The sequence below is a fragment of the Chryseobacterium arachidis genome, from assembly GCF_900129245.1.
Classification (GTDB): Bacteria; Bacteroidota; Bacteroidia; order Flavobacteriales; family Weeksellaceae; genus Chryseobacterium; species Chryseobacterium arachidis.
This window is the reverse complement of record NZ_FQUT01000010.1, coordinates 115,343-173,013: the sequence shown is the minus strand read 5'-3', so window position 1 is coordinate 173,013 and position 57,671 is coordinate 115,343. Positions and strand designations below refer to the sequence as shown.

The 57,671-nt window shown below is 34.5% G+C and carries 50 protein-coding genes and 1 pseudogene (2 of these 51 running past the window's edge); 42 read left to right on the top strand and 9 right to left on the bottom strand.

Going from position 1 to position 57,671, the window contains the following annotated elements:
* The 4 genes from BUA89_RS16680 to BUA89_RS16665 form a co-directional block, all read right to left on the bottom strand.
* Nucleotides 1-194: the beginning of a hypothetical protein gene (locus BUA89_RS16680; RefSeq protein ID WP_143152366.1), read on the bottom strand. 310 nt of this gene lie to the left of the window's left edge; only the first 194 of its 504 coding nucleotides appear in the window; the start codon lies at nt 192-194; its stop codon lies beyond the left edge, outside the window.
* Between the two features lie 81 nt (nt 195-275).
* Entirely contained in the window at nt 276-911 is a 636-nt protein-coding gene (locus tag BUA89_RS16675; protein WP_072960833.1) for a hypothetical protein, read from the bottom strand.
* Entirely contained in the window at nt 911-1,990 is a 1,080-nt protein-coding gene (gene recF / locus BUA89_RS16670) for a DNA replication/repair protein RecF (RefSeq protein ID WP_072960829.1), read from the bottom strand. The genes BUA89_RS16675 and recF overlap by 1 nt, the downstream gene beginning before the upstream one ends.
* 3 nt (nt 1,991-1,993) lie before the next feature.
* Nucleotides 1,994-2,749 carry a UbiA prenyltransferase family protein gene (locus BUA89_RS16665; protein ID WP_072960826.1) on the bottom strand — a complete coding sequence of 252 codons (756 nt, stop codon included), beginning with the start codon at nt 2,747-2,749 and terminating at the stop codon, nt 1,994-1,996.
* 18 nt (nt 2,750-2,767) lie between these two features.
* Between BUA89_RS16665 and BUA89_RS16660 the strand changes: the two genes are divergently transcribed.
* The 24 genes and pseudogenes from BUA89_RS16660 (at nt 2,768) to BUA89_RS16550 (ending at nt 30,254) form a co-directional block, all read left to right on the top strand.
* Nucleotides 2,768-8,662 (top strand): alpha-2-macroglobulin family protein, encoded by a 5,895-nt coding sequence (locus tag BUA89_RS16660; protein WP_072960823.1) that lies wholly within the window; start codon nt 2,768-2,770, stop codon nt 8,660-8,662.
* Nucleotides 8,663-8,676: 14 nt separating this feature from the next.
* Entirely contained in the window at nt 8,677-14,613 is a 5,937-nt protein-coding gene (locus BUA89_RS16655) for an alpha-2-macroglobulin family protein (protein ID WP_072960820.1), read from the top strand.
* Between the two features lie 190 nt (nt 14,614-14,803).
* Complete coding sequence (gene eco / locus BUA89_RS16650; RefSeq protein WP_072960817.1) at nt 14,804-15,289, top strand: serine protease inhibitor ecotin; 486 nt, start codon at nt 14,804-14,806, stop codon at nt 15,287-15,289.
* A gap of 214 nt (nt 15,290-15,503) precedes the next feature.
* Nucleotides 15,504-15,581: pseudogene (locus BUA89_RS23515) on the top strand (SWIM zinc finger family protein); the annotation flags it as partial.
* Between the two features lie 3 nt (nt 15,582-15,584).
* Nucleotides 15,585-17,009: a hypothetical protein gene (locus tag BUA89_RS16645; protein ID WP_072960813.1), complete on the top strand. Its 1,425-nt coding sequence runs from the start codon at nt 15,585-15,587 to the stop codon at nt 17,007-17,009.
* Nucleotides 17,010-17,078: 69 nt separating this feature from the next.
* Nucleotides 17,079-17,534 (top strand): DUF1569 domain-containing protein, encoded by a 456-nt coding sequence (locus BUA89_RS16640; protein WP_072960810.1) that lies wholly within the window; start codon nt 17,079-17,081, stop codon nt 17,532-17,534.
* Nucleotides 17,535-17,552: 18 nt separating this feature from the next.
* Complete coding sequence (locus tag BUA89_RS16635) at nt 17,553-18,023, top strand: hypothetical protein (RefSeq protein WP_072960807.1); 471 nt, start codon at nt 17,553-17,555, stop codon at nt 18,021-18,023.
* A gap of 2 nt (nt 18,024-18,025) precedes the next feature.
* The gene (locus BUA89_RS16630) at nt 18,026-18,430 is read left to right on the top strand and encodes a hypothetical protein (protein WP_072960804.1); all 405 of its coding nucleotides are present in this window, start codon (nt 18,026-18,028) and stop codon (nt 18,428-18,430) included.
* Nucleotides 18,427-18,798: a VOC family protein gene (locus BUA89_RS16625; RefSeq protein WP_072960801.1), complete on the top strand. Its 372-nt coding sequence runs from the start codon at nt 18,427-18,429 to the stop codon at nt 18,796-18,798. Before BUA89_RS16630 ends, BUA89_RS16625 begins: the two co-directional genes overlap by 4 nt.
* A gap of 35 nt (nt 18,799-18,833) precedes the next feature.
* On the top strand, nt 18,834-19,283 hold the full coding sequence (locus BUA89_RS16620) for a VOC family protein (protein WP_072960797.1): 450 nt from the start codon (nt 18,834-18,836) through the stop codon (nt 19,281-19,283).
* Nucleotides 19,284-19,443: 160 nt separating this feature from the next.
* Complete coding sequence (locus BUA89_RS16615) at nt 19,444-19,788, top strand: DoxX family protein (protein WP_072960794.1); 345 nt, start codon at nt 19,444-19,446, stop codon at nt 19,786-19,788.
* 104 nt (nt 19,789-19,892) lie between these two features.
* Nucleotides 19,893-20,210, top strand: a complete 318-nt coding sequence (locus BUA89_RS16610; protein ID WP_083531704.1) for a hypothetical protein — start codon at nt 19,893-19,895, stop codon at nt 20,208-20,210.
* A 363-nt stretch (nt 20,211-20,573) separates the two neighbouring features.
* The gene (locus BUA89_RS16605; RefSeq protein ID WP_072960788.1) at nt 20,574-21,251 is read left to right on the top strand and encodes a DUF2490 domain-containing protein; all 678 of its coding nucleotides are present in this window, start codon (nt 20,574-20,576) and stop codon (nt 21,249-21,251) included.
* Nucleotides 21,252-21,286: 35 nt separating this feature from the next.
* Nucleotides 21,287-22,291 carry a bestrophin family protein gene (locus tag BUA89_RS16600; protein WP_072960784.1) on the top strand — a complete coding sequence of 335 codons (1,005 nt, stop codon included), beginning with the start codon at nt 21,287-21,289 and terminating at the stop codon, nt 22,289-22,291.
* A gap of 30 nt (nt 22,292-22,321) precedes the next feature.
* Nucleotides 22,322-22,798 carry a hypothetical protein gene (locus tag BUA89_RS16595; protein WP_072960780.1) on the top strand — a complete coding sequence of 159 codons (477 nt, stop codon included), beginning with the start codon at nt 22,322-22,324 and terminating at the stop codon, nt 22,796-22,798.
* An 80-nt stretch (nt 22,799-22,878) separates the two neighbouring features.
* On the top strand, nt 22,879-24,492 hold the full coding sequence (locus tag BUA89_RS16590) for a Na+/H+ antiporter (protein ID WP_072960777.1): 1,614 nt from the start codon (nt 22,879-22,881) through the stop codon (nt 24,490-24,492).
* A 16-nt stretch (nt 24,493-24,508) separates the two neighbouring features.
* Nucleotides 24,509-25,126 carry a hypothetical protein gene (locus tag BUA89_RS16585; RefSeq protein WP_072960774.1) on the top strand — a complete coding sequence of 206 codons (618 nt, stop codon included), beginning with the start codon at nt 24,509-24,511 and terminating at the stop codon, nt 25,124-25,126.
* 27 nt (nt 25,127-25,153) lie between these two features.
* Nucleotides 25,154-25,606, top strand: coding sequence for an SRPBCC family protein (locus BUA89_RS16580; RefSeq protein WP_072960770.1), 453 nt, complete (start codon nt 25,154-25,156; stop codon nt 25,604-25,606).
* Nucleotides 25,603-25,989: a VOC family protein gene (locus BUA89_RS16575; RefSeq protein ID WP_072960766.1), complete on the top strand. Its 387-nt coding sequence runs from the start codon at nt 25,603-25,605 to the stop codon at nt 25,987-25,989. Before BUA89_RS16580 ends, BUA89_RS16575 begins: the two co-directional genes overlap by 4 nt.
* A 35-nt stretch (nt 25,990-26,024) precedes the next feature.
* A complete protein-coding gene (locus BUA89_RS16570; protein WP_072960763.1) occupies nt 26,025-27,047 on the top strand; it encodes a glutaminyl-peptide cyclotransferase in 1,023 nt (340 codons plus the stop codon).
* Between the two features lie 28 nt (nt 27,048-27,075).
* Nucleotides 27,076-28,101 carry a glutaminyl-peptide cyclotransferase gene (locus BUA89_RS16565; protein WP_072960760.1) on the top strand — a complete coding sequence of 342 codons (1,026 nt, stop codon included), beginning with the start codon at nt 27,076-27,078 and terminating at the stop codon, nt 28,099-28,101.
* An 88-nt stretch (nt 28,102-28,189) separates the two neighbouring features.
* Nucleotides 28,190-29,167, top strand: a complete 978-nt coding sequence (locus tag BUA89_RS16560) for a hypothetical protein (protein ID WP_072960756.1) — start codon at nt 28,190-28,192, stop codon at nt 29,165-29,167.
* Nucleotides 29,168-29,202: 35 nt separating this feature from the next.
* Nucleotides 29,203-29,817, top strand: a complete 615-nt coding sequence (locus BUA89_RS16555) for a deoxynucleoside kinase (RefSeq protein ID WP_072960753.1) — start codon at nt 29,203-29,205, stop codon at nt 29,815-29,817.
* 86 nt (nt 29,818-29,903) lie between these two features.
* Nucleotides 29,904-30,254, top strand: coding sequence for an ArsC/Spx/MgsR family protein (locus BUA89_RS16550; RefSeq protein ID WP_072960750.1), 351 nt, complete (start codon nt 29,904-29,906; stop codon nt 30,252-30,254).
* 58 nt (nt 30,255-30,312) lie between these two features.
* Here BUA89_RS16550 and BUA89_RS16545 read toward each other — a convergent pair whose 3' ends face one another.
* Both BUA89_RS16545 and BUA89_RS16540 read right to left on the bottom strand, forming a co-directional pair.
* Nucleotides 30,313-30,618 (bottom strand): DUF493 family protein, encoded by a 306-nt coding sequence (locus tag BUA89_RS16545; protein ID WP_072960746.1) that lies wholly within the window; start codon nt 30,616-30,618, stop codon nt 30,313-30,315.
* 40 nt (nt 30,619-30,658) lie between these two features.
* Nucleotides 30,659-31,336: a DUF4197 family protein gene (locus BUA89_RS16540; RefSeq protein ID WP_072960743.1), complete on the bottom strand. Its 678-nt coding sequence runs from the start codon at nt 31,334-31,336 to the stop codon at nt 30,659-30,661.
* Between the two features lie 435 nt (nt 31,337-31,771).
* On the opposite strand from BUA89_RS16540, the gene BUA89_RS16535 reads away from it, so the two are divergent.
* The 7 genes from BUA89_RS16535 to BUA89_RS22975 all read left to right on the top strand — a co-directional run bounded on the left by BUA89_RS16535 (nt 31,772) and on the right by BUA89_RS22975 (nt 42,113).
* A complete protein-coding gene (locus tag BUA89_RS16535) occupies nt 31,772-34,618 on the top strand; it encodes a SusC/RagA family TonB-linked outer membrane protein (RefSeq protein ID WP_072960739.1) in 2,847 nt (948 codons plus the stop codon).
* Between the two features lie 4 nt (nt 34,619-34,622).
* Nucleotides 34,623-36,089, top strand: a complete 1,467-nt coding sequence (locus BUA89_RS16530; protein WP_072960736.1) for a RagB/SusD family nutrient uptake outer membrane protein — start codon at nt 34,623-34,625, stop codon at nt 36,087-36,089.
* 71 nt (nt 36,090-36,160) lie between these two features.
* On the top strand, nt 36,161-37,549 hold the full coding sequence (locus BUA89_RS16525) for a glucoamylase family protein (protein ID WP_083531702.1): 1,389 nt from the start codon (nt 36,161-36,163) through the stop codon (nt 37,547-37,549).
* A 299-nt stretch (nt 37,550-37,848) separates the two neighbouring features.
* Nucleotides 37,849-38,550 carry a carboxylesterase family protein gene (locus tag BUA89_RS16520; protein WP_072960732.1) on the top strand — a complete coding sequence of 234 codons (702 nt, stop codon included), beginning with the start codon at nt 37,849-37,851 and terminating at the stop codon, nt 38,548-38,550.
* Nucleotides 38,551-38,716: 166 nt separating this feature from the next.
* Nucleotides 38,717-41,044, top strand: a complete 2,328-nt coding sequence (gene bglX / locus BUA89_RS16515) for a beta-glucosidase BglX (RefSeq protein ID WP_072960729.1) — start codon at nt 38,717-38,719, stop codon at nt 41,042-41,044.
* Nucleotides 41,045-41,521: 477 nt separating this feature from the next.
* The gene (locus BUA89_RS16510) at nt 41,522-41,923 is read left to right on the top strand and encodes a hypothetical protein (RefSeq protein ID WP_072960726.1); all 402 of its coding nucleotides are present in this window, start codon (nt 41,522-41,524) and stop codon (nt 41,921-41,923) included.
* A complete protein-coding gene (locus BUA89_RS22975) occupies nt 41,904-42,113 on the top strand; it encodes a hypothetical protein (protein ID WP_143152365.1) in 210 nt (69 codons plus the stop codon). Before BUA89_RS16510 ends, BUA89_RS22975 begins: the two co-directional genes overlap by 20 nt.
* A 49-nt stretch (nt 42,114-42,162) precedes the next feature.
* On the opposite strand, the gene BUA89_RS16505 is transcribed toward BUA89_RS22975, so the two are convergent.
* Both BUA89_RS16505 and BUA89_RS16500 read right to left on the bottom strand, forming a co-directional pair.
* Nucleotides 42,163-43,329, bottom strand: coding sequence for an iron-containing alcohol dehydrogenase (locus tag BUA89_RS16505; protein ID WP_072960723.1), 1,167 nt, complete (start codon nt 43,327-43,329; stop codon nt 42,163-42,165).
* A gap of 67 nt (nt 43,330-43,396) precedes the next feature.
* The gene (locus BUA89_RS16500; protein ID WP_072960719.1) at nt 43,397-44,281 is read right to left on the bottom strand and encodes an AraC family transcriptional regulator; all 885 of its coding nucleotides are present in this window, start codon (nt 44,279-44,281) and stop codon (nt 43,397-43,399) included.
* A gap of 489 nt (nt 44,282-44,770) precedes the next feature.
* Here BUA89_RS16500 and purB point away from each other — a divergent pair, with 489 nt between their 5' ends.
* From purB to BUA89_RS16450, 10 genes are all read left to right on the top strand, one after another.
* Nucleotides 44,771-46,198: an adenylosuccinate lyase gene (purB, locus tag BUA89_RS16495; RefSeq protein WP_072960714.1), complete on the top strand. Its 1,428-nt coding sequence runs from the start codon at nt 44,771-44,773 to the stop codon at nt 46,196-46,198.
* Between the two features lie 59 nt (nt 46,199-46,257).
* Nucleotides 46,258-47,220: a WG repeat-containing protein gene (locus BUA89_RS16490; RefSeq protein ID WP_072960711.1), complete on the top strand. Its 963-nt coding sequence runs from the start codon at nt 46,258-46,260 to the stop codon at nt 47,218-47,220.
* A gap of 29 nt (nt 47,221-47,249) precedes the next feature.
* Nucleotides 47,250-50,945: a phosphoribosylformylglycinamidine synthase gene (locus tag BUA89_RS16485; protein WP_072960709.1), complete on the top strand. Its 3,696-nt coding sequence runs from the start codon at nt 47,250-47,252 to the stop codon at nt 50,943-50,945.
* Between the two features lie 260 nt (nt 50,946-51,205).
* Entirely contained in the window at nt 51,206-52,039 is an 834-nt protein-coding gene (locus BUA89_RS16480; RefSeq protein WP_072960705.1) for a GLPGLI family protein, read from the top strand.
* 135 nt (nt 52,040-52,174) lie between these two features.
* On the top strand, nt 52,175-52,747 hold the full coding sequence (locus BUA89_RS16475) for an RNA polymerase sigma factor (RefSeq protein ID WP_072960702.1): 573 nt from the start codon (nt 52,175-52,177) through the stop codon (nt 52,745-52,747).
* A complete protein-coding gene (locus tag BUA89_RS16470; protein WP_072960699.1) occupies nt 52,731-53,576 on the top strand; it encodes a HEAT repeat domain-containing protein in 846 nt (281 codons plus the stop codon). The genes BUA89_RS16475 and BUA89_RS16470 overlap by 17 nt, the downstream gene beginning before the upstream one ends.
* Nucleotides 53,577-53,613: 37 nt before the next feature.
* Entirely contained in the window at nt 53,614-54,411 is a 798-nt protein-coding gene (locus BUA89_RS16465) for a DUF4097 family beta strand repeat-containing protein (protein ID WP_072960696.1), read from the top strand.
* Nucleotides 54,412-54,498: 87 nt separating this feature from the next.
* A complete protein-coding gene (locus BUA89_RS16460; protein ID WP_072960693.1) occupies nt 54,499-54,882 on the top strand; it encodes a barstar family protein in 384 nt (127 codons plus the stop codon).
* 161 nt (nt 54,883-55,043) lie between these two features.
* Nucleotides 55,044-55,670 carry an SGNH/GDSL hydrolase family protein gene (locus BUA89_RS16455; RefSeq protein WP_083531701.1) on the top strand — a complete coding sequence of 209 codons (627 nt, stop codon included), beginning with the start codon at nt 55,044-55,046 and terminating at the stop codon, nt 55,668-55,670.
* Nucleotides 55,670-56,002, top strand: coding sequence for a gamma-glutamylcyclotransferase family protein (locus BUA89_RS16450; protein ID WP_072960690.1), 333 nt, complete (start codon nt 55,670-55,672; stop codon nt 56,000-56,002). The genes BUA89_RS16455 and BUA89_RS16450 overlap by 1 nt, the downstream gene beginning before the upstream one ends.
* Before the next feature lie 201 nt (nt 56,003-56,203).
* Here BUA89_RS16450 and BUA89_RS16445 read toward each other — a convergent pair whose 3' ends face one another.
* Nucleotides 56,204-56,557 carry a diacylglycerol kinase family protein gene (locus BUA89_RS16445; RefSeq protein ID WP_072960687.1) on the bottom strand — a complete coding sequence of 118 codons (354 nt, stop codon included), beginning with the start codon at nt 56,555-56,557 and terminating at the stop codon, nt 56,204-56,206.
* Nucleotides 56,558-56,767: 210 nt separating this feature from the next.
* Here BUA89_RS16445 and dnaN point away from each other — a divergent pair, with 210 nt between their 5' ends.
* Nucleotides 56,768-57,671: the 5' portion of a DNA polymerase III subunit beta gene (gene dnaN / locus BUA89_RS16440; protein WP_072960684.1), read on the top strand. The gene runs 227 nt beyond the window's last position; the window shows 904 of its 1,131 coding nt (coding positions 1-904); the start codon lies at nt 56,768-56,770; its stop codon lies off the right edge, out of view.

The following is a 57,671-nucleotide window of genomic DNA, read 5'->3' as shown; positions in this document are numbered from 1 at the left end:
CCAATTAGATTTTTTTGTTTATGAATATTCTTAATATCAATGGGTTTCTTTTGAGCTTCTTCCCATTTTTTTAAGGCATTAGAGTCTGAAGCAATATTCGGTGGTGGCGGCAACGGAACCATGCCGCGGAATTGTACATTATAAGAAATGATTTTTATTGTTGTTGCCTTATTAAAAGGAAAACTATTAATCATTTCATTTGTCGAAAATTTTTTTTGACCGAATGAAACAGAAAATAATACCAGACAAATAAAAAATAACAATCTTTTCATTACTTATTTTTCTTCTTTATATTGAGTTTTGACCCCTGTTTTATTAAAAAACTTTTCTAGTTTATTGTAGATGTCATCACAAACTAAATCATTGTCAAATAAATTTTTAGGATCAGATTCAAAACCTCCACATTGAAAACAGATTTCCAGATAGCCGAAAATTTTATCGTCTTCATCATAAAAAAGAATGGCATTTCTGGGAAAATAGCACCCGCTGGTACTAATCAATCCCATCATATATTTACCACATTCATTGAAAATAATATTAGACAACTCTTTGATCTCTATTAAGTTTAAATTCTTTTGTTGTTGTGCTCCGTTAAGATTCTCATCGGATAAAATATCGGATAATTTTACAGGAAACTTTCTGTTTTCATAATTTTTTATAGCTATTGAATCCCCGATGGGTGGTGGAGTATAGATAGGTTCTTTCTTAAAATCTAAATTATAAGAAACAAGCTTTATTTTTGAAGTTTTATTAAAAGGGAATTTTTTTATATGATTATTAAAAGCTGTTGGTTTAAAATCTCGATTAATATAAGTGTCAAAGACTTTAGGTTCATGAGGTACTTTTATTTTTTTCTGACTAAAACAGAAAGCAAAAGATAAAATAGATAATATGAAATATATTCTTACCATTATATCTCAAAAATAATACTTTCCTCATTAATTTTCTTCACAACATTTTCCGTACGCTCTCTGTGCGTATCCGTAATGAAAATCTGCCCGAAGTTTTCCTGATTCACCAGCTCGATCAACTGTGAAACACGGCTGTCATCCAGCTTGTCAAAAATGTCATCCAATAAAAGAACCGGTGTTTTGTTGGTTAACTCCTTGATCAGGCTCATCTGAGCTAATTTTAATGAAATTAAAAATGACTTTTGCTGTCCTTGTGAACCAATTTTCTTGATTAAAACAGAATTCATTTCAAATAAAAGGTCATCTTTATGAATTCCTTTTGAAGTATAGGTCAGCATTCTGTCTTTTTCTAAACTTTCCTTCAGTAAATTTTCAAAATTATCTTCCAGTAAATGAGATTCATAAATAACGGAAACCGTTTCCTTTCCGCCGGAAATAATCTGGTAAAAATTCTGTACGATCGGATTTAGTTTTTCAACAAAATCCCTTCTCTTATTAAAAATTTTAGTTCCGAATTTTATAATAGGATCATCATAGATTTCCAGGGAATCTTTATCCCAAACTCTGTTTTTGGCGAAATATTTTAATAATGCATTTCTCTGTTGAATCGTTTTCTGATACTGAATCAGATCAAATAAATATCCCGAATCGGTCTGGGAAATCATAGAATCCAGAAACTTTCTCCGACTTTCTCCCGAATCTGAAATTAGGTTGGAATCATACGGGGAAATCATCACACTGGGCAAATATCCGATATGATCTGCCATTCGATCATAGCTTTTGTCATTTTTTTTAATGACTTTTTTTGCTTCTTTAGGCTGAAGAATTTTAATATTATCTTCACTGTCATCGTTTTGAACTTCAGCATCAATCGTGAAAAAATCTTCATCCGTTTTGATGTTGTTCAGATCTGTATTTCCCAAAAAACTTTTTCCGACCGAAAGATAATGAAGCGCATCCAGAATGTTGGTCTTTCCCACGCCGTTGTTTCCCACAAAACAATTGATTTGCGGCGAAAACTCAAATTTTTTCTCAGAATGGTTTTTGAAATTGTACAGGGAAAGCTTTTTGATAATCATTCGTCAAAAATACTTCATTATTAGTAAAAATAAAAAAGGAAGTGCAGAGCAAGTTTCAACACCGAAAGAAAAATAGGCATCACTTCTCTCATTTTCAGAGAAATAAATTAAAAAATAGGTGATAATGCCTGAAAGAAAAAAAGCAATTGAATAATTTAAATCCAGATAAAAAGCGGAAAGAACATTACTGACAAAAACCAATAAATAAGCAATATATTTCGTGTTTTGAACACCAATGATCGTTGGGAATGTTTTCACTGTATCCACTTTCATATCGCGAATGTCAAACGGTAAAACCAAAGCGGTAATAAAGAAAAAACTTATTAAAAATATAGGAACATCAAACTCAGGAAGTGTGAGCCAGCAATTCATCAATCCCCAAACCAAACCTACATAAAACACTTTCAGCAAAGGGATTTTTCGGATATACACATCAAGAAAAAAGCTGTTATACAATAATCCTAAAACTACAATGACAAACCATTTTATCAGCCGTATTTCATTATGATTATGAATAATTAAAAATGCACAGATAATTCCTGCAACTGCATTTAAAATTAAAATTTTAAAAAAATGTTTTGTTTTCTGATATTTCGTATAAAGATAACCGCTGAAATACGTTATAAAAATGAGAAAGACAGTAGGATAGCGGAATGTATTTTGCTCCAGCATGAAAAATACTGCAAATAAAGTTCCTGTTAACGATACGTAAAGTTGGCTGTCGATAACGGATTTTTTCAGTATTTTTAAAGAATTCATTTATCAAAATTAATACCTATGAAAAACATCTGCAAATGTGTTTTGTTATTTTTATTTTTTTCTTATGGTCTTTTTTATGCTCAGAACTATTACGAGGATCAATGGAAAAAAATTGCAGAAGGATACAGCAATGGAGATTTCAAATCCAGTTTACCAATTATTTTGGATATTCAAAACACTGCTATCAGAGAAAAAAATGCGTCACAGCTTATCCGTTCTCTGAAAGCAGAATTTGCGATCTATAAAGAAACCAAAGATGATCCTAAAAATGACTATGCATCTGCTTTTTTTACAAAAATTCAAGACACCGAAAAAAAACTGAGTAATGATGAGCTTTTGCTTTTTAAAGTATTGGAGATTGAATTTTTTGAAAATTATTTTGATACTAAAAGATGGGAAATTTTAAAAAGGACAAATCTTAGTGACACAAAAGTCTCAAGAATAGAATCATGGACAAAGCTTGATTTTAAAAACTTTTATACTCAAAGATTCGAAGAACTTTCGTCAATTGATTCAAGATTAAAGAAAATCGGTCTTGAAAAGTATAAGGATATATTTAAAACAGAAAGTGATTTTGAGTTTTTTCCTACTTTGTATGATTGGAAGGTAAAGAAAAACATTGATTTTTTGAAAAACAGTAACATTTTTACCGAAAATGAATTAAAAGCTAATAAATCCGTTATTTCAAATCTATATCAAGATCTAATTAATTCTAATGATAATAATCCGAAATTATATTTTCAGCATCAGAAACTGATCTTTGAAAACTCCGGAACTGATAGAGAAGACTTTGTGAATAAGCAGATTTCTTTACTCAATTCATCTGTGAAAGGAGATTATAAAATATTGATCTCCAGAAATGTAGTGGATTTTTTTAATGGAAAATCAAAGTTTATAGAATCGGTACAATTAATTGATAAGATGAAATCGGAATATCCGGATTCTAAATTTTTAAGCAATATTATTTATCAGGAAAATATAATAAAAGCACCAACTGTACAATTAACTTATGATGTTCATAATCTGCCTGAAAAGCCCATCCATATTATTGCTAAACACAAGAATGCGGATAATTTTACAGTTAAGATTTATCAGGTGAATGATTTTAAGAAAAGCCTTCAATATTTAGAAAATCTTTATTATAAAGATTATTACGACAAAATAGAGAAAACACTCGTTCGTACAGACATTTTTTCTCTGCCCAACAAAAAGGATTACAAAACATATTCGACTTCTTTGGCAATGAATCCGCTTCCAAAAGGACTTTATATTGTGGAGTATATCAATGGTGAAGATATTTCTAAATTTTTGTTTATTGTGACTTCTTCAAGAGTTATTTATGATCAAAATAAGAATTATATTCTTGTTTCAAGGGAAAACGGAGAAATAAAGCCTAATACGAAATTGCTGCAATATGATTTCAAGGACTATCTGAATACGAGTGAAACCGAGATTCTCATTAAAACGGACAATTTTGCGAAATTTGCCCCCAAAAATAATTATTATAGCCAAATGGAGCTGCTTTATGAGCCAGGCTCTAATGATTTTAATCTTTTAAACAATTACTACGACTGGGATGGAAATTATAGAAACGAGTATCCTCTCAGTCAGATTTTTTTAGACAGACAAATTTACAGACCAGGGCAAACGGTTCACTTCAAAGTCATTTCTACATATCCAGATTATGAAAAAAAACGGGATGGGTTAGTAGTAGACAATGAGCAGGATATCACGTTGTATGATGCCAACAGGCAGGTTGTTGCTACCCAAAAACTAAAAACAAATTCATTCGGATCTTATAACGGAACTTTTGTGCTTCCAAAAGATAAGATGAACGGACAGTTCAGCCTAAGTGTTTCAGGAACATATAACAACAGGAATTTTAGTGGTAATAAATATTTTTCTGTAGAAGAATATAAACGTCCAAAATTTGAAATTCTTTTTGACACCATTAAAAATGACTACAAATATGGCGAAACAATAGAACTGAAAGGAAAAGTTCTTACTTTTTCAGGAATTCCTCTGAGTAATGCAGTTGTAAATTATGATATTAAAAGAGAAAATATTCGTCAGCGGTATTTTTGGTGGTATCAGGATGTTTATAATAATTATAATCCGATTTTAGGAAAAGTTGAAACCAATGATAAAGGTGAATTTACTATTAAAATTGATCTTAAAAAAGACGAAACCAAAGAAGGAATTCAAATTGACGGTTATACAATAAAAGCCACTGTTACAGATATTAATGGAGAAACACAATCAGCCACAATAGATGTAAATGTAGCTTCTGTATCTCATTATTTAGAGGCTGAACAGATTAAAGAAACTGCCGCTGAGAATGATGTAAAAGTAAAAGTATCAACATTCAATTACAACGGGATTGCTTTAGATAAAAGTTATAAAGTAAAATTAATTCAGCTTAAACAGCCTGAAAGAGTATTGAGAAATAATTTTCAGAATAATGTTCAGGATCTTCCCAAGTTTTCAAAAGAAGAATTTTTAAGCAAATTTCCTCATGACCGATATGATAAATTCGAAGATCAGAAATATTGGGAAACTTTAAAAACCGTTATTAATGATCGTACAGAAAAAGGGAAAGAATTAAATCTCGGAAAATTAGAAGCGGGAACGTACAGATTACTCATTTATAATATTGAAGGTAAAGATTCTATCAAAGCAGAACAGGATTTCAGTGTTTGGAGTAAAAAAAGTTTAGGCAAAAATCAATATCCGTTTTTGAAAGTTGTTGTCCCTAGAAATGAAGTACAAAGAGGTTCTTCGGTAACGGTTTATGCCTATTCTGCAATTCCCGATGCTACAGCAAATATTTATCTGCAAGATGGAAACGGAAATCCGAAGTTTGAGAAGAAAAAGTTTGTCAACGGAATTGCTACCTTCACCTTCCCGGTTTCTCAAAATAAAGATGTTGTAAAGTATAATGTTCAGTTTGTAGTGGCGCATTATAATGATGTTCAGAACCAATATGTAGATATCTATGTAAAAAAAGATGAAGATCCTCTGAAAATAGAATTAACGACTTTTCGAGATAAGTTGGAACCGAATTCCAAAGAAAAATGGAGTGTAAAAATCACGGGTAAAAATAAAGAAAAAGTGATTGCTGAGGTTTTGGCGAATATGTATGATAAATCTTTGGATAAATTTGCTGTAAATACTTATAAATGGTCAAAAATTTACTATCCGCCAAACGTTTTGAAAGATTTTAATATTGATAATTTCATCGTAACAGAATATTGGGCTAAACCGGTCAAATATCTTGCAACGAAAGGTATTAATCTGCCGACATTTAATTGGTTTGATGAAAATGTTTTGTACGATTTGCTGACGAAATATGGCTTAACAACAGATACGGATGGTGATGGTGTAGATGATAGAAATGATGCATGTCCTACGGTTCCCGGAACTCCAGAATATAACGGATGTCCTAAAGCTAAAAAAATGGTCGCAGCAGAAGTTGAAAGCAGCTATAAAGGGCCTAGGAATCGTTTTGCAAAATATCCGGATACAGACGGCGATGGAGTTCTGGATAAAGATGATATTAAAAAGCCAAGTGATAAGAAAGAAAATCTGGATGAGGTAAAAGCCCGTCAGAATTTAAATGAAACTGCATTTTTCTATCCTGACCTAAAAACAGATGCTAACGGAAATGTAAGCTTTGAATTTACGACCCCGGAAGCTTTGACAAAGTGGAAATTAATGTTCCTTGCACATACAAAAGATGTGAGAACAGCAACTTTGGAACAGGAAATTATTACGCAGAAAAAACTTTCTGTAACTCCTAATTATCCAAGATTTTTGCGTGAAGGAGATGAATTGGATTTTCAGGCTAAAATTTCAAATCTTACTTCAAAAGCTCTTAAAGGTTCGGCATCTTTACAAATTTTAAATACTGAAAATAATGAAGATATTACTTCTCTTTTCGGAATTACATCTTCGGTTAAAGATTTTGAAGTAAAACAAACAGGAAATTCTGTTCTGAGCTGGAAAATAAAAACGCCTTATCATAAAGTCAATTCAATTATTATAAAAGTGATTGCCAAATCAGGAAAATATTCTGATGGTGAACAGATTCCGGTTGCAGTTTTATCCAATACAATGCTTTTAACGGATACCGTTCCGGTTTTTGTGAAAGAAGGGCAGACGAAAACATTTAAAATAGATAATTTAACACATGATGTTTCGTCAACTGCGATTAATTTCAGCAATACATTGGAACTGAAAACCAATCCTATTTGGGAAATTCTTTTCGCACTTCCTGACCTGAGTGATAATCTTAATATCAGTTCGGATTCTCGTTTCAATACCTGGTTTGCAGACATTGTCGGAACTGAGATTTTTAAAGCAAACCCAAGAATGAAAGCCGTTTTTGATGAATACAAATCTGCGGATCTTCTAAAAAGTAATTTAGAGAAAAATCAGGAACTTAAACAGGTCCTTTTGGAAGAAACACCTTGGGTTTTACAGTCGCAATCTGAAGGGGAAACAATGAATAAAGTAGCAAGACTTTTTGATGTAAATGCAATGAAAAATTCAATCAATTCGGATTGGGATATTTTGTTGCATTATCAGAATGGTGATGGCGGTTTTCCCTGGCTTCCGGGGTATAAAAGCAATTATTCCGTTTCATTATATATTCTTAAAAATTTAGGAAAAATGAACGAATGGCTGAAAGGCGGAATGTCGGAATATCAGTTGACGGGACAGAAAGCAATGGTTTCCAGATTGATTAATTATATCGATACAGAATTGGAAATTTATTGGAAAGAAGAGGAAGATAATCCTTGGAGCAATTTTGCTTTGGATTATTTGGACACAAGACGTTATTGGGAAAAAGAATATCCTCTGGACAAAAAAGGAGCAAGATTGAAGCAAATTATTATCGATCGTGCAAATAAGTTTAAAGTAACAGATCTTACCTTCTATGGAATTCACAGAGCGGCACTTATTTTGGATAGTTATAGTTTAAAAGTTCCGTCACAGAAATTAATTAATTATTTAAAAGAAACATCTGTATCATCAGAAACTCAAGGGGCATATTGGAAGAAAAATCTGAACGATTGGGGATGGTACGAATCCAAAGCCGTAAATCATGCGGGAGCCATTGAAGCTCTAAACAAAATAACTCCGAATGATGTTAATTTTATTGAAGAAACAAAGGTTTGGCTGGCAACGCAAAAAGAAACCAATTCTTGGGGAAATTCCAGAACAACAGCCGAAATTATTTACATTTTGATGAACTCAGGGAAATCATGGACAACGCCGGAAGCAGATAAAGTCACTGTAATTTGGAGTGGAAAAGAAATTTCTACACAAACAAAAACTACAGGATATCTGAAGCAGGTTATAAAATCTGACAAAATTGATACAAATTTAGGTGAAGTTACCGTTACAAAACCGGGTCCTGGAATTGTACAGGGAGGATTATTTTGGCAATATTATGATGATCTGAGCAAAGTAAAATCTACAGAAACTTATATTGCCATAACCAGAGAATTTTATAAAAAAATAAAAACGGACAACGGTGAAGAATTAGTGAAAATTACAGAAAACAGCCCGTTAAATGTTGGGGATATGGTGACTGTAAGAATGATTCTTGATACAGACCGCCCAATGCAATATGTTCATCTGAAAGACATGAGAGCAGCAGGATTGGAGCCTGTAGACGTGCTTTCAGGATATCAATGGAAGAATAATTTGGGATATTATCAGACAACAAAAGATGCGTCTACCAACTTCTACATTTCTTATATGCCGAAAGGAAAGTATGTATTTGAATACGATTTGGTATGCAATGCTTCGGGGAACTTCTCAAGCGGATTTGCAACACTGCAGAATTATTATGCTCCTCAGATGAATGCCAGAACAAAAGGTGATACAATAGAAATAAAAAAATAAACACATTTAATATAATGAAATATATCAAGTTTTTAGTCATAATTTTTTGCATAAGCATTTGCGGAAAATTATATGCTCAAAAATACTACGACGAGCAATGGAAAAAAATAGCTTCAAATTCACAAAAAGGGACTTATAAATCTAATCTTCCTATAATTTTAGAGATACAGAAACAGGCGATGAAAGAAAATAATATGGTACAGCTGATTATCGCTTTGAAAGGCGAATTTAGTATTCTGGATACAACAAGTGATGACGACCAGAACAATTCTGCTTCAAAATTTTTCGGTAAACTACAAAATGCGGAAAAAGATTTGAAAGGTGATGAAAAAATAATGTTTAAAGTCTTATTAACTACTTTTTTTATTGATTACTACAATCAGAATTCGTGGAAAATTGATGGCAGAACAAATACAAATTCTCAGGATGTTTCACAAATTGAAACATGGAGCAAGCTTGATTTTAAAAATTATCTGAATAAAAACTTTCAGGAGCTCGATCAGCAAAAAGCTGATATGAAAAAAATAACGTTGAGTAAATACAAGGATATTTTTTCTAATACAAAAGATATTGCTTATTTCCCGACTTTACTGGATTGGTATTTACTGAGAAAAGTTAATTTTTTGTCAGATAATGGACTTTTCACTCAGAATGAGCTTGCAGAAAACCGTATTAAGACTAATGCAATCTTTGATGAGTTGATTGCTCAAAACAACGGGAATTCCAGATTGTATTTTATGAATGAAAAATTGCAGGAAAATTGCAATTTTAATCATTGTAAAGATAAATTGGAACAATTGCAGAATTTGGTGAAATCTAATGTTGAAGGAGATTATAAGGTTCTGATTATGGAGCAGATCATGAACGAATTGATTTCTAAAAAGAGAGAAAAAGAGGCTCTTACCATCGCAGATCAGGCCAAAAAGCAATATCCGAATTCTCCTTTTCTTGAAAATATTAAAAGTAAAGAGAACGGAATCATTAATCCGAGTCTGAACATAAAATATGAGCAGCAGACTCAAAGTAATCTTCCGATTCATTTTGTGGCGGAGTATAGAAATGTTTCTGCATTTTCCATCAATATTTATGAAGTCAAAGAAGATCTTGCATCGTTTATGCAGTATGCAAGAAATCCTTACTCGAATATGTTTGACAAGGTAAAAAAAAATCTGGTAAGAAAAGAAGCCTATCAATTGAATGATCCTAAAGATTATCAGACTCATAAAACTTCTTTAGAAATCAAGCCGCTTCCGTCGGGAATTTATCTCGCAGAATATTCTGTAGTAGGAATAAATGCAAAAGATGCGGATGCCGAAAAAGATTTTTATTTTTTAGTAGCTGATAATAAAATAATTTATCAGTCGAAAACGGATAGGAACCAGCTGTTAAATGAGTTAAAATTAGTGAATAATGAGAATGGAAAACCATTACTTCATGAAAATCTTACTTTTTACGAATACACTTCCGGTAAATTATTAAATAAAGTTGAAGGAAAAACAGATGAAAAAGGCGTTTTCAAGCTACCAACAACGGAAAGTAAGGAATACTACAGATCTTTCTTAATTAAACAGTCAAAAACAAACGATTTCCAGATCATGAATGTGTATGGAAATACTATTTCTGATAATTATAACGCTAATAAAGAAGATCAGTCAAAAGCTCAAATTTTTACAGACAGAGCGATCTACAGACCGGGGCAAACGGTTTATTTTAAAGTAATTAATACAAAATTAGCTAAAGAAACCGAATCTGTTATTTCAGGATTAAAGCAAAAAATAACCTTGCTGGATACCAATGGCCAGGAAGTTTCTTCTCAGGATTTTACAACCAATGAATTTGGTTCTTACCACGGAAGTTTTATCCTGCCAAAAGGAAAGCTGAACGGATCATTTTCTTTAAGAACAGACGGCAATCAAGGGTATAGAAATATCACAGTTGAGGAATATAAACGCCCGAAATTCGAGGTTACTTTCGATCCTGTAAAAGAAGAATACAAATACGGACAAACCATCGAGCTGAAAGGTAAAGCGATGATGTTTTCGGGAGTAGCTTTAAGCAATACAACAGTAAGTTATGAAATTAAAAAACACAACATCCGATGGAAATATTTTTGGTGGTATTCTCCTGAAAATGATAATGAAAACTCGATTTTAGGAGAAGCGAAGACGAATGAAAAAGGTGAATTTACCATTAAGCTTGATCTTAAAAAAGATGAAAAATTAGATGGAATTCAGGTTGATAATTATGAAATAAATGCTTCGGTTACGGATATTAACGGCGAAACACAGACCGGCAATACAGAATTAAAAGTAGCTTCGGTTTCCCATTATATCAAAGCCGATGAAATTAAAAATGTTTTTGCCGACGAAAATGTAAAACTAAAAGTTGAAACAAAAAATTACAACGAGCAAATTCTTAAGAAATCTTATCAGGTAAAATTGTCAAAAATTGAATCTTCCGACAGAATTTTCCGAAGCAATTTTGAAACAGCGATTCAGTATCTACCAAAGTTTTCAAAAGCAGAATTCATCAGTAAATTTCCTCATGATTATTTTGATAAAGATGATTTAGAGAGATCGAAAGCTAAAAAAGTTCTTTCCGACAAAACTCAACAATCTTCCACTGAATTGGATCTGGGAAAACTTGAGGCAGGAGATTATGAACTGGAATTATACAATATTGAAGGAAAAGATACGATCAAAACTTTACAGAATTTCAGTGTCTGGAATAAAAATTCTTTGAAACCGGATCAAAAACCATTCTTAACCGTTATTGAACCTAAAAATGAATGTTCGAGGGGCGAAAAAGCAAAAATTTATGTGTATTCTGCAATTCCGGATGCTTTGGTGAATGTATTTATCCAAAACGGATCGGGAAAAACAATTTCTGAAGTTCATCCGTTGAAAAACGGAGTTTTGGAATATACTGCAGAAATCCCTAAAGATAAAAGTGTGACAACTTTAAATTTGCAATTCCAGATTGTAGCATTTAACGATGTTCAGACAAGTTCTGTCAATATAAAAATAAAAGATACAGATCAGCCGCTGAGAATAGAAACGGTAACTTTCAGAGATAAATTAGAACCGAATTCGAAGGAAAAATGGTCAGTAAAAGTGTTAGGAAATGATAAGGAAAAGATCAGTGCGGAAGTTTTGGCGAATATGTACGATATGTCTTTGGATCAGTTCGCAGTCAATAAATTTAATTGGGAAAAACTTTATGTTCCATATGTTTCAATAACATCGTACGATTTCAGCCAAAATCTTCTTACCGCTTATTATCAGAAAAGATTGAAATATTTTAATGGAAAATATGTAGAAGTTCCACAATTTGATTGGTTTGATAATGAACTAACACCTTACCAAGAATATTTGGAGAATAAAATTCAGATTATTAATAATGCAGTACCAGCCCCAATGGCCGCAGCAAAAAATGAGGGGTCTCCAAGAATGAGGTTAGAATCTGTAAGAGTGAATGATGCAGCCATTGATATTTTGAATTCAGGAAGACAACTCACACAGCAGGAAAAGAAAGAATATACCGATGTTGTTTATGAAGGAACGAACGGGGACGGTGTTTTAGATAAAGATGATGAACCTTTCGAAAAAATAGCAGTCCGTCAAAACCTAAACGAAACCGCCTTTTTCTATCCCGATTTAAAAACCGATTCCGAAGGAAATGTAAGCTTCGAATTTACCTCTCCGGAAGCATTGACGAAATGGAAATTGATGTTCCTCGCTCACACAAAAGATGCAAGAGCGGCAACTTTGGAAAAAGAAGTAGTAACTCAGAAAGAATTTTCAGTTACGCCAAATTATCCTAGATTTTTAAGAGAAGGTGACGAACTGAATTTACAGTCAAAACTATCCAATTTAACCAGCAAAAAACTGAATGGTTCTGCTCAATTGCAAATTCTTGATGCATTGACGAATGAAGATATTTCAGAGAAATTTGGATTAAGCACATTAACTGCAGTTTCAGGTTATAATAAAGAACAAGCTTTTTCATTAGACGAAAACGGAAATTCAGCGTTGACCTGGAAAATAAAGGTTCCCGATAATGTTTCGTCTATCATCTTAAAAGTCATTGCAAAAGCCGGACAATATTCTGATGGTGAACAAAAAGCTGTTGCGGTTCTTCCGAACAGAATGCTCGTAACCGATGCGGTTCCTGTTTTTGTGAAAGAAGGAGAAACTAAAACTTTTGAATTGGAAAATCTTAAAAATGCCAATTCTACGACGATTTCGAATGTTTCTAATACTCTAGAATTAACGACGAATCCGATTTGGGAAATTATGTTTGCGCTTCCAAGCCTGAAAAACGACCAGAATAATTCTGCAGATGTGATCTTCAATAAATGGTTTGCCGATGTTTTAGCTTCTGAAATTTTTAAGGCTAATCCAAAAATGAAAACTGTTTTTGAAGAATATCAAAATAAAGGATTATTAAATTCAAATCTTGAAAAAAATCAGGAATTGAAACAGTTGCTTTTAGATGAAACGCCGTGGATTTTAGAAAGTAAAAACGAAGGTGAACAGATGCAGAAATTAGCCTTGTTATTTGATGCCAATACGATGAAAAATTCGCTCAGTCAGGATTGGGATGATTTGAAGAAACTCCAGAATCCGGATGGTGGTTTTTCATGGTATCAAGGGTATCCGAGTTCGTATTCAACGTCATTGTACATTCTGAAAAATTTAGGAAAAATCAATTCCTGGCTGAAAGATAATGTGAAAGAGTATCAAAATTCAGAACAGAAAGAATTGGTAAAAAAACTGATCGGATATGTTGACAGTGAAATCGACAAATATTACGATGTTAAAAAAGAAAATATCTGGACAAACTGGTCATTAGATTATCTGGATACAAGAAATTACTGGGAAAAAGAATATCCGTTAAAAGGAAAAGGAGCTTCTTTAAAATCTTTGGTTAAACAGAAATCAAAAACAGCAAAATTAACTGACTTTACTTTCTTCGGATTGCATCGTGCTGCTTTATTGATGAGCGATTATGGTTTAAAAGAGGTATCGGATAAATTATTGAATTATTTAAAAGAAACTTCTGTAGATTCAAAAACACAGGGCGTTTATTGGAAACAGAACCTTGATGACTGGGGATGGTTCAGCTCGAAAGTGGTCAATCAGGCGGGAGCTTTAGAAGCATTTAACAAGTTGAAACCAAACGATCAGAAATTCATTGAAGACATGAAAATCTGGCTGATCACCCAAAAAGAAGTGAACTCGTGGGGAAGCTCAAGAGGAACTTCGGAAGTTATTTTCACGATTTTAAATTCAGGAAAATCCTGGACGAGTGCGGAAAGTGATAAAGTAACTATTATTTGGGGCGGAAAAGAATTGCAGCCACAAACACAGGCAACGGGTTATGTGAAATCGACGGTTAAAACTGATGTTTTAGATAAAAATTTAGCAACTGTTACCGTAACAAAACCGGGGGCAGGAATTGTTCAGGGAGGCTTGTTCTGGCAATATTATGAAGATTTGGATAAAATTAAATCTTCAGAAAATTATATTTCGGTCACTAAAGAACTGTACAAAAAGATCAAAACGGTCAATGGTGAAGAATTGCAGAAAATTACTCCTGAAACTCCATTAAAAGTGGGTGATAAAGTAACGGTAAGAATGATTCTGAACACCGACCGTCCGATGGAGTTTATTCATATCAAAGACATGAGAGCGGCTGGTTTTGAACCGATGGATGTGCTTTCGGGTTATCAGTGGAAAAATAATTTAGGCTATTATCAATCGACAAAAGATGCGTCTACCAACTTCTATATTCAATACATGCCGAAAGGTAAATATGTGTTTGAATATGATTATGTTGCCAATGCATCCGGGAAATTCTCCAACGGAATTACGACGATCCAGAATTATTACGCTCCGCAAATGAATGTGCATACGAAAGGAACGAATGTAATGATTTCAGAACAATGAATTTATTAATAAACAAAAACTGCAGTAAGAAATTATTGCAGTTTTTTTGTGAGATCAGCGTAGGAATTCGCTATATTTTAAGTGAATTTTAAATTTAAAGGCGTAAAAAATAAATTTAAAAATTAAACAATTGTTTAGTTTGGAACGATTTTTGGCTTTAAGGGATTTGTAAAATTAAAATACAAAAATTATGAAATTTTCGAAAACAATTATTGCGGGGGTAATCATGTTAGCAGGGGTAAATGCTTTCGCTCAAAAGAAGGCTGAAAAGTTTGAAAAATTACAGATTGAAATGTTCCCGAAAGCAAAAGAAGGATTTAAACAAGTATATATTCAGCTTCCGATTGCTAAAAATGAAAATGATCTTAAAGTAGAATTCTTTGTTGGAGCAGAAAAAATGCTGGATTGCAATAAACATTTTTTAATCGGAAAAATAAATACTCAGGATCTTCAGGGATGGGGCTACAATTATTATGAAATAGAATCAAAAGGTGAAACAGGAGGAACATTAATGGCTTGCCCGGATCAGAAACTGACTCAGAAATTTGTTTATCTTCAACCGGAAACGGTGAGATACAACAGCAAATTACCACTGGTTTTCTATGTTCCGAAAGATATGGAAGTCCGTTACAGAGTCCTTCGTCCGGATGCCATGAAGAAGGCTGTTCAAAGATAATTTTATTATAACTAAAGCCGTTTTACTTTTGTAGAACGGTTTTTTTATCTTTGGAAAAAAAGAATTAATGTATACATTATTGGATTTAGAAAACCAATTTTCAAAACAGAAAATCAATAAAGCGAAAAAATTATCTTTAAGGTAATGGGAAGAAGAAAAAAAGAATTTTTATGTCTGCTTTGTTGATGAGGAAAATGAATCCTATGACGTTCAAATCACTCTGAATCCTAAATCCGAAATTACAGAATGCTCATGTGATTGCGGAAGCAAAGATTTTTGTCTCCATCTTCTTGCAATGGCTTTGTTTACGGCAGAGAATACGCAAGAAAATAAAAAATCAAAAAAAACAGTAAAAAAGAAAATCTCCGAAACCGAAGTGGTGATGGACAATCTCAGCTCGGAAGATTTGAAAAATTGGCTGTTAACTTTTTTTAAAAAGAATAAAGAAGCGGAAGCCCTTTTCATGTTAGAATTTGGTGAAAAAAAGAAAAATTTCACAAATGCTGAAATTACTGAAATCATCAATAATACTACTCATTCCGTAGTGGGAAAAAAAAGAAATCTTACAGCGCAGGATGTAAAAAAGATTATAGATCTTCTTACCAAAGCTTTGGAACCGGTAGAGCAGTACCTTTTTCAGAATACTGATAAGCAAGAAAGTATTATGAAGTTTTTGTTTCTCAATGAAGAAATAACAAACTATCAGATGAAGACTTTTTTCTCAAGTACAAGGTTTGATACTTTTCTTCAAAAATTCAGGGAAAGATTTGTTGCTCATCTTAATTCTATTAAAGATTTTGAACAATGGAAAGAAATTGCAACATACAACTGGAACATCTTTCTAAAAGGGGAAGAATCAATACCGTTTCAATTTTATTATTTTATCAAAGAACTTTATCATTCAGGTGATAAAATTAAAAAAAGGTATATCTCAGAATTAATCAGAAAGCAAATTCTGTTCTGGATGAAAAATGATTTTGAACTTAGAACATCTTTTAAAGAAGATTTGCTGGAAATAATTGCTGAAAATGATTTTTTTGAAGAGCTGCAAAAATATTTTCCGATAGAACGTTATGAAAATAACTATAATCTCAAAGTAATCGGAGAGATTTTAAAATTAGATGAAAATGAGGCAGAAAAAGTATGTAAGGCAATTATTAAAACAAATACGAACGATAAATATAATCTTCCTTATTATAACGTGCTTGAAAAAATATACAAGGAAAGAAGCAGTATCGCAGATCTGGCTTATATTAAAAGAATGAAGTTTTGGGAAAACCCATCTATTGAAAACTATATTTTTATTGTAGAAAATGATGTTGATGATGAAGGTGTTAAAAAATTAAGAACCAGAATTTTGTCTACCTTAAGAGGAAGTTTTTATAGTGATCCGGAAAATACAGAACTTTATTTCGCAATTCTTGATTACGAAAAGAACTATAAAAAAATGCTGGAAGTCATCAATGATAGCATCCCCACCTCCGTTATAAATCGATATGCTGAAAAGATGTTTTCAACAAATAAACGAAGCTTTTTAACTGCGGTAAAAACAAAAACGAAGTGGCATGGTTCTGAAGAAGATGAAAATATTCTTGCAGATTTTTTAATTTCAAAATATGAAATCCCTCAGTTGGAAGAAATGTTGCCTAAAACCTTTTTTAGTTTTGGTGCTGACCGTTTTTCCAAAACGATTATGGATAAAATTAAAAATAAAAGATAACTATTGGTTCTCAAATTTATTATATAAAAGAAAAACTGATATATTTGTTTTTTAACATTTAAATAAGCTATGGAAAACGTATTTGATACAAAAGATGCTCAGAATTACATTGATAGAATTAATAAGCTTACTTCCGAGACACAAGGTCTGTGGGGTAAAATGACGGTTGATCAGATGCTGGCGCACTGTAATGTATCTTATGAAATGGTTTATGAACCGGAGAAGCACAAAAAACCGGGGACAATTGCAAAATTTATATTAAAGTCATTTGTAAAGCCTAAAGTGGTGGGTGATAAAGCTTATACACAAAATGGGCCGACTGCACCTCAGTTCATTATCGCAGACAGAAAAAACTTTGAAGAGGAAAAAAAGAGACTGATCGGGTTTATCCAAAAAACACAGCAATTGGGAGCTTCTGCCTTCGATGGAAAAGAATCTTTTTCTTTCGGGAAATTAAAATCTCAGGAATGGAATAATATGTTTGCAAAACACTTAAACCATCATCTGGCACAATTCGGAGTTTAATATTTTAAAACTGCAAATATGAAAAAAATTCTATTCTTCCTCGTTCTGGCTTCCAATTTTATATTGGCACAAATGCCGAACATTTCCGATGTCTGGCTGAATAACAGCAAAGCGTACACCGGAACCATCGGGGACAAAAATCAGGAGATTAAGCTGAAGATCAGTATTTCTGAACAGAACCGTAAGAATGATCAGGAATATTTTGTTTCAGGATACACGCTCGTAGATAAAAACTACACGAAATTTGAAGGAAAACTAAGTATTACCAAGTACAAGGATGCCAAAAAGAAAGGAAGGGTTTTCGGGGAATACGAACTGGCAGAAGAAAATAAAGGAAAACATTCCGGGCTTTTTAAAGGGAAGTTTATTTATACTTTCAAATGGAATAAAGATTCTGAAAAAGTAGAATCAGAGTACATCGAGTTTATCGGCGACTGGAAAAGCTATGACGGGACATTGGATTTTAAAACCCGCATAAAAAATCAATAAAAATGATTAGAACAGTTTTAGCGGTTATCGCGGGCATCATTGTTGGTTCCATCGGGATCTGGCTGATGGAAATCTTGGGTCATTCGATGTATCCGTATCCTGCAGGCTTACGGCCGGATGATCTGGAAGGTTTTAAAGCTTATGTTGAAAATTTACCTTTCATGGGAAAATTTATGGTGATTCTCGGATATGCTTTGGGAGCTCTTATTTCGGGGTTTGTTTCTACGAAAATTGCAAATAATAATACACCTGTCGCTGCTGTATCATGCGGAATTATCTTTCTGTTTTTCACGATTTATAATATGATCATGCTTCCGACCCCGGCTTGGTTCTGGGTTCTCGGAATCGCTGTTTGGGGATTGGTTTTGGCAGGATATAAATTAGCTTTAAATAAGAATATGATATGAAATTAGGCGCATTTTCAGTAAGTTTAAGTGTAAAAGACCTTCAGAAATCAAAAGATTTTTATGAAAAATTAGGTTTCACAGAAATGGGAGGAAACATGGAGCATAATTATCTGATCATGAAAAACGGAGACCACATTATTGGTCTCTTCAAGGCGATGTTTGATGGCAATATGTTGACGTTCAACCCGGGATGGGATCAGAATGCCCAGAATCTGGAGTCTTTTGATGATGTACGCGATATCCAGAAGCGTTTAAAAGAACAGGGTGTCGAAATTCAGAAAGAAGCTGATGAATCGACTTCAGGGCCGGAACATATCTATCTGAAAGATCCTGATGGAAATATGATTTTAATTGATCAGCACAGATAAAAATAAAACTCTACACTCTAAAAAATAATCAAATTATGGCATCAGTAAACGCTTATTTAACATTCAACGGAAATTGCAGAGAAGCTTTCGACTTTTACAAATCCGTTTTCGGTGGAGAATATCCTTATATAGGAACTTTCGGGGAAATGCCTCCGGTGGAAGAGAAAGAAACTCCCGAAGAAGATAAAGATAAAATCATGCACGTTTCTCTTCCGATATCCAAAGAAACCATCCTGATGGGTAGTGATACCGGCGGCGAGTGGGCATCTCACTTCAAACAGGGAAACAATATTGCAATTTCTATCAATACAGAATCTAAAGAGGAAGCAGATAAATTATTCAACGGTCTTTCTGAAGGCGGAATGGTAACGATGCCGATGGCTGATACTTTCTGGGGAGCTTATTTCGGAATGTTTACGGATAAATTCGGAATTAATTGGATGGTAAATTATGATGATCCTGCAAAAATGCAGCAGCATCCATAGTTTATCACGGATCATTTTAAAAATTAACTTACAAAACTGGCGGAATTTTCGTCAGTTTTATTTTTTGTGCATTTTGAAAGTAAAAAATATTTAAATTTGATTAATTAGGAATTGAAATTCTGCTGATTTCGTTATTATTTAAACCTAAAAAAACATACACATGATTTTAAAAATTATTAATGCCGCATTAATTCTTTTTGCGGTTTACATGGGCATTAAGCAAGGCTGGGCAATGGTTTCAAGAAAGCCTGAAATGCTTCAGATGCTTGGCAAGTTGGGCCTGAATAATACAGCAATTACGGTTTTAGGTATATTTACGTTATTAAGCGCAGTGATGATCGTCATTCCGCAGACGTTTGTATGGGGAAATTTTCTGATGGCGGGAACTATTTTACTCATTATGTGCCTCGAACTTTTTCACGGAGATCTGAATGGTGCATTTATTGAGTTTCCTTTTATTATTTTAAATCTTGTTATAATTTACCTTAAACATCCGTTCCAATGAGGAAGCTTTTATACTTACTGATAATATTTTCTGTGTTTTCAGCATGTGCACAGAAAAATGATTCAAAAAAAATAACTCAGAGTCAGGAAAAAACAAAAAATATAATGGATATATCAAAATTAAACGAAACGGTAAAAAATGCTTTTGAAGCATGGCAAAATGGCAATGCGGAAGTTTTCACTTCTTATTTTACATCAGATGTAAAATTATACGATGACGGAAGTCCAAGAGATTTCAAAAAGTTTGTAAAAGAAGCTTGCGGGCACGAAAAATTTATGTCAATAGAGAAGATTGAAAACGAAGGAAAAGATATTTACGGAGAATTTCATACGGAAAGCTGGGGCGATTTTAAGACCTATTTTAAATTCAGTTTGAATAAGGAAGGAAAATTCGATAAACTGGAAATCGGACAGGCAAATTAAAATTACTATTCAAATAAAATTATATAAACCGGCAAACTCTGTCGGTTTTTTATGTAATTGAATTTAAAAAACTTAAGAGTTCTCATTTAATAAACTTATTAAAATCAATTTATAAATTTCTCAATCCTCAATCCTCAATCCCCAAATAATTTCTTAAAGCCTTTAATGTTTAAATAAAATTCTTAACGTTGAGATTGAAAATATTTAGTAAATTGGTTATCAGGTTTGCTAAATAGCCAATGTTTGAAATAAAACTAAAAAGCAATTCACACATAGGATTGATTTTTCAAAAGAGTTTATAGTTTGTTATTATTGATTTAAAATATTAAATTTGTTGAAAACGATAGATAATAGTAATAAACGATGAGGGGAATTTTTACAAAGGTAACATTAGGTGCTTTTTTGGCAGCAACAACAATAGTCAAAGCTCAGAAAAATGATTTGGGAGCCTGGTATATGTATTTCGGAAATAATAAAATAAGTAAAAAACTGAATTTTCATAATGAAATCCAGTACCGGAATTTTGATGCGGTCGGAGATCTGGAACAGCTGCTGATACGTACAGGAATAGGATACGATCTGTCGGAAAACAATAATAATATTTTGTTGGGATACGGATTTATTCTAAGCCAGCCTTATGTAAACGGAGAAAAAACTGAAAACATAGAGCACCGTATTTTCCAGCAGTATATTACAAAGCAAAAATTCGGTCGTTTTTACCTTCAGCACCGTTACCGCCTGGAAGAGCGCTTTTTGCAGGATGATTTCAGGATGAGGTTCCGCTATTTTTTAGGATTGAATATTCCGATCAATAATAAAGAAATGTTGCCTAAAACCTTTTACGGATCGGTATATAATGAGATTTTTCTTCATTTAAACAGCCCGACTTTCGACAGAAACCGTGTGTATGGAGCCTTAGGATATGTTATAAATAAGAATATGAGAATCGAAGCGGGCTACATGAATCAGATTCAAGAAAACAGAAACCGCGGGCAGGTTCAGATTGGCTTTTACAACAATATTCCGTTCACAAAAGAGTAATGAAAATAAATAAAAACTAAAAATCTTAAACACTTATGCATGCAGGGAAAAAATTTGGAGCAATAGAATTTATTGTCTGGACGAGAAGAAGTATTTATTGTCTGGCAACTTTGTCCGCAATTCCTACATTGCTGTACTTTTTGGGATGGAAATTCCTTTCTTTTCCGTGGCAGCCTATCGCTATCATGGGAACTGCAGTGGCTTTTATTGTAGGTTTTAAAAACAATGCCAGCTACAGTCGGCTTTGGGAAGCAAGACAGATTTACGGATCTATTATTAATGACAGCCGAAGTTTCGGATATGTGTTGAGGGATTCTCTTTCAGAACGAAACCCGAAGAAGGTTAAAGAGATGTTTCTTCGTCATTATGCATGGTTAACGGCATTGCGGTTTCAGCTTCGCGAACCAAGGGCATGGGAGAATATGAACACGGCACAGTTTAAAGAATATGCTGAAAAGTATGATATTTCCGAAAAGCTTTTAAATCTGGATGATGAACTGAGAAATTATCTTTCTGATCATGAACTGCAATATATTTTAAGTAAGAAAAACAGGGCAACTCAGCTGATGGCAAGCCAGAGCAAAGAGTTGTCGGAAGCTTACAGAAACGGAGAAATTAACGATTTTCAGTGGACACAGATCAATCAGCAGTTAATAAAATTTACAGACTATCAGGGAAGAGCGGAAAGGATTAAAAATTTTCCATATCCCAGAAATTTTTCTTCTATCACCACTTATTTGCTGTTGCTGTTTATTGTTTTTGTGCCTTTCGGATTATTGAAAGAATTCGATAAATTAGGTGAAGGGACTGTTATTGAAGGGTTGACGCTTTGGTTCAATATTCCGTTTTCATTATTGGTGACCTGGTGTTTCCATACATTGGATAGTGTGGGCGAATCTTCTGTAAACCCTTTTGAAGGAAGCGCGAATGACGTTCCGATAACCCAGATCAGCAGAACGATTGAAATTGATATGCGCGATATGCTGGATGAAGATAATCTGCCGCCACCTATTACCGCAAAAAATAATATTGTGCTGTAAACTTTTTTATTATTCCTTATTAATAGAGTCATGGAAGATATTTATTTTGATCAATCATTAGACAATGAGCAGATTTCAAATACGTTATCTGAAACTTTTCCTGCACTGACTGTCTTTTATTGGGATTTTAATAATGACATGCCTGAGGAATTAGATTTTGATAATACCCATCATATTTTCTTTAATACAGGAGATGGTTTTGGGTGTGAGGAGTTTAATTTTAAGATATCAGTCTATAGAACTCCTGATGCTAATCATAAAGAGAGAGAATTTTATTTGGGTAAAATATTTTCAGATAAGTACAAAATAAGAACGCTTATACCATTTACGAAACCCGATGAACCGGGCGATCCGTATTATGACATTGTTTTTGATGACGGAAAAATATATCTGGCTGACGATAGTGAAGTGGGTCTGAAAGACGAACCGGGAACGATTAGAATTCTTGAGGAATATGATTTGAATGTTTTTGATTTTAATGAAAGGGCTGCATTGATCAAAAACTAGTTATAAATAAACATAAAAACACAAGACGAAAAATTATTATTCAAAATTTAAATAGTTTAGTATTTCAAAAAAAATTAATAATGATTCATAATTACGTCACCATATCCATTGCGGTGTTATTGTCTGTGATGATTCTGGTAATGATCGGGCAGAAGCTGAAAGTGGCTTATCCTATCTTTCTGGTTATTGCAGGGCTCCTCATAAGTCTCATTCCGGGAATGCCACGTATCGAAATAGAACCCGATTTGGTATTTTTAATTTTCCTTCCGCCGATTTTATTTGAAGCAGCGTGGTTTACCTCGTGGCAGGATTTTCATAAGTGGAGAAAGCAGATTTTTTCAATGGCGTTCGGTTTGGTATTTTTAACCTCCATTGTGGTAGCATACCTTTCTTCATCGATTATTCCGGGGCTAACGGTGGCGATGGGATTCTTACTGGGAGGAGTAAATTCTCCGCCGGACGCCGTAGCCGCAACATCGGTTTTAAAACACATGAAAATTCCAAAGAAAATCACAACCATTTTGGAAGGGGAGAGCCTTATTAACGATGCATCGAGTTTAATTGTATTTAAATTTGCCTTGGCAGCCGTAATCTCAGGGCAGTTTATTTTCAGAGAAGCTGTTCAGGATTTTTTCATGATGGCTATCGGGGGAATTGCAATAGGCGCGGGAGTCGGGCTTCTTTTTGGCAAATTATTAAAATTAATTCCTTCCAACTCAAATATCGACACCATTATTACATTAATTGTTCCTTACATTATGTATATCGGAGCTGAACATTTTCACTTTTCAGGTGTATTGGCGGTTGTTGTGGGAGGTTTGTTAATGTCTTACAATTCGCATTGTTACTTAAGTCATACTTCAAGAATTCAGTCGGGAAATGTCTGGAGTGTCCTGATATTTTTAATGAATACGATTATTTTTATTTTAATCGGCTTAGAATTACCGGTTGTTGTAGCAGCAATGAAAGATTATACGATTTCGGAAGGGATTTTCTATAGCGTTGTAATCGGGGGCGCTATTATCGGAACGAGAATTTTGTACAGTTATGCCTTAATGTATTTTCCAAGACTTTGTTCTAAAGAATTATGTGAAAAAGTTCCTAAACCCGATTGGCGGGAACCTTTTATTATCAGTTTTGCCGCAATGAGAGGAGTGGTTTCCTTAGCTGCAGCTCTTTCCATTCCTGCATTTTTACCGAATGGTGAAGCATTTCCGCATAGAAATATCATTTTGTTCGTAACATTCGTTATTATATTGATTACCTTAGTAGGGCAGGGATTATTATTGACACCGATTCTCAAGTTATTAAAGATTACCGATGCAGGAAGTGAGCTTCCGGAAGAAAAGCAGGAAGTGATTTTAATGAGAAAGCTTAAAGAAACCGCTTTGCATAAGCTGCAGAATGATTTTTCAGATTTGGCAGAAACCAATAGCTTAGTCAAACATCAGAAGCATAAACTGGAAAACGAAATGATGATGATGGCGGATAAAGCCCAATGCATGGCTTCTACCGGAGATTATGTAACGGCAATGAGTGAAAATAAAGATGTTATGCGACAGATTATTCAGGCACAGCGAAATGAGCTTCACCGCATGAAACGCGAAAAGATTTTTGATGATCATGTCATGAGAACTATTGAAATGCAGCTCGATTTTGATGAAGCGAAGATTACAGGATTTGCACATGGATAGCTTTAACTAAATTGAAATGGCTGAAAATAAAATTATTGTAAGAACAGAATCTGAAAATCTTTGGTGGGGAATTTATGGTCTTAACGAAAAGACGGGCTGGGAGGATTTAACATTATTCGACGAATCTCATGAGAAAATCGGAAGACTTTGCTTGTGTACAAAATCATATTTGCGGGCTGTTTTGGAAGATTTGGTGGATGACGAGAATGAAATAGAATTTAGAGATATAGTACAGAGGCATTTATCTGGAGAGGTTTGCAATTATTGGTTTTGTTATGATGAGAGAGAAGATGAAGACTTTTTCGAAGTAGATTTTGAGGCTCCTAAAAATGAAAAAGGTGTAAAGCCTTCCTATATCGAAATTTTTCATCCTGATGAAGGAATTGGAATTGATACTATTCAATCTGCAGTAAATACTTTTGCAAAAGACTTTCTGCATATAGATCATAGTACAGTTGAGGTTGTATGCGATGTGCCTTTAGAAGAAGCTGTTAAAAGTTTTAAAGTGCATCAGGAAAGATTTGGTGATGGGGATATAAATGTTTTATTTTCAGATAAAGTGATTACTGAGCTGTCAGTACTTTGGAAAATGGAAAAGGAACAGGTTTTGGATAAGTTGAAGGTAAGTATTTAAATATTTTAACAATTAAAAACAAAAAATATGAGCAATCCAATCATCGTAGAACATAAAGTCAATGCACCCATAGACAAAGTGTGGCAGGCATTAACCGACAAAAACGAAATGAGAATCTGGTATTTCGATATTGAAGATTTTGAATTGAAGATTGGAGCAATATTTAATTTTTATGAACCCGGTGACGAAAAAAAATACCATCATCAGGCAGAAGTTGTAGAAATTATTCCGAATAAAAAACTAAAACATACCTGGACCTATCCTGAATTTTCAGATCAAAAAACAATCCTGACCTGGGAACTTCAGGCAGATGCGGACCATACCTTAATTAAACTGATTCATGATGATATTGATTATTTCGGCGATTTAGGCGAAAATTTTTCAAGAAATGCTTTTACGGAAGGCTGGAACGGAATTATAGGGCAAAGCCTGAAGCCTTATCTTGAAAATGGAATAAATGAAAATTCTAAAAACTCATGAAGTCAAAATTCACTTCTCTGCGCCCGATTTTATGGACTGAAAATATGGATGAAACCATAGGCTTTTATCAACAATGTCTGGGTTTTACATTGAACGAAAGGAATGACGACTGGCAATGGGCTTCACTTGAAAAAGATGAGGTGCAGATTATGCTGACAAAGCCTAATTCTCACGAAAAATTTAACGGTATTGGATTTACTGGCTCCTTCTACTTCAATGTCGATAACGTGGATGAGCTCTGGGAAGATTTGAAAACAAAAGTGAAAATCTGCTACGAAATCGAAACTTTCGACTGGGCAATGAGAGAGTTTGCAATCTATGACAACAATGGCTATATATTACAATTTGGTCAACATATCAATGAAATTCGTTCATCGGAATAAATTTTGCTAATTTTGGGGAAATTATTTAGAATTCAATGAAAAAAAATATTATAGCTGGTTTTGCAGCGATCTTGTTGTTGGCGTCTTGTAAAAATGATAAAAAAATTCTTGACTCATTGGCAGACTACAACAACTCAATGACGGAGAAAGGGTATCATTTTGGAGATAAGTTAACGTTGCCAAAAGAAGTAACCGATGATGCAGAAAGTATTTCCATCAGTTTTGGTGATAAAGAAACTTCAGATTTAACGATTGATCCGAAATTCTTTACTTTAGGCGACAATGCTGTTACTTTTAATATCAAAACAAAAGGAGGCGAAACACTTAATCAGGATGCAACCATAAACGTTTTTGCTAAAAATCCTGAACAGAAAATCAATTACGAAATCATTGCCGAATACCCTCACGATCCGAAAAATTTTGTACAGGGTTTCCAGATTGAAGGGAATACCATCTATGAAAGTGACGGCCAGAACGGGTCTTCACAAATCTTAAAATATACTCTGGGAACTACAACGCCTTTAGCTTCTACGAAACAGGCTCAGGAAGATTTTTCGGAAGGAAGTACCATTGTAGGCGACAAAGTCTATCAATTAACCTGGCAGAGTAAAAAAGGGTATATCTATGATAAAAGTTCATTGAAATTATTATCGGAATTTGCCTATCCAAATGTATTGGGAGAAGGTTGGGGATTAACGTATGATGGGAAAAACCTGATCGCTTCAGACGGAAGTAAATTATTGTATTTCCTGGATGTAAATGACCCTTCAAAAATGGTGAAATATATTGCTGTTGCGGGAAGTTCTCAGACTTACGATCAATTAAATGAACTTGAATATCACAACGGATTTATCTATGCCAATGTTTGGCAGAAGCCGGTTATTTTAAAAATTAATCCTGCTACCGGAGAAGTTGTGGGAACATTTGATTTTACGGATATTGCAAAACAAAATACAAAAGGAAGTGATGATGTGTTAAACGGAATTGCTTTCAAAGGTGAAAATATGTTGGTGACAGGGAAAAACTGGCCAAAGATTTATGAAGTGGCGATTAAATAATTTTAAGTTCAACCAAATTTAAAGTAAAGTGAAGAGAAGTCTGATAGCCGGTTTTGCAGTATTTTTGTTGTTGGTTTCCTGTAAAGATGACAGAAAAATGCTCGATTCTTTGGCAGATTACAACAATTCGATGGAGGAAAAAGGATATCATTTTGGGGATAAGCTGATGCTTCCGCAGGAGGTAACCGATAATGCAGAAAGTATTTCCATCAGTTTTGGAGATAAAGAAACTTCAGGTTTAACGATTGATCCTAAATTCTTTAGATTTGGAGAAAACAATGTTACTTTCAATATCAAAACAAAAGGTGGCGAAACTTTAAATCAGGATGCTACAATTAATGTTTTTTCAAAAACTCCTGAGAAAAATATTGCCTATGAAATTGTGGCAGAATATCCTCACGATCCGAAAAACTTTGTCGAAGGTTTTCTCATAGAAGGAAATACAATTTATGAAAGCGACGGACTGGAAAAAGCTTCACAATTAATAAAATATACATTAGGAAGTACTGCACCAGGTTTGGTTGAAAAACAGCCGGCTGAAATTTTTTCCGAAGGAATTACGGTTGTTGGAGATAAAATTTATCAGCTGACCTACCGAAATAAAATTGGCTTTGTATACGATAAAAATACATTGAAGAAAATCTCAGAATTTCCTTTGCCTAATGAGTTTGGAGAAGGTTGGGGACTAACTTATGACGGTAAAAACCTCATTGCAGATACAGGATCAAACGATCTGTTCTTTTTGGATGCCAATAATCCTTCAAAAGTGGTGAAAACCGTTTCTGTAGGAGGAAATAAAGAGATTTACAATCAAATCAATGAGCTTGAATATCACAACGGGTTTATTTATGCTAACGTTTGGCACCAGCCGTATATTTTGAAGATCAATCCAACAACAGGAGAAGTGGTGGGAAAGTTTGATTTTACCAAAATTACAGAAGAAAATACCAAAGTTGATACCGAACATGTTTTAAACGGAATTGCTTTTAAGGGAGAAAATATGTTGGTAACAGGCAAAAATTGGTCAAAAATTTATGAAATTGCGATTAAATAAGTTAAAATGAATCACAATTTCTATTGAAATAAATAAAAATAGTAAATTGGTAGCGTTCCTTTTCGGAGCGCTATCTTAGTAAAAGAATTTGAGACTATTACCATTAATATTTGCATTGATTTTCTGTTCGTTGTCGGCACAGAAAGCTCTTCCTTTAGACACTTTAAAGTTGAAGGAAGCCAAAGACATGCTGGCAGACGATTACGGCAATTTATACATTTACAAAAACAAAGATTTCAGTTTTACGAAATATGATTCTTTGGGAAAACAGATTGGGAGGCTGATGCTTACGGTTCCTTACAAAATTCAGACGGTACAAAACCCGTTGAGTGTTCCTTTATTTTCAGAAAATGCTCAGGAAATGAAATTTGTAGACCAAAATATGAACGAAATCCAAAAAGTTGATTTTAAGCAGAAGTTTGGCTTCATCAAAATGGCCTATGCGGAAGATTTGCAGCAATTGTGGCTGTTGGACGACAGTACAAAACGTTTGATTCAGTATAATTTCAGACAGGAAAACACCATTAATTCTTATCCTTTCGATGCAAGTCTTGATGATCTGATGGATCTATTGGTGTATGAAAATAAAGTGTATATTCTTACCAGAAAGCACATCAGGGTGTATACCTTAAAATTCGAAAAGATATTTGAGGCTGCGATAGAAAACGGAAAACGTTTCAGGAGAGAGAATGAATTTATTTTAGTTATAACAAATAATTCGATTTTAAAGTACGTTCCGGAAAAAGAAATGGTTAAGGTTTTCGAGGATCCGGATGCACAAATTGTGGATAAAAATACCCTTTCATATTTTGAAATCAAAGCCAACAAACTTTATCTTTACAACCTCGAAAAAAATGTAGAAGCGAAGCTGCAAACTGAGCCCGATCCCAAGCCGAAAGCAAAGGATCGGGAAGTGGAAAAGCCAGAGCAAAAGCCTTCAGAACCGGATAGCCCGGAAGAAAAGCTGGAGAAAAAGACTCAGGAAATTGAAAATAAAAATCCTGCAGAAAGTTCTTTACAGAAGCTGATTGAAGATGTTTCTGAGATCGAATCTGCTGGCGTTTAGTGTTATTTAAAAATCAAAAAATATAGTAAGGAAAGATGCATATTGCAGTTACAGGAAATATTGGAGCAGGGAAAACTACGTTAACGACGATGCTTTCCAAGCACTATGGATGGGATGCCCAGTTTGAAGATGTAGATCATAACCCTTATCTGGAGGATTTTTACGCAGATATGAGCAAATGGAGTTTTGCTTTGCAGATTTATTTCTTAGGAAGCAGATTCCGTCAGGTAAAAGAAATCAGAGAAAGTGGTAAAAATATTATCCAGGACCGTACGATTTACGAGGATGCACACATTTTTGCAGAAAACCTGAATGATATGAATCTTCTTTCGGATCGTGATTTTAAAAATTATGAAGCGGTTTTTACCTTAATGAAATCTTTCATTTCTGCCCCGGATTTATTAATTTATCTAAAATCTGATGTTCCAAATTTAGTTAAAAAGATCTATAAAAGAGGAAGGGAATATGAAGCGTCGATCAGCATCGAATATCTTTCCAAACTGAATCAAAAGTATGAAAAATGGATTTCCAATTATACAGAAGGAAAATTATTGGTCATTGAAGTAGATGATATAGATTTTGTTGAGAAGCCTGAAGATTTCGGATTTATCTTAGAAAAAATAGAAGCAGAATTGAATGGTCTGTTTTAACAAAGTTTTATTATAAATTAAAGTCCCGGTACGTTGATTTCTTTTTAAATTTGTTAGAACAAGTTTAATTTTAAATATAATTAAAGATGTTAGTAAAGGTTTTACATAATGGAAACTGTTCCAAATCGAATGCTGTGTTGGAATATCTGGATGAAAACGGAGTACCGTTCGAGATCATCAATATTGTGGACGACCCGCTGAGTATTCTTGAAATTAAAACTGTTTTAAAGAAACTGAACCAAAGTGTTTTTCACATCATCCGAAAAACCGAAAAATTATATCTGGAGAATTTTGCCAACAGTAATTTGTCCGAAGAAGAATGGATTAAGGTCTTGTCTGAAAATCCATCGCTGATCCAAAGACCGATTTTAATTAAAGGTTTTGTCGCGATGTTAGGAAGACCGATTGAGAATGTTAAGTATTTTATCGAAAAGTAATAAATACATTAAAAAATTAAACTAAAAAAACCGTTGGAGAACCAACGGTTTTTGTTTTCTACAATAGAATAACGCCTTCTATTTTTGCGACTTCTTTATAAATATGTACCACCTGATCGGCATCTAAAACGAATGCGTTGATGTTACAGGCTGTATACTTTCCGTTTTTGCTTTCTCTGTTTCCTAATGTGAACTTAATACCATCAAAAACTTTATAAATTTCTGTCAGTTTAGACTGATCGGTCGGAATAATAAATTTGAATAAATAATCCTCTGGAAAATCGTGGTGACCTTCCAGTTTCTCCCTTAAAGAATTGTAAAAATCTTCAGGGCTTGCATGTTGATTTCCTTGTAATATATCCATCTGCTTTTAAAATATCTATATAAATATAGTGAAAATTTTTCTATTTTCCAAGTGGTCCGAGGAGCGATTTGGAGTTCTGGATTTCGTAATCTTCAATAATATTAAAGATTCCGTTTACCAGCTGTTCAGAGGCTAATTGGGATAATCCTCCGGCGTTTACGGTTGTTTTATTTCCTCCTAAAAGACTTCCCAGTAAATTACTTCCCGATAAAGCGGTATTAATACTTTTTACAATGCCATATTGATTAAGCTGTTCGTCCACCTTCGGAGCAATTGCAGCGATCAGTTGTTGGGAGGTCTTTTCTTTCAAAATCAAAGTGGCAGTACCTTTCTCTCCCTGAATAATTCTGGTAACATCCTGGGCATTCAGGCTGTTTACTGCAGTCGTTAAAATCGGTTTTGAAATATTTACGGTATAAACTGCCGCATCAGCGATATACTCTCTTTCTTTTTTAACCAAAGAGGGTGCAACCTTTTCTAACATTGAATTGATCTCTCTCAATTGCTTTGGAAGGGCTTTATCCACCATATTGTTTTGCAGGAACGACTCTCTGTTGCTGTAAATGTTGGCGCCTTTGTCAATTCCGTTTAAAAGAAGTCTTTTGATAATTGATAATCCCAAATCAGACGTTGCCAGCGTGGTGCATGACTGAACTGTCGTATTGATAACAGCTCCGGTTCCTATAAGTAAAGCAGCTGCGATGAAGTATTTTTTCATTGATATTGATTAAACTGAAACTCATTTCAAATAACGAACCAAATTTAAAGACAATAAAACTTTTAACAAATTTTTATAGAAAATATTCGTCCGAAAATTCATTTTCTTGATAACTATTATATGATAAGAGACATAATGGTAAAAATTGTTATTAATATTTTTTTGCTGCTATTTTAGCTGTTATGAACGCTTGTGATTTAAATTAATGTGAATTATATTAAAACAAATAAAGGTTTTTAACAAAATTATTGAGAATTATTGAATGTTATAAATTAATAAAATATTAAAAAAAATTAAGTAAAATTAACAATGTAAAGGATATTTTTATAATTTTGGTTAATGTCTTTTTCTGAGAATAAGTTGTTTTTCAATGAAAAGACTAAAAAGACACATGTCTTTTTGTTAAAATTGATTGTACGAATAAAATTAAACTATATGAAACAAAGTGATTTAAAGTATTCATGTCTCATTGCTGTTTTATACTTTGGTATGAATGTCAATGCGCAGGTTACTCCTAGAGACACTGTGGCTAAGGAACAGAAAATTGAGGAGGTAGTGATGATTGGATATGGTAGCAGAAAAAAAGTTGATAACACAACTTCTGTTAGCTCAATCAGTGCTGAAGAGGTTACAAAAACAAAGGTTCTTAATGCATCACAAGCGATTCAAGGTAAAGCAGCAGGGGTGCAGGTTACCGCATCAGATGCTCCAGGTTCTACTCCTACCGTAATGATTAGGGGGCTTGGAACGGTATTAGGCGGAAGAACACCATTATACGTAGTTGATGGTATGTTTACAGAGAACATCAATAATATTAATTCGAATGATATCTTAACCTATGATGTTTTAAAAGATGCTGCTGCTTTAGCAATCTATGGTAACAGGGCTGCAAACGGGGTAATTATTATTACTACGAAATCAGGGAAGGGTAAATTAAGCGTTTCTTATGATGGATTAGTTGGGATTAGAAACCCCTTAAAAACAATTAAGATGGCAAGTGGTTCTGAATTTGCCAATTATAATAACGCAGGTAAATCTAGTAAATATTTAAATCCGGATCAGCCTTATAATACAGATTGGTTTAAAGAAATTACAAGAACAGGGATTTATAATCAACATAATGTTTCTATTTCAGGTTCTTCTGAAGCTGCAAAATATTTTTTAAGTTTAGGAAATTATGATGAACAGTCTATTCTTAAAGGAACTAATTATAATAGAACCACAGTAAGAACGAACAACGAATTTAGAATTACTAAAGGAATTAGATTAGCCCAAACTTTGAGTGCCACATTTACAAACGATACTCCAAAGTCATTTGGTGTTTTTACAAGTGCATATAAACAATCTCCATTAGTTCCCGTTTATTATCCAAATGGAAAGTATGGGCAACCAATTTATGACCCTGCGACAGGAAATATCGGTTATGTTGGAAGCAGATTTAATGATGTGGGTAATCCAGTAATGCAGCTTGCTTATGATAATCAGAAAGGGAAAAACTTTTTGTTGCAAGGTGGATTAAAATTAGATATTGATGTCTTTAAGGACTTAAAATTTACATCTCAATTTAGTGGAGAGTATAATAATTATAAGTACTACAATTTTGTCAATTCAAAAGCTTTTTGGCTAGATAGTGATCCGATGAGAGTAGATAGCCAATACTCGGCAACATCACCATTAACCAGATTGACTAATAGAAATCAAAATTATTATAATTGGTTACTGAATAATTATTTGACTTATACTAAAAAAATTGGAAATCACGATATTGAAGTAGTAGCTGGTACAGAAACTTCAGTAATGAATGGTATTGAAACTTTAATTATCAATAGACAAAATGTTCCGGTTTCACAGGACTATTGGAATCTCAGTGGAGTTGATTATTATGGTAATCTATTTAGTGATAGTTCAACTAAAGCTATTGAGTCAATACAAGGTAATAGAAATACCACAACATCCTATTTCGGAAGGCTTCAATATAAATTCATGAATCGTTATTTATTAAGTGGAACTATTAGACGAGACGGATCATCTCAGTTTGCTGAAGGTCACAAATGGGGAACATTTCCTTCGTTTGGAGCCGGTTGGGTAATTTCTGAGGAAGACTTTATGAAAGATGGCTTTTTCAATTTATTAAAATTAAGAGGAGGGTGGGGTAAATTAGGTAATCAAAGAGTACCGTTAAATTACTTGCCGCTTTCTGCAGGAGCTACCTATAACTATGGATTTGGATCATCACCAGTTAGTAATGGTATTACAGTTAATCAAGGTTATGACCCAGACTTAGGATGGGAAGTTACGGAAGAGACTTCTGTAGGTTTAGATTTTGGTATTTTAAATAACAGGTTAACAGGAACATTTGATGTTTACAATAGAAAAACAAATAATCTTGTTTTAGGTGTTGTACCATATTTAGCAACAGGGATTGCAGATGTTAATTATTCACATATGGGAAGTGTTGTAAATAAGGGAGCTGAAGTTAGCCTTAATTGGGCAGATAAAGTAGGAGAAGATTTTTCATACTCAATTGGAGCAAATTATTCTTATAATAAAAATAGACTTGCTAGTATTGATTTATCGAAACCAGTTTCACAGATTGTAGGAGGAAATTTAGGAAACGGGATAGATACTAAATTATTCAATGCATCTTCAGTAGGTTACGCTTTAGGAAGTTTTTATTTATATGAGGTCGATGGATATGATGCACAAGGTAATTTAAAATTCAAAGATTTGAATGGTAATGGAGCGATGGATGGAGGAGATAGACGCTTTTTTGACTCCTATATTCCAAAATCAACATTAGGAGTTAATATATCAATGTCTTATAAAAATTGGGATTTTGCTCTGAATGGTTATGGTGCTTTTGGTTTCAAAGTATATAATGGTAAGAAAGCACAACGAAATGGTGGTGAAAATGTAGAGGCTTCTGTAGCTAATGACTTTTGGACACCAACGAATACTAATGCTGCAAACCCTGTAAATCCTTCGAACATTCCAGTTGCATCTAATTTTTATTTAGAAAGTGGAGATTACTTCAGAATTAATAATATTTCAGTAGGATATACATTTAAAAATGTTACAGAATATATGAAATCTATTAAACTGTATGTAAGTGCAATAAATCCAATAGTATTTCAAAAATATTCAGGATATTCTTCAGAATTGTCCGGATATAATCCTTCAGATACTACTGCAGAAGGAGATCCATATAAACGAGCAGGTATAGAGCTTGATGCTTATCCTACTTTAAGATCTTTTGTATTTGGTGTTAACCTAAATTTTTAAAAAAATGAATAAGAAATATATCATAGCAGCAGCATTTTTAATTTTAGGAGCTGTTAATCAAAGTTGTAGTAACGACTTTATTGATGTTTCACCCACAGAAAAAATTCCAGAATCTGCATTAGTTGAAATCTACAATAACAACGAAGGTGCAAATAGCTTAGTAACTTCTATCTATGCTAAATTTTTAGATTGGAATATGAGCACTTTTGCTTGGATTGGAGTAACTTCCATCGTTTCAGACGATGCAGATAAAGGTTCAAGCAGTAGCGATTCTGGTTCGGATAAAGATATTTTAGATGCACTGAATTTTACTCCGGCAACTCCTTCTTTTAAAGAATTGTTTGCGTCTAATTATCAAGGAATTAATAGATGTAATCAGGCTCTGAAATATCTCCCTCAATTAGATAAAGCTGATCCGGAATTACGTAAGCGATTAGCAGGTGAAGCTAAATTTTTAAGAGCATTTATGTATTTCACTTTAGTAAGATCATTTGGAGGTGTTCCTTTGGTAGATCATGTACCTGTTACTGGTGTCGAAGCTGATAAGTTAATGACACTTACAAGAAAAAGTAAGGCTGAAGTTTATGCTTTTATTGAGCAAGATCTTAAAGATGCAATAGCTTCTCTTCCAGATAGATCAACTTATGGAGCCACTGATAAAGGAAGAGCATCAGTTGGGGCAGCTCATGCACTTTTGGCAAAAGTTTATTTATATCAGAAAAAATGGCAATTAGCTTTAGACGAATGTAACTTGGTAACAGGCTATTCATTAACTACTAATTTCCAAGATATTTATAAAGTTTCTGGAGAAAATAATGATGAATCTATTTTCGAAATTAATGGAACAGGAGGAACCGCAGGTAGAGCAATTCAGCAATACAGTCAAGTACAAGGAGCTAGGGGTACTACTGGTTGGGGATGGGGATTTGCTACACCTACACAAGGTTTATATGATGCTTATTCTGCTACTGATACTAGAAGGGATGTTACAATTATTCACAGAGATATGACTTTATATGATGGATATTATGTAGGTCCAAATACTGAAAATAAATTCTATAATTATAAAGCATATTCTTCGAATTATAGAGACCAAGCTTCTACAGATGTAAATATCCGTTATTTAAGATATGCTGAAGTTCTTTTAATTAAAGCTGAAGCGATGAATGAATTAGGACAGACTTCTGCTGCGATCCCTTTCTTAAATCAAGTAAGGAACAGAGCAAATATCGGAAATACTCCAGTGTCTTCTCAGGCAGATGTAAGAGCAGATATTTGGAAGCAAAGAAGACTTGAACTTGCATTTGAACACGACAGATGGTTCGATTTGGTAAGAACAGGTCAGGCACAGGCGGCTATGGCTGCTGATGGAGGAAAGGTTTTCAAAGTTGGAACACATGAAGTGTTTCCTCTTCCCCAAGACTTTATTATGGAAGCTGGAGGGCTGTCGGCTCAAAACCCAGGCTACTAAATTTAATTATAAAACTTTAAAGGAGAATGAAAGTTCTCCTTTTCTTTTGTATTCTGTCTAAAAATGATATAATGAAAAGGATAATACTATCAATTGCTGCAACATCATTATTCGCAGTTTCCTGTAAAAACTCTCAAAGTGCAAGGCAAACATTTTCTAAGGCTGAAGCTGTTAAATCAAATGTTACTAACGAGCAATTAATGGACAAAGTTCAAAAAGATGCTCTTAAATACTTTTGGGATTATGCAGAACCTAATTCAATGTTGGGAAGAGAGCGTTATCACGAAGACAATATCTATCCGAATAATGACAAACATGTGATTACCACCGGAGGTTCAGGATTTGGATTGGCAACAATTTTAGTTGGGGTCGAAAGAGGTTTTGTACCAAGAAAAGAAGCAGTGAAAAGATTGACCACCATGATGGATTTCCTGGCAAAAGCCGATCGTCACAAAGGTGCTTGGTCGCACTGGATTAATGGTGAAACAGGAAAAACCGTTCCCTTTGGAAAGAAAGACAACGGTGGAGATTTGGTAGAAACCGCATTTCTGACTTCAGGAATTCTAATGGTTCGCGAATACTTCAAAAACGGAAATGCTGAAGAAAAAGCACTCGCCAAAAAATGCGACGAACTTTGGAAAGGCATTCAGTGGAACTGGTACACAAAAGGTGGTGAAAAAGTTCTGTATTGGCATTGGTCACCCGAATATCAATGGGAAATGAACTTCCCGTTGCAGGGCTACAACGAATGTTTAATTACCTACATTTTAGCCGCTTCATCACCAACCTATTCAATTGATGCAGAAACCTACTACAAAGGCTGGACAAGAAACGGAACCTATCTTTCAGATAAAGAAAAATACGGACTTCCAATGTATGTAAAACACAACGGAGCCGAAGACTACGGCGGACCGTTATTCTGGACTCAATATTCGTACATTGGTTTAGATCCAACGAATTTATCAGATAAATTAATTAAAAATTACTTCGATTTAAATAAAAATCAAGTTTTAATCGACTATAAATATTGCGTAGAAAATCCAAAAGGCTGGAAAGGGTACGGACCTAATTATTGGGGATTAACGGCAAGTTATTCAAGGAATAAAGATGGAGGTGTCGGTTACGATGCCCACTTTCCGCAAAATGATCATGGCGTGATTACTCCGACGGCGGCTTTGAGCAGTTTTCCTTACACTCCCCAAGAGTCTATGGATTTCCTGAAGTTTATTTATACTCAAAAGCCTGAATTTATCGGTTCCGCGGGACCTTATGATGCAACTTCGATTCATTATAACAATTGGACGACGCCAAGATATTTAGCCATTGACCAGGGAACAATTGCCCCGATGATTGAAAATTACCGCACCGGATTTTTATGGAAACTGTTTATGAATGCGCCTGAAATCCAGCAGGGATTAAAGAAATTGAGTTTCAAATCAGAAAAATATAACATTAAATAGTATTTTTAAGGAGCTTAATCCCGCTCTCCGCACTTGCTATTTTTTGATTTCGGTGGCTGCGGCGGCAAAGCCGCCGCAGCCACCGAAACCCAAAAAATGAGCTCAGACAATTGCTACGATCGGGGCTAAGAAAGCAGCCATCTCAATGAAATACAGTCTCAAAAAAAAATAAAGCATTTCATCTCAAAGTCCCAACGGGACGGCATTCTAAAGGATAGGATGCAAATCCTATCAAAAAAATATTAAATCTGATTAAGATTAGAAATAACATTTAAATAATCACAAATCAAAATTTAAAAATGAAACTGAAACACCTTCCACTTTTACTTCTCCCGTTATCCCTTAGCTTAAACGCTCAGGAAATTAAAGCCGAATTAAACAAAGAGATCAAAAGGCAGGAAAATATTTCCTATATTCTTGACTATCCTCAAAAAGCCAAAGGGAATGTTCCGTTGATCGTATTTCTTCACGGTTCAGGAGAAAGAGGAAACGATTTGGAAAAAGTAAAAGCGCACAGCCCGTTTACGTATAAGAATTTGATTAAAGAGCCGGTGGCCATTTTAGCACCGCAATGTCCGGAAAATGAATGGTGGGATACGGTGACAGTTTACAATTTGATCAAAGAAATTCAGAGAAAATATAAAATTGATGCTTCCAGAATTTATCTTACCGGACTATCCATGGGAGGTTGGGGTACGTTAAAATTAGCCATGGAGCATCCCGAAATGTTTGCATCAGTCGTTTCAGTTTGCGCACCGACCGACCGTGTGATGTATGCAAATATTCATCGATACAAAGATTTAAACATGAAAATCTTCCACGGCGGAATGGATGATGTCGTTTTACCTGAAAATGCATTTAATTTTTACCAAAAATTGCATCCCATTAATCCATCAGCAGAACTGACGATTTTCCCTAATGACAATCACAATTCATGGGATTCAACCTACTCAAATCCCGCTTTATACGAGTGGATGCTGAGTAAAAGAAAAGAGAAATAATTTAGCGTAATATTCTAAGCAGGAAGCCTTTGCTGAGTGAAACGCCTTTGCGAACGAAAATATGCAGGGTAATTTTAAACAAAAATCTTTGCGAACTTTGCGTTTAAAATAAATTATTATAAATTAAAACAAAACAAAAGAAAATATAATTTAAGAAGATAGATTTATGAAAAAGTTAATTGTAATCGCCACTTTAGCATTGGCACCTGTGTTCTCGGCACAGGAAATGGTCACGAAGCCCGTTCAGTCTTATCAGACAGCTCAGTACCAGTCGAAGAAAAAGGCTTTTGTTGATGCGCTTTTAGCAAAAATGACCTTAGACGAAAAAATCGGGCAGCTGAATTTACCAAGTTCAGGAGACTTTACAACAGGTTTGGCTAAAAGTTCCGACATCGGAAAAAAAGTGGAACAAGGTTTAGTCGGTGGATTATTCAATATAAAAGGAGCTGATAAAATCAAAGCCGTACAGAAAGTGGCGGTGGAAAACAGCCGTCTGAAAATTCCAATGATTTTCGGAATGGACGTAATTCACGGGTATGAAACTACTTTCCCGATTCCATTGGGATTAGCAGCTTCTTGGGACATGAACTTGGTTCAGCAGTCAGCAAGAGTGGCAGCAAAAGAAGCAGCGGCTGACGGAATCAACTGGACGTTCTCTCCAATGGTAGACATTTCCCGCGAACCGAGATGGGGAAGGGTTTCTGAAGGTTCCGGAGAAGATCCGTATTTAGGAAGTGAAATTTCTAAAAACATGGTGTACGGTTACCAAGGAAAAGACTTAGCAAACGGAACCAATATTTTGGCTTGTGTAAAGCACTTTGCATTATACGGAGCCGGAGAAGCGGGTAGAGATTACAATACCGTTGACATGAGCCACGTGAGAATGTTCAACGAATATTTTCCACCTTATAAAGCGGCGGTTGATGCAGGAGTAGCTTCGGTAATGGCTTCTTTCAACGAAGTGGACGGGGTTCCGGCAACTGGAAACAGATGGTTGCAGACTGAAGTGTTGAGAAATCAGTGGAAATTCAAAGGTTTCGTAGTGACCGATTATACAGGTATCAACGAAATGGTAGACCACGGAATGGGAGACCTTCAACAGGTATCTGCATTGGCTTTGAAAGCAGGTGTTGACATGGATATGGTGGGTGAAGGTTTTTTAACAACATTAAAAAAATCTTTATCCGAGGGGAAGGTAACTCAGGCTGAAATAGATATGGCAACGAGAAGAATTCTTGAAGCAAAATATGATTTAGGTTTGTTCGACAATCCATACAAACATGGTGATGCAAAATTAGCTGCCAAGGAAGTGTACAGTATGGAAAACCGTAATATTGCAAGAAATGTTGCGGCACAGTCGATGGTTTTGATGAAAAATGAAAACCAGGTTTTACCATTAAAAAAATCAGGAACAGTTGCGGTAATCGGGCCATTGGTTAACAATTCAATGAACATGGCAGGAACTTGGAGTGTCGCTACAAAACATGCAATTTCTGTTAATTTAATGCAGGGGCTTCAGGCGAACTATGGTAAAGATGTAAAATTCCTTTCTGCAAAAGGAGCGAATATTGATTATGATGCTAAATTAGAAGAAATTTATGCAGCTCACGGTAAGAAAACCGACAGAGATAACCGTTCAAAAGAAGCTTTATTAAAAGAAGCCGTTGATGTTGCCAATAAAGCCGATGTGATCGTTTTAGCCATCGGAGAATCTGCCGAAATGAGCGGTGAATCTTCTTCAAGAACCGAAATCACGATTCCTCAGTCACAGGTTGATTTATTAAATGAACTGAAAAAGACAGGAAAACCAATCGCAATGGTACTGTTTACAGGTCGTCCATTGGCTTTAACGAATGTAAAAGATACACCGGATGCTATTTTAAATGCTTGGTTCCCAGGTTCAGAAGCGGGAAATGCAATTGCAGACGTTCTTTTCGGAAAAGTAAATCCTTCTGGAAAACTTCCGATGACGTTCCCGAGAAGCTTAGGACAGGTTCCAATTTATTATAACGCTAAAAATACGGGTCGCCCATTAGACCAAAAATTAGTTGATAAATGCGAATACCAAAGATTCCGTTCAAACTATATGGATGAATGTAACACACCTCTGTATCCGTTCGGTTATGGCTTGAGTTATACTAAATTCAATTATTCTGATGTTACGGTTTCTAATGCCAATCCAAAAGGAAATCAAACGATTCAGGCTTCAGTAACAGTAACTAATTCTGGAAACTATGACGGAGCTGAGGTAGTTCAATTATACATTAGAGATATGGTGGGAAGCATCACAAGACCGGTAAAAGAATTGAAAGGATTCCAGAAAGTATTATTGAAAAAAGGCGAATCTAAAAAGGTTACCTTCGATATCACTCCTGAAAATCTTAAATTCTACAATGGAGATTTGAAATACGATTGGGAAGCCGGAGATTTTGATATCATGATTGGTACCAACTCTGAAGAGGTAAAACATTCAAAAATCAACTGGACGAAATAAGTTGTTCAAGCAAATTAATATAAAAGCCATTCGAAAGAGTGGCTTTTTTATGATTAATGGATGATAAGTAATTAGCAATCCGTATGTGGAGATATTTTGAATATGTTTTGAAACGTCTGTAAGTTATTGGAATATAGTAAATTGTACTTGATTGACCCTTCGAAATGATTGATTGACCCTTCGAAGTAGTTGATTGGTTCTTCGAACTCCTTGATTGGCTATTCGAAGTGGTTGAACGAGTTTTCGTAACAGTTGGCTGATTCTTCGAACTGGTTGACTGTTTCAACAAACAGCCTGAATACTTCGTCGTAATGATTAATCGGTATCTTCCATCAGTTAAAGATTGATTTTCAAGATTTTTTTTTCTGAATCAGAGGGGGATTTTAAAAATCAATGAGGTAAATAAATTGACTAAAAGCCTTCAGGAAAAGTGCCTTTTTTGTATCTTAGACAAAACCATAATTAAAAAATGATACCATGAAAAAAACAATTTTCTTCACCGCTCTCGTCTTAAGTTCCTTTACGTTTGCCCAAAAAGTTGGTGGCGACAGAGATGTTCACGGCTGCATCGGCTCTGCGGGGTATACCTATTCTCAGCTTAGAAATAATTGTATAAGAGTTTTCGAACAGAAAATCAAGTTAAATGAAGTGAGTGCCGACAAAAGTTATTCTACGGTGACGGCTGTGATTTTCAGTAAAAATATGAAAAAAGCTGAAATTTTTATCCCTGACGGAAATGCGAAAAGCATCATTCTCGACAAACAAGGGAAAGGTAATCTTTGGAAAAGCGGAAGCCATATAAAAGACAGTTACGTCTTGGTTCCCTACAAAAAAACTCGTTACCAGATCAAGAAAAACGATGTCGTTATTTATCAATAAAACGAAACAGGAAGCCACAACGACTTCCTTTTTTTATTTTAAGCTTAAATTGCGTAGCGATTTCCCGCTTTCGCTACTTGCTTTTTCAGGATTAGGTTCGGCGGCGAAGCCGCCGAACCTAATCCTGAAAAGAACTCAACATGCCGCTCAATCGGGGCTATTGACAACATCCTGTAAAAAGACGTTATAGGTTTCAAAAACCTATAACGTTTAATGTTAATAGTAGGAAATATGATATATTATCCAGTAACCAATTCTTCAACATACACAACGCCTTCATAACAAGCATTGTAAATCGCTTTCAATTCATCCAAAGTCGGTACCCTCGGGTTGAAACCAGTACATGGATCTACCAAAGCATTGTTAGCGATATAATCAAGATTCTTATCCCAATCTTCTCTGGAAATTCCGAATTCTTTGATCGCTGATGGATTGTTAACGTCAGAACGTAAAGTCTCAATAGCCTGAGCTAAATCTTCAGCCGTTTCTTTACCGATTACTCTTGCCAAATCAGGAAAACGGTCTGTCGCAAAAGCATTATAACGGATTACATTCGGAAGGAAAATCGCATTAGAAGCTCCGTGAGGAATTCCGTACAAAGCACCAACCTGGTGAGATAACGAGTGAACAATTCCCAACCAGGCATTGTTGAACGCCAAACCTGCCATAAATGATGCATCATGCATATTCTGACGCGCTGTAATATTGTTAGGGTTTTCTACCGCTTCTTTCAGATTATCAAAAACAATCTCCAAACCACCTTTTGAAAGCGCATCCGCAATATTGTTATCAATATTGGAAACATAAGCTTCCACACAGTGAGTCAAAGCGTCAAGACCTGTGTTTGAAGTTACGTGAGCCGGCATAGAAGCACAGATTTCACCATCAACAATCGCGATATCAGGAGTCAATTCGTAAGAAACAATTGGATATTTTACGCCTTTTTCTCTATCTGTGATTACAGCAAGACCTGTGGTTTCAGTTCCTGTTCCGCTGGTAGAAGGGATCGCGATGAATTTTGCCTTATTTCTTAAAACAGGTACCGTGAAAGGCTTGATCATTGCATCGAAATCTGCCTCAGGATATTCATAAAATACCCACATGATTTTTGCTGCATCAATTGCTGAACAACCTCCTAAACCAATGATCCAGTCCGGTTGGAAAGCCTGAATCATTTCAGCTCCTTTCATGCAAGTTTCAGATGACGGATCTTCTTCCACACCTTCGAAAATCTGAGTTTCGATTCCAGCTTCGGCAAGATAGGCAACGGCTTTATCCAATGTTCCGCTCTTTCTCATTGAGCTTCCTCCCGTTACGATGACCGCTTTTGATCCCTTAATATTTTTTAATTCTTCAAGAGTTCCTGCACCATGGAAAACTTCTCCTGCAATAAATAATTTGCTCATTTTTTTATTTAAATTTTAATGAGACAAAATTAGATCAACCAAAACAAGCCATGTTATACAAACAGGACTACGCGTTATACATTTGCGCCAGTTCCTGCTGAAGTTCGGTCGGCGTTTCTTTCAATTTTGCTTTTACGAATTTGTTGAGTGCAGAGGGAGAATTAAAGCCTAAATCAAAAGCGATTTCCTTGTGAGACAAATCAGAAAACATCAATTGACGTTTGATTTCCATTAAAATCCGATTATGAATCGCCTGAATGGCAGTTTCTCCACAGTGTTTTTTAGTAATTGAATTTAATTTTTTAGGCGTAATCGCTAATTCTTCGGCATAATATTGAACAGTTCGGTAGTGTTTATAATGTTCATTCAACAATTTTTTAAACCGAACATAAACAGGTTTATCAGTTGTTTCTTGATGTAAAATAGGATGCAAACCGTGAACGGATTCTATCAAACCCAAAAGAAAAATCTTAATTTGAAATCTAGCCTGTTCTTTTTTAATCAAGCTTGGCTGTTCATAAATTCCTTTAATAATCCTAATCGCATTTAAGCTTTGTTCAAAATCTTCGGAAGATAAAATCGTACAGTTGAGTTGTGTTGAAAGATTGACATTGTAAGTGCTCAACTCATTTTTCAGGATATCCGAACAGAATAATATTTCTTCAAACAGAATAATTTTACCTTTTACATCTGGGCTAACATCCGAAATAAAATGAATCTGTTCCGGAAATACGACGGAAATTTTTCCGGCTTTTAAATAATGAATTTTGTCCTCAATATGAAGCTGTAATGTTCCGTTTTCAATAACAATAATTAAGAAATGGTCTTTTTTATGGGGCTTAAAATAATCTATCAGGTTTTCTTTGTTCAAATCAAAAACCCGGAATGACAGATTTTTATCTTCAAGTTTTTGAATGTTTTTTTTGATTTCCAGTTTCTTCAGATTGCCCATTTCATTATTGTTTTAAAACGAAGCAACAAATTTATAACAAAACATTTTCAGTTCGCAAGATATATGATAATGAAATTTTTCAGGAGTAACGGATATATTGAAAAGCGAACTGTATTTTTTATTTGAAGCTTTTCCGGCTTTCCACTGTATCTTTTGGGTTACGGGCTCCGCTTCGCTTCACCCGCAACCCAAAAGGATGTCGTTTCAATCCGGGCTATTTAATACGACGTAGGAAACTGTAGCGTTAAGAAAATAAATTCTGTGAACGTTAAGAAAATTCTATTGTTCCAAGCGCGCCACAAATTTTAAACTGAAAACAATTTCTGAATTCGCGCAAGTTTAGAATTTTTAGTAAAAAGAAAGCATTTTTAGCGAAAGATTCCAATCTTGAATTTTTGGTGATTTTGTTTCAAGACAAAAGCACAGAGAGATTTTTCTCTCTCGTTTAAAAACCGTATTTTTGCATCATCTAAAAAGTAAAAGAAAAGAATGAATTCCTACAAAAATCCTTTGGAAGAACGCTATTCAAGCGAAGAAATGTTGTTTAACTTTTCTCACAACAATAAATTCCAGAACTGGAGAAAGCTTTGGATTGCCCTTGCTGAAATCGAAAAAGACCTTGGACTTGAAATTACAGACGAGCAAATCGCTGAATTGAAAGCTAATGCTGAAAACATCGATTACGAAAAAGCGGCTGAATATGAAAAAAAATTCAGACATGATGTAATGGCTCACGTTCACGCTTATGGTGATGTAGCTCCTTCAGCGAAAGGAATTATTCACTTGGGGGCAACTTCGGCGTTTGTAGGAGATAATACAGATTTAATTCAGATTCGTGACGGACTTTTAATCTTAAAGAAAAAGTTGGTGAACGTGATGAAAAATCTTTCTGATTTTGCAATTCAGTATAAAGATTTACCGACTTTAGGTTTCACACACTTCCAACCCGCTCAGTTAACGACTGTTGGAAAAAGAGCAACACTTTGGTTACAGAGTTTAGTTCTTGATATCGAAGAGCTTGATTTCTTCTTAGAAACATTAAGATTCAGAGGAGTAAAAGGAACTACGGGAACTGCTGCAAGTTTCTTGGAACTTTTCAACGGGGATTATTCTAAAGTTAAGCATTTAGATAAAGAATTGTCAAAAAGATTCGGTTTCGAAAAAGTTTTCGGAGTTTCCGGACAGACTTATGACAGAAAAATTGATGCTAAAGTAGTAGCATTATTAGGAAATATTGCACAATCTGCACATAAATTCACAAACGATTTACGTCTTCTTCAAAACCTTAAGGAAATTGAAGAACCATTCGAAAAAAACCAAATCGGTTCATCTGCAATGGCTTACAAACGTAATCCAATGAGAAGTGAAAGAATCGGAGCATTGGCAAAATATGTAATGTCTTTAACAACAAGTTCTGCGATGGTCGCTTCAACACAGTGGTTTGAAAGAACATTGGACGATTCTGCAAACAAGAGATTAACAATTCCTCAGGCGTTTTTAGCAGTTGATGCAATCCTATTAATTTGGAATAACATCATGAACGGAATCGTAGTATATCCGAACAGAATCAACAAACATATTATGGAAGAACTTCCTTTCATGGCGACAGAATACATCATTATGGAAGAGGTGAAAGCGGGTGGCGACCGTCAGGAAATCCACGAAGTGATCAGAGTTCATTCAATGGAAGCATCTAAAAAAGTGAAAGAAGAAGGTAAGGAAAACGACCTTATCGAAAGAATCTTAAACGACGATTCATTAAAACTAGATAAATCAAAATTAAAAGAAGTTCTTGATCCTAAAAACTTCATCGGTTTTGCACACATTCAGACGGAGGAATTCATAGCAAATGAAGTTCAGCCGATTATAGATGCAAACAAAGATTTGATAGGACTGGAAGCTGATCTTAAAGTATAATATAATGTATGCAGTCTTTTCGGCTGCATATTTTATTTTTAACCCAATCAAATTAATTCGTGAACAAAATACTTTTAGTCATATTATTAATGCCCATGCTTTCTTTTTCTCAGGAAAAAGAAGTTTTAAAGTATTTTAAATCAAAAGATTCGTTGATTGGTGTTAAAAATCAAAATGGGAAAATCATCGTTCCTGCACAATTCAAAATTTTTTCTTATTTGGAAGATGGAGAATTAGTAAAAGGTGAAACAATCTATTTCGATGGTTTTAAAAACGATGAAAAACCCGGAAAAAATGAATGGGGCTATGTCTACGACAAAAAAGGAAATTTTCTGTACAAACCTTTCTTTTACGACAACGGAGCAGATTATTTCTCTGAAGGAGTAAGAAGGTTTGTTAAAAACGGAAAGGTTGGTTTTGTAGACAGAAACGGAACGGTTATCATAAAACCTGAACATGATTTTGTGTCACCATTCAATTATGGCTATGCTGCTTTTTGTGACGGTTGCGACTGGGAAAAAACAGAAGACGAACACAAAGCAATGATCGGTGGAACTTGGGGTGTAATGAATTTCAAAGGAGAAATTGTAAAGCCTGTTTCAAAGTCTGAAAATACGATTGAAGTTGATGGAAAATTTTTTCTGAATCCATTCAAATACAATGAAAAAGAGAAGAATATTCTTCAGTTTTTCGAAAAGCAAAATAAAAGGCTTTCAGAATTGTATTATGTAAATCATTATACAAAATTATCTGAAAATGAAAAGAAATTATTCTTTGAAATCGTAGAAAAACCGAAAGAAAATTTTCCTTTTTATCAGGTAAATACCTACGATTACAGAAGAGTAGAAACGGGATCTTGGTTTGATTTCAAATTCCTAGTTTCAGAAAACGGCAAAAATATTTTTGCACTGGATTATGATGAAGAAAAAATTCCTTTTGAAAAATGGCTTGAAAAGCAAAAAAAAGAAGCTGAACAATTTCAGAAAGAACATCCGGATAATCCGAATAAATTAAGTAAATAAGTCTAATAATATTTAATATCTGACATCTAATGTCTAATAACAAAAGAATTTTCGTAGAAAAAAGAGGAATTTTCGATGTAGAAAGTCCAAAAATTTTTGATGAAGTAAAAGCGGTGGTTCCGTCTATCCAAAGTGTAAAAGTATATAACGTTTACGATATCTTTGGATTAAACGATGGTGAATTCGGAAAAGTGGTCAACAGCACTTTCGTAGATCCGGTTACTGATATTTTACACGAAGAAAACCCTGCAAAAGGGATCTATTTCGGAATGGAATTTTTACCGGGACAATACGATCAACGTGCAGATTCTGCGCAACAATGTATCGCTTTATTGACTGAAAATGAGAAGTCTAAAGTAAGAAGTGGAAAATTAATCGAATTTGAAGGAGTTTCTGAATCTGATTTGGTGAAAATCAAAGATCTGCTTATTAATAAAGTGGAATCTCAGGAAAAAGATTTGTCAATTTTAGACATTCCTGCGGAAGAAATGCCGTCAAAAGTTATTATTCACGAAAATTTCATCAATTTTGATGATGCTCAGCTTGAAGAGTTCTTTAATAATCACGGTTTTGCATTAGGTTTAGACGATTTGAAATTCATTCAGGAATATTTCAAATCAGAAAACAGAAATCCTACGGAAACTGAACTTAAAGTTTTAGACACATACTGGAGCGACCACTGTCGTCACACGACGTTTGAAACAGAGTTGTCAAATATTGAATTTGAAGGACAGTTTAAACATACATTGGAAACTATCTTCAATGATTATATCGAAAAAAGAAAATTCTTAGGGCGTGAATTGAAACCAATTTCCTTAATGGATTTGGCAACAGTTTGCGGAAGATATTTCCATAAAACAGGCAATTTGGAGAATCTTGTTGTTTCAGATGAAATCAACGCATGTACCATCCAAATCGAAGCTGAATACGATGGTAAAAAAGAACCTTGGTATTTATTATTCAAAAACGAAACGCACAATCACCCGACAGAAATTGAGCCTTTTGGTGGAGCTTCAACGTGTTTAGGTGGTGCAATCAGAGATCCTTTGTCTGGTCGTTCTTTCGTTTTCCAGGCGATGAGATTGACGGGTGCTGCAGATGTTTTGGAAGCAGTTGATAAAACATTACCAGGAAAATTACCTCAAAAAACAATCACAAAACAGGCGGCGAACGGATATTCTTCTTACGGTAACCAAATCGGTTTGGCAACTACAATGGTTTCTGAAATCTACGATGAAGGTTATAAGGCAAAAAGAATGGAAGTTGGTTTCGTTGCCGGAGCGGTTCCTGTGGATTGGGTAAGACGTGAAAAACCTGAAGCGGGTGATTCTATCATTATTTTAGGGGGGGCGACTGGTCGTGACGGAGTTGGTGGAGCGAGCGGAAGTTCAAAAGAACAGGACGAAACTTCTATCCACATGATGAGTTCTGAAGTTCAGAAAGGAAATGCGGTTGAAGAGCGTAAAATTCAGAGATTATTCAGAAATCCTGAAGTAACAAGATTGATTAAAAAATCGAATGATTTCGGGGCTGGAGGTGTTTCTGTAGCAATTGGTGAAATCGCTGATTCACTGGAAGTAAATCTGGATGTTTTACCTTTAAAATATGAAGGGTTGAACGGAACCGAGCTTGCTATTTCCGAATCTCAGGAAAGAATGGCCGTTGTAGTTGAACCAAAAGATAAAGAACAGTTCATCAAATTCTGTGAAGCTGAAAATATTGTTGCTGTTGAAGTTGCAAAAGTGACCGACTCAGGAAGAATGCAGATGTTCTGGAAGGGTGATAAGATTGTTGACCTTTCAAGAGCATTCCTTGATACGAACGGCTGTTCAAAAAGTCAGGAAGTTAAAATTACTCACTTGAATGAAGTAAAAGAAGAAACTCCGTCATTCAATGAGGAAAACTTTTTGAAAATTTTAGGAGATAAAAATGTTGCTTCTCAAAAAGGATTGCTGGAAATGTTTGATTCTTCTATCGGTGCGACTACGGTTGCGATGCCTTTAGGTGGAAAATACCAGCAGACTTTGATGGAAGGAAGTGTTCAGACATTGCCAATCATCGGAGCAAAAGATATTGAAACAGTTTCTTTGGCAAGTTGGGGATTCGATGCAGAAATTTCTAAGCAGAATTCTTTGTTGGGATCTTCTTACGCAGTCGTAGAAAGTGTTGCGAAAATCGTTGCGATGGGTGGCGATTACAAAAATATCAGATTCAGCTTCCAGGAATATTTTGAAAAATTGGGTCAGAATCCTGAAAAATGGGGCAAGCCTTTGGCTTCGCTTTTAGGGGCTTACGATGCTCAGATCAACTTCGGTTTGGCTGCAATCGGAGGTAAGGACTCAATGAGTGGAACGTATCAGGATCTGAATGTTCCGCCAACATTGATTTCTTTCGCTTGTGCCAACGGAGAAAAGAAAAACATTATCTCTCCTGAATTTAAGAATGCAGGAAATAAAGTATATTTCTTCAATCATATCGCTCAGGAAAACGGACTTCCGAACTATGATGCTTTAAAAGATATTTATGAATTTATTTTCGAAAATATTAAAGCTGGAAAAATCGTTTCAGTAAAAACGGTTAAAGAAGGGGGAGTTGCAGTGGCTTTAGCAAAAATGAGCTTCGGAAACAGATTAGGTGCTGAAATTACAGTTGATGAAACAGCTTTATTAACTAAAAATATAGGTAGCTTAATCATAGAATCTAAAGAAGAATTAAGCTCTATAAATCTCCAATTGATCGGAGAAGTTAAAGATTCAAATATTATTAAAATTAATGATGCTGAATTCGCGATTGAAAAATTATTAGCAGCTAATACAAATACATTCGAAAATCTTTTCCCAACGGTTGAAAAAGAAAAAATTACGGTTGCTATTGATGAGAAATTAAACTCGATCAACCCAAGAAATATCATCATTAAAAAGCACGGAATCGCTCAGCCGAAAGTATTCGCACCGGTTTTCCCGGGAACAAACTGTGAATATGATACACTGAACGCTTTCGCAAAAGAAGGAGCTGTTACAAGCAGCCTGCCTTTGATTAATATCAATCATCAATTATTGGATGAAAGTATTGATGCTTGGGTAGAAGAGATCAAAACTTCTCAGATTTTGGCTTTCTCAGGAGGTTTCTCAGCAGGTGACGAGCCGGATGGTTCTGCAAAATTCATCGTTAACGTTTTGAAAAACGAAAAAATGAGAAATGCAGTTCACGAATTACTAGATAGAGATGGGATGATCATCGGGATCTGTAACGGTTTCCAGGCATTGGTGAAATCAGGATTATTACCTTACGGAAGAATCAAAGATCTGGATGAAAATTCTCCGACTTTGGCTCACAACGCGATCAGAAGGCATATTTCTCAGATGGTAAATGTAAAAGTTGTCAATGACGAATCACCTTGGTTAAAAGGAATGAAAGATCAGGTATTTACGATTCCGATTTCTCACGGGGAAGGTCGTTTTATGGCTTCGGAAGCGGAAATTCAAAAGCTGTATGAAAACGGACAAATTGCTACCCAATATCTAGATTTAGAAGGAAACATCGCTCACGGAATGCCGTTCAATCCAAATAATTCATTGTTCGGAATTGAAGGTGTTACCAGTCCTGATGGAAAAATCTTTGGTAGAATGGGTCACCCTGAACGTTTTGCAGAAGGCTTGCTGAAAAACATTCCAACGGCGAATTACCATAATATCTTTAAAAATGGTGTGGAGTATTTTAAGTAAAAGATACTAAAATTCAATATTAAAAAGGATTCGGATATTATTATTCGAATCCTTTTTTATTATTCATTATGTTTAATAAAATAAATGTTCGAAGTATTTAATTTAGATAATGGAAAAAATATGTTTAAAAAAAGAAAAAAGAATCAAAGACAAACACAAGATGATTGCTATAGATGGTGATCATTTTTTTTATTTAAAATCTGCAACATTTTTCTGAATCCTGCATCCTTTTAATAGTAAGAATATTAAAAAACAGTAATATGAAACTCAAACTAATCATTATCTTATTTACACTGACTGCTTTTTTAAAGGTATTTTCTCAATCCTATAAAATCGTGTACGACTTCAAGTGGAAAACCGAAGAGAATACAGAAAACTACAATTCAGAACTGACGGTTCTTTTGAAAAATAAGGAGAATTCTTATTTCGAATCACTCGCAAAATTTAAATATGATTCTGTAAAAACGAAATTGGTAAAGCAGGGAAGCAGAAACTTTCCGGCACCCAAACAGCAATGGAAATTACAGACTTTAATTTTTAAAGATTTAAAATCTCAGACAACGATTACCGAAGAGAATTTTTTTGACAAAGTGTATTTAACGACTTACCGATGTAAACCCAGCTGGAAAATTCTGCAGGAAAAAAGCAGGATGTTTAATTATAATGTACAAAAAGCTGAAGCTGATTTTGGAGGAAGAAAATGGATTGCATGGTTTACCAATGAAATCCCCATCAGTGACGGACCTTACAAATTTTACGGATTACCAGGATTGATCCTGAAAATATCAGATTTTAAAGAAAATTTTATTTTTGAAATTAAAGGACTTACCAAAGAAGAAAATAATATTGACGAAAGAAATGCTTATACAGCGAAAGTAAATTTTACGCCCAAGCAGTGGGAAACTTTCTGGACTCAGTATCAAAAGGATCCTGCCATGATTTTTGCGAATCTGAATTCTTCAAATGCTACTGCTACTTATGTTTATTACGGTCAGAATATCGACAGCAAAGAAGTAAAGGAAGCTTACAACAAATCTGAAAAGCAAAAAATAGACGTTTTTAAAAATCCTATCGAACTAAAGACATGTGAATAATGAACTGTAAAGTAATAAACTACAGGTTAAATTCAATCGAAAGTGAAATTTTCTAAAAAAATAAAAATAAATTGCAACATTTAAAAACCGAATTGCGTCTACTAAGTAGAGACGAATAACAAGACTTAATAATTATTGAAAACAACAAATGTAAATATCAGTGATAAGGAATTGTTGGAACTATGCAGTTTCGGCAATAATTCCGGGTATTCCATACTTTATCAGCGTTATTCGAAAGCAGTTTTCAATTCGGTTTTCCGTCTTGTGAATGATAGGGAAGATGCGGAAGATATTCTGCAGGAGGTTTTTGTAAAAGCATTTTCAGAATTAACATCCCTGAAAAATACCGATAGCTTCGGAGGCTGGATTAAGCGAATCGCCATTAACCATTCTCTTACCTTTCTTCGAAAAAAGAAAATCTATTTCGCGGAAATCGAAGATGATAAAATGTATGATCTAAAAGATAATGAGCTTGAAGAGAGGCTTGCTTTGGAATTCCGTATTGAGGAACTGCAGAATGTAATTGCTGAGCTTCCGTTACAGATAAGAACTATTGTCAATCTTTTTTTATTTGAAGATATGCCGCAGGATGAAATTGCTAAAACCCTGAATATTCCCGCAGGTACAGTGCGAAGTTATTATCATCGTGCTAAAAAGAAGATTTTTGAAAAATTAACTCAAAAATGCCAAAATGAAAGATCCGCTTAAGAAATATATTCAAGATCATCGTGAGGAATTTGACACGCTTGAAGTTCCCGATGAAACGTTTGATAAAATTATGTTGAGGCTAAATGGGCAGACCGTTTCCGAAAAAAAAATAAGACCGCTGTTTTCTAAGAAAAAAATGTTTTTAGCAGCTTCTGTGGCAATTATTTTAAGTGTCGGATTTTATACTTTAAAAAGCCTAAACGAAAGTGAACAAGCAATAATTGCGGATACTGATAAAATCAAAATAAAAGATAAGGATTTGGTTGATATTCTAAATCAAAAAGATATACCGGAAACTGCAAAAATAATAACTACAAAACAGGAAGATTCGGGCAAATTTTTTGTAAGTAATCGTTCTGTTTCATCAAAAAAAATACAAAAAAAGGAAAATTTTGTTCAAAACAACCATTCTGAAAATAAAAACGGTTTTAATAAGTTAAAAGCCTTAGAATTATTAAATGATCAATTTTCGGCGAGTTCAAGATTGCAGGGAATCGCTTTGTTAAAAGATTTTTTAGTTTCGGATCATCAACTGATTCAAATCTTATGCGACAAAGCACTTATAGACGAAAATACCAATGTGAGATTAGCAGCAGTGGAAGCTTTGTCTACACATATTCAGAATCCTGAAATCAATAGGAATATCAAACAGATTTTTCTTCAGCAGGATGATGCAATGGTGCAGAAAGAATTGATTGAGATTTTGTCGAATCAGAATTCATCAGAACTCACTGCAGACGTGAACTCAAGGTTGGAAGAACTCACTTTAAATCCTACAACAGCGGATTTCGTCAAAGATGAAGCCTATGCTGTGTTGATGAGATATTAAATTTTATATAAATTACAGATTATTAACAAATTAATTCATGAAAAAGATATTTCTGATCTTATTTATTTTTATGGCAATTTCTTTCCAGGCTCAGGAAAGTAGTGAGCAAACCAATTCTGCTCAGCAACATTCTAAGACCTTTAAGGTTAAAAAAAACAAAGGTAAACTTCTTCTCAATCTTGGAAAAGCAACGGTAGAAGGTTATAAAGGAAACGAAATTATATTTTCTGTTCAGATAGAAGATGATGAAGAAGATGAGCGTGCAGCAGGTCTTCAGATGGTAAATGCACTGGGACTTAAAGATAATACAGGACTTGGAATTAACGTTAATGAAAAAGACGGCATTTTGGAAGTGAATTCGCTAAAAAAAATGTCTTTTCCGGATTTAAAAATTTTGGTCCCTGAAAATATTATTGTTTCATTTAAGCATCAATCACAGTACGGCAAGGACGTTGTTTTCAAAAATATGCAGAACGAAATTGAGGTGGCAACAACCTACAACAATATTCAACTGGAAAACATTACCGGACCTGCAACATTAAAATCTATTTACGGAAAAATTGAAGCTGTTTTCAATCAAAATGTAAAAGGGCCGTTATCGATTATATCTGTGTACGGACTTACCGATGTTACACTGCCTAAATCAATAAAGGCTGATCTTAAAACGACAACTAAATATGGAGAAATCTATGTGTCTCCGGATTTTAAAATAGATGTTGAGAAAAAAGAGGACTTACCCAGCCTTGGAAGCGATTTGGCTGGAAAAATAAATGGCGGGGGAAACAATGTTGAAGTTCGTTCCGACTACAGTAAAATTTATTTAAGAGCAAAATAAGATGCCGATCCATTAATTCGGAGTTAAACTGATTGGGATGATTTTCGTATTTTAGTTATGACAACATCCTTTATTTGAAAAAATAATATGATCAATAAAAAACAATACAATAAAATGACTGTCATCAATGGCGGTCATTTTTCTGATTTGGAGGGTTTCTACGAAGAGATTTCTCAGCTTTTTATGAAAGATGAAGATTGGAAAGTCGGAACTCTGGATGGGTTTGATGATATTTTATATGGAGTGACAACAGATATTACCTGGAAAAATTCTCAAAAGTCAAAAGAAAATCTGGGCTTTGATGCAACCAAAGAATTTTATGAAAATAAAATCAGACAGGGAAAACCTTACAATGTAAAATTAATTCAACAAAAGCTCAAGGAGCTGATTGATGGAAACGGACCTACTTTATTTGAAATTTTAATTGAAATTATAGAATCACACAAAAATATTACACTAATTTTGGATTGAATAAACCATTAAGGGATTTAAGATTTTACGGCTTATAAGCTTTATTAAAAATTAAACAGTTAGTATTAGCAATGTCATGCTGAGCGAAGCCGAAACATCCCCAAAAATATTATTTGATGGTTCAAAAATTCAAAGTTTACAAATAAGATATTTAAAAGCAAATGAAAAAAATGAGGTATGGATTATTCTTCGGTGACAGCATCACTTACGGAGAATATGACGGTGTTTTTGGCGGTTGGGTTGATATTCTGAAAAGATATGCCTTACAGAAGTACAATGAAGGAAGTCATGAATTAATTCTTTTTAATCTAGGAATTGGTGGAGAAACTACAGATGGCTTAGTGAGAAGAATCTCCAATGAAATGGAAGCAAGAAATGCAGCAGAAGGGAATATTATTTTTATTGGTTATGGAGCCAATGATTTAGCAAGTAAAGAAGGTGTTCAAGTGGTAGATTCTGAAAGATTTGCTGTAAATATCTTAAAAGCCATTCAGGAAGCAAAAAAGTATTCTGATGATATTTATCTGGTGAGTATTCTTCCTTTTTCTAACAATGTAGATGGAGTGGTCGTTTCTTCTGGAAAACTGAGAACAAATGATGAAGTTTTGATTTATAATCAAATTCTGAAAAATATAGCGGCTGAAAATTCATTACATTATGTTGATTTTTATTCTGCTTTTTTAGAAGATAAAGAAATTTTACTTTCTGCGGACGGTGTTCATCCCAATGAAAAAGGCTATGGAATAATGGCTGAAATCGTAATCCCAATTATTGAAAACTATTTATAATGCCTCAATTATTTTCTTATGGAACCTTGCAGAAAGAGAAGGTTCAGATTGAAACTTTCGGTCGGATTTTACACGGAGAAAAAGATATTCTCACAGGTTACAAACTTGAAACGTTAGAAATCATAGATCCGGAAGTTCTGCGAAAAAGCAATCAGAAGTATCATCCGATTTTACAATTTTCAGGAAATACTGAAGATGAAGTGGAAGGTGTTTTATTCGAAGTCACGGACGAAGAAATTCTGCAAGCTGATGAATATGAAGTAGATGATTATAAAAGAATTGAAACAGTTTTTAAATCTGGGAAATCCGGATTTATTTATGTTGGAAAATAATTTTTATTTTAAATATAAATAACACAAATTTTTTTCTGAAATAAATACAATTGTGAATATAAGAATCTGTGGGAAAAGGACGTGATATTTTTGTCTTTCAGAGTGAAACGGAGAGGGGCGTGGAATGTATTGCTTTAATTGAAAATGTATATTATACGCGTATTGAGATTGCTTCGTCACTTCGTTTCTTGCAATGACGGGCTAAAAGATATACTTTCCATACACCAAAACTCCTACTACTACAGCCAAAATAGCCATCAAAACAACGGCTCCTGCAGAAATATCTTTAATAAAGCCAATTCTTTTATCAAATTCAGGCTGAATAATGTCACAGATTTTCTCGATAGCAGTATTAAAAATTTCAGCCGATAAAACACCAAACGAAACAATCAGTATCAAAACCAAGTCTAAAGAAGAAAGCTGCAAATAAAAAATCAGAAACACATTAATGAGGAAAGCCAAAAGCTCAAGCTGAAAGTTCCGCTCATTTCTCATCATCAGAAAGACACCTCGGAAAGCGTTTAAAAAACTTTTATGGACGGGTGGCTTTCTCATGATAAAATATTACAGAATATTATTCACAAATATACTAATTGATCAAAAATAAATTATTAAATTTATCCTCTTAAGGAGAAAACTTCCTTGGCAAAAAAGTGGGGTAGAAATAGTTGGAAAATTCTTTTGATGGATGTTAATAACTCTCAGGATTATTCTTCTTAATCTGTTTTCTATTTATTATATTTGTAAAAATTTATTTTTAAATCTATGAAATTTATTATTTCAAGTGGTGAACTGCAGAAGGCTTTGCAAACTGTAAGTGGCGTAATATCAAGCTCTCAGTCGAGGCCGATTTTAGAAAACTATCTTTTTGAATTAGACGGAACTCAACTTACCATTACAGCATCGGATGGTGAAACAACTCTTGTTACTTCTCTTGAGGCAAAATCTGATGATGCAGGGAAATTTGCTGTTCCTGCAAAGATATTTCAGGATTTTATCAAGACGTACGGAGAGCAGCCTCTAACGTTAGCAGTGAAAGACAATGCGGAAGGAACGGGAAGTCAGCTTGAGATTTTAGATGAAAAAGATAACTTCGCGGTCGCTTTGGACAATGCAGACGATTATCCGGAATTGCCGGAATTCGACGCTTCACAAAGTGTTACAATGCCTGCAGGAGTTTTGTCTGAAGCATTGACAAACACACTTTTTGCCACAAGCAACGATTCTCTTCGTCCGGTAATGACGGGGGTATTATTCCAGTTTGGAGAAAATGAAACCAACTTTGTTTCTACAGATTCTCACAGATTGGTAGTGTACAAAAGAATGGATCTTATGAATGCCGAACCGATGGAATTCATCATGCCGAAAAAACCTTTGAACATTTTCAAAAATATTTTAGCAAGCTCAAACGAAGACGTAACAATCGAATTCAACGAGAACATGGCTAAATTTACTTTTGGTAAGCATATCTGGATCTGTAGACTGATTGACGGAAAATATCCGAACTATACAGCGGTAATTCCAAAAGAGAACCCGAATGTATTGACAATCAACAGGAATCTTCTGTTGGGAGCTATTAAAAGAGCTTCAATCATGTCTAATAAATCGACCAATCAGGTGCGATTTAAATTGTCTGCAAACATTCTTCACCTTCATGCTGAGGATACAG

Excerpts from the sequence above, each read along its gene's own strand:
- BUA89_RS16675 (WP_072960833.1), bottom strand. The coding sequence starts at position 911 with ATGGTAAGAATATATTTCATATTATCTATTTTATCTTTTGCTTTCTGT.
- recF (WP_072960829.1), bottom strand. The coding sequence starts at position 1,990 with ATGATTATCAAAAAGCTTTCCCTGTACAATTTCAAAAACCATTCTGAG.
- BUA89_RS16665 (WP_072960826.1), bottom strand. The coding sequence starts at position 2,749 with ATGAATTCTTTAAAAATACTGAAAAAATCCGTTATCGACAGCCAACTT.
- BUA89_RS16660 (WP_072960823.1), top strand. The coding sequence starts at position 2,768 with ATGAAAAACATCTGCAAATGTGTTTTGTTATTTTTATTTTTTTCTTAT.
- BUA89_RS16655 (WP_072960820.1), top strand. The coding sequence starts at position 8,677 with ATGAAATATATCAAGTTTTTAGTCATAATTTTTTGCATAAGCATTTGC.
- eco (WP_072960817.1), top strand. The coding sequence starts at position 14,804 with ATGAAATTTTCGAAAACAATTATTGCGGGGGTAATCATGTTAGCAGGG.
- BUA89_RS16645 (WP_072960813.1), top strand. The coding sequence starts at position 15,585 with ATGGCTTTGTTTACGGCAGAGAATACGCAAGAAAATAAAAAATCAAAA.
- BUA89_RS16640 (WP_072960810.1), top strand. The coding sequence starts at position 17,079 with ATGGAAAACGTATTTGATACAAAAGATGCTCAGAATTACATTGATAGA.
- BUA89_RS16635 (WP_072960807.1), top strand. The coding sequence starts at position 17,553 with ATGAAAAAAATTCTATTCTTCCTCGTTCTGGCTTCCAATTTTATATTG.
- BUA89_RS16630 (WP_072960804.1), top strand. The coding sequence starts at position 18,026 with ATGATTAGAACAGTTTTAGCGGTTATCGCGGGCATCATTGTTGGTTCC.
- BUA89_RS16625 (WP_072960801.1), top strand. The coding sequence starts at position 18,427 with ATGAAATTAGGCGCATTTTCAGTAAGTTTAAGTGTAAAAGACCTTCAG.
- BUA89_RS16620 (WP_072960797.1), top strand. The coding sequence starts at position 18,834 with ATGGCATCAGTAAACGCTTATTTAACATTCAACGGAAATTGCAGAGAA.
- BUA89_RS16615 (WP_072960794.1), top strand. The coding sequence starts at position 19,444 with ATGATTTTAAAAATTATTAATGCCGCATTAATTCTTTTTGCGGTTTAC.
- BUA89_RS16610 (WP_083531704.1), top strand. The coding sequence starts at position 19,893 with ATGGATATATCAAAATTAAACGAAACGGTAAAAAATGCTTTTGAAGCA.
- BUA89_RS16605 (WP_072960788.1), top strand. The coding sequence starts at position 20,574 with ATGAGGGGAATTTTTACAAAGGTAACATTAGGTGCTTTTTTGGCAGCA.
- BUA89_RS16600 (WP_072960784.1), top strand. The coding sequence starts at position 21,287 with ATGCATGCAGGGAAAAAATTTGGAGCAATAGAATTTATTGTCTGGACG.
- BUA89_RS16595 (WP_072960780.1), top strand. The coding sequence starts at position 22,322 with ATGGAAGATATTTATTTTGATCAATCATTAGACAATGAGCAGATTTCA.
- BUA89_RS16590 (WP_072960777.1), top strand. The coding sequence starts at position 22,879 with ATGATTCATAATTACGTCACCATATCCATTGCGGTGTTATTGTCTGTG.
- BUA89_RS16585 (WP_072960774.1), top strand. The coding sequence starts at position 24,509 with ATGGCTGAAAATAAAATTATTGTAAGAACAGAATCTGAAAATCTTTGG.
- BUA89_RS16580 (WP_072960770.1), top strand. The coding sequence starts at position 25,154 with ATGAGCAATCCAATCATCGTAGAACATAAAGTCAATGCACCCATAGAC.
- BUA89_RS16575 (WP_072960766.1), top strand. The coding sequence starts at position 25,603 with ATGAAGTCAAAATTCACTTCTCTGCGCCCGATTTTATGGACTGAAAAT.
- BUA89_RS16570 (WP_072960763.1), top strand. The coding sequence starts at position 26,025 with ATGAAAAAAAATATTATAGCTGGTTTTGCAGCGATCTTGTTGTTGGCG.
- BUA89_RS16555 (WP_072960753.1), top strand. The coding sequence starts at position 29,203 with ATGCATATTGCAGTTACAGGAAATATTGGAGCAGGGAAAACTACGTTA.
- BUA89_RS16550 (WP_072960750.1), top strand. The coding sequence starts at position 29,904 with ATGTTAGTAAAGGTTTTACATAATGGAAACTGTTCCAAATCGAATGCT.
- BUA89_RS16545 (WP_072960746.1), bottom strand. The coding sequence starts at position 30,618 with ATGGATATATTACAAGGAAATCAACATGCAAGCCCTGAAGATTTTTAC.
- BUA89_RS16540 (WP_072960743.1), bottom strand. The coding sequence starts at position 31,336 with ATGAAAAAATACTTCATCGCAGCTGCTTTACTTATAGGAACCGGAGCT.
- BUA89_RS16535 (WP_072960739.1), top strand. The coding sequence starts at position 31,772 with ATGAAACAAAGTGATTTAAAGTATTCATGTCTCATTGCTGTTTTATAC.
- BUA89_RS16530 (WP_072960736.1), top strand. The coding sequence starts at position 34,623 with ATGAATAAGAAATATATCATAGCAGCAGCATTTTTAATTTTAGGAGCT.
- BUA89_RS16525 (WP_083531702.1), top strand. The coding sequence starts at position 36,161 with ATGAAAAGGATAATACTATCAATTGCTGCAACATCATTATTCGCAGTT.
- BUA89_RS16520 (WP_072960732.1), top strand. The coding sequence starts at position 37,849 with ATGAAACTGAAACACCTTCCACTTTTACTTCTCCCGTTATCCCTTAGC.
- bglX (WP_072960729.1), top strand. The coding sequence starts at position 38,717 with ATGAAAAAGTTAATTGTAATCGCCACTTTAGCATTGGCACCTGTGTTC.
- BUA89_RS16510 (WP_072960726.1), top strand. The coding sequence starts at position 41,522 with ATGAAAAAAACAATTTTCTTCACCGCTCTCGTCTTAAGTTCCTTTACG.
- BUA89_RS22975 (WP_143152365.1), top strand. The coding sequence starts at position 41,904 with ATGTCGTTATTTATCAATAAAACGAAACAGGAAGCCACAACGACTTCC.
- BUA89_RS16505 (WP_072960723.1), bottom strand. The coding sequence starts at position 43,329 with ATGAGCAAATTATTTATTGCAGGAGAAGTTTTCCATGGTGCAGGAACT.
- BUA89_RS16500 (WP_072960719.1), bottom strand. The coding sequence starts at position 44,281 with ATGGGCAATCTGAAGAAACTGGAAATCAAAAAAAACATTCAAAAACTT.
- purB (WP_072960714.1), top strand. The coding sequence starts at position 44,771 with ATGAATTCCTACAAAAATCCTTTGGAAGAACGCTATTCAAGCGAAGAA.
- BUA89_RS16485 (WP_072960709.1), top strand. The coding sequence starts at position 47,250 with ATGTCTAATAACAAAAGAATTTTCGTAGAAAAAAGAGGAATTTTCGAT.
- BUA89_RS16480 (WP_072960705.1), top strand. The coding sequence starts at position 51,206 with ATGAAACTCAAACTAATCATTATCTTATTTACACTGACTGCTTTTTTA.
- BUA89_RS16470 (WP_072960699.1), top strand. The coding sequence starts at position 52,731 with ATGAAAGATCCGCTTAAGAAATATATTCAAGATCATCGTGAGGAATTT.
- BUA89_RS16465 (WP_072960696.1), top strand. The coding sequence starts at position 53,614 with ATGAAAAAGATATTTCTGATCTTATTTATTTTTATGGCAATTTCTTTC.
- BUA89_RS16460 (WP_072960693.1), top strand. The coding sequence starts at position 54,499 with ATGATCAATAAAAAACAATACAATAAAATGACTGTCATCAATGGCGGT.
- BUA89_RS16455 (WP_083531701.1), top strand. The coding sequence starts at position 55,044 with ATGAAAAAAATGAGGTATGGATTATTCTTCGGTGACAGCATCACTTAC.
- BUA89_RS16450 (WP_072960690.1), top strand. The coding sequence starts at position 55,670 with ATGCCTCAATTATTTTCTTATGGAACCTTGCAGAAAGAGAAGGTTCAG.
- BUA89_RS16445 (WP_072960687.1), bottom strand. The coding sequence starts at position 56,557 with ATGAGAAAGCCACCCGTCCATAAAAGTTTTTTAAACGCTTTCCGAGGT.